Here is a 57,671-nt window from a genome sequence, read left to right on the forward strand (position 1 = left end):
TTACTAGGCCGCCCGTAAACGGGCACTAACCGCCAAACATTGACTGTTGCTCGCCCAGCTTGTCGTCCTCCAACTGTTGCTGAATATACGCCTTGATACGATCTGCGTTTTTACCAGCCGTATCAACGTAGTAACCACGGCACCAAAAGACCCTGTTTCGGTACTTATTCTTCAGTTCCGGGATGATGTCAAGCAATTCAAGACTGCTCTTTCCTTTCAAATATCCCATAAAACTCGCAACAGAGAGTTTCGGCGGTATGGCAACCAGCATGTGGACGTGGTCCGGACAGACTTCGGCCTCAATTATCTCAACATCTTTCCATTTGCACAATTTTCTAAGGATTTTTCCGACGATCTCTCGTTTCTGATTGTAGAGAATCTTCCTTCTGAACTTGGGAGCGAACACGGTGTGATACTTACAGTTCCATGTGGTATGAGCTGTCGATTTATTTCTATCATTCATTTTATATCCTTTGATTTTATTGTTATGCAGTTGGCAGACCGCATTTCAATATTAATCAAAGGATTTTTTTTTCTCATGACCGCCAGAAGGCTTTTACGGAACTACCGGCCTAGCCGGTAGTTTTCTTTATACAAAAAAGAAGCGCCTGAAACCAGACGCTTCTTGAATTTCCTTTAGGAAAAATGGGCTTACTCTTACTTGTACAGCAGAGCGAAAACCATGCCCGGACGGAAGTACTTACCGGCGGTGTACTTCAGAGCGGTGCTGTGCATGAGGGTGAACAGCTTTTCTGCGTCAACCTTTGCATCCTTGGCGATGGCGCCGTAAGCCTTGGTGAAGGCGGCCACGTTGCGGGGGAGCTTGGGGCTGATGCGAGAGTCGGCGAGGAGAGCGCCCTTAGCGAGGAGAGCCTTGTGCATCTTGTCTGCAGCGGCCTGAGACAAACCGAAGTTTGCGACCAGGGCGGCAGCGTGGAGGCGGCAAGAACCGTTAAAGCCTTCCGGTGCTGCAAAGGGAACCTTTGCTTCGTCGTAGAGGTTACGGGTCATGGAATCGCCAAGGTCAGCGGCTTCCTTCACAAGGCCGTGCATCATGCAAGCGGTCATGACGCTGTACTGAATACCGATCCAAACGTCGTGAGCCTGGAAGTTGAATTCATCCAGCGGGCTGCCATCCTTGTGAACAAGGTTTGCGGCACCGATCAGCGGGCTGTTTGCCTTGTAGTTGGTGTTGAAGACCTTCAGGAGGTTCTTCTTGGCCTTGTTTGCATCGCAGATGGGCTTCAGGTCCAGCATGCGCAGGTAGGTGTCTGCCAGGAGGGTGTCAACAAAAACGTCGTCGCAATCGTTAGCAACCTTCTTTTCCCAAGAGGCGTTGAAGGCTTCCTTGCACTGAGCGGTGAGCCATGCCTTCTTGAGGCCGCGGAGTTCGGACTTGGAAAGTTCGACGTCAGACGGAATTTCGCCAGAATTCAGCCAGGCATTGATTGCTGCAACGCCAGCCTTGGGGCATTCGGGCAGTTCAATGGATTCCTTGACAGCTTCACGAAGTTCTGCATACTTTTCGGTATTGATGTCCTTCAGTTCCATGGGGGTAACGAAGAAGTGGTAGTAACCTTCGTTTTCGTCCCACAGGGCTTCGTCGAATTCCTTGTTGGCGGCGATGGACTTTTCGTTCCACTTGGCAGCCTGTTCCTTGTCGCCCAGGAGTTCTGCAATCTTTGCTGCAGCACGGAGGCCAGCAATCCAGAGAGAACCGCAGTAAACGGAAATACCATGAGAGCTGAGGTTGTCGAAGGTATCGTCGGTACCGTGAGTCAGCGGGAAGTTTTCGCCTTCATTCACCATCTTTTCAAGATATTCCATGGCGGCGTAGACAGCTTCCTTACAGTCGGCCAGGCACTGCATGTCCTGAGTCTTGTGGAAGTGACGGAGTACCATCAAAACGTACTTGGGAGCCAGATCCTTCCATTCCTTCACGTTGTGCCAGTCGTAGGCATCCGGTTCTGCATCGAAGGGGCTACCCAGGTCATGAATCACGGCGCCGCGAACAGCGCGGGGGCCTTCCAGCTTCGGATCCGGAAGATCGGCGAAGGGCAGGTTCACGTATTCGTGATGACGACGGCGGTTTTCGTTAACAGCGAGAATGGCGTCACCGAAACGCTTCATCACAACACCGTCCAGGCGGGGCATGAGAGCCAGCAGGCTGAAGCTGCCGTAGAAGTAAACGTCCAGAGAGTTGAAGAACGGATAGTCAGCACATTCACGAACCAGGAAGCGGTCGTCCTTGTCCCAAACGGTGGCTTCGGCCAGGAAGCTGAGGGTGTTGATGGCGAGGCTCTTGAATTCAACCTGCTTCTTGGCTTCCTTGTAGATCTTAGCGACCTTGGCCTTGGGAACCAGAGCTTCGAATGCCTTGAGACGTGCGTCGAAAGTCTTGTCTGCTGCCAGGGCTTCTTCCAGGATAGCGCCTACGCGGCCGAATGCTTCGGGGTAGAAGGCGGTGTACTTCTTCTGGCTGGTGAGCTTTACAAGCTTGATTTCGGGGAAGTCCAGAACGGTGTTGAACTGGAAGGAAACCTTCTGCTTGGGCTTGAGAACGACGGTCACGGCGATGGCGCCTGCGATAGTTTCACGACCGCTGTAGACGTTCTTCACGAAAGTGTTGGAGAGACGACCGCTCTGGAGTGCTGCCTTAACGGTAGCGGCTGCGTCGTCCTGATAGAACATGGGCTTCACGGAAACGTTCAGGTTGTCCTTCTTGTTCCATGCCACAGAGATGCCCATGCAGCCGTTGAAATCGCTAGCGGGCTGTTGTTCTTCGTTGTAGAATTCGATACCGCGAACCTGGCGACCATCGGCAACTTCCTTGTCGAACTGAACTGCCTTGGGATTCTTGGCCATGGGAACCAGGACGAAGCTGGAGTCCTGAACACCCTGACGATCCTTACGGGCATAGTAGCCGCAGAGGCTGTCCTGCACCTGGACCAAAGTCACTTCACGAGTTTCCTTGGTGGTGTTTTCCAGAGTGAACACGGTTGCGCTAACCGGCAGGCTGGAGAGGCGTTCATCACCCGGAGTCACGTAGCTAGACTGGGTCTTGGTAATCTGGACGCCCTTGCCTTCGTACTTGGTTTCGCTAACGGGGTAGAGTGCGGTGTACTGCATCTTGGATGCATCGTAACCTTCCTGACCCAGGAAAGTGGTATCGTCTGCCCATGCGGCAGTCAATGCGCCCTGACGAGCGATCTTTTCGCCAACAACGCCATCGAAGAAATCAATGACAACGGCACGGTTTACTTCTTCAACCTTTGCGCCCTTCTTGGAAAGAATTGCAGCGGTGCGGTCGCTCCATTGGATGTGCCAGCGTTCGAAAGCGGCGGAGTTGTTGTTCAGGAATTCCTTGTCAGAAAGAATCTTGTTCAGCTTGGATTCTGCCTTCTTCTGGTCGGCCAGGTCGGCTGCGGTGAAGAGGGCTGCACCCTTGGCGTCAACCAGGGCGAACTTGCCCAGGTAGGTGGTGAATGCTGCAAAGTTGTGGATGGCCAGAGCGGCCTTGTCGCTGATGACTGCTTCACGGAAGAAGAAGTTGTTGAAGCGGAGGTCGGAAGCCTTTTCGGTGCGAACCTGAACACCCGGCATCACGTTCATTACGGGAGTGGTGCCTGCGGGAGTTGCAGTAAAGGTGGAACCAATGCCGCCCACTGCGATACCGGTGGTAGACGGAGTGGTAGAAAGCGGGGTATACCAGGGCTGGATGAATTCCACGGCGAGACCCGGGGTCATAAGCTTCTGGACGGAACCGGCCATCTTGGCGCCGGCAAGGTATTCTTTAGTGCTCATATAGATTTCCATTGAATGGAGGGTTAAAATTTTTTCGAAAATAAAAATAGCATTTTTAAAACCGCAGACCATAAGGAAAGCGACGAAAGTGTTTACAACTGTTCATAGTGTTTGAACGTTTTGACTGCGAAATAAAAAAAACGAACCAAAAAAAAGGCCCCTAGATTTTCTAGGAGCCTTTTCATCATGTTCTCTTTTCAGGTTAGAATGTAAAACCTGCGAACACATTATTACTGATGAAGGGCAACACACCAATGAGGATTACGGTCGCTGTCAGGGCGATGATCACCCAGCGCTGACGCTTGGTCATACGGAGGGGGCTCAGGTTATCGTCGGCTTCATCTGCCCAGGCACTCTTGATGACCTGCAGGTAGTAGAACAATGCAAGAACGTTGTTCAAAACGGCGAACACTACAATGCCATAATGGCCGGTAGATGCACCGCTAAAGAACAGGTGGAACTTGCCGAAGAAACCTGCAAGGGGAGGAATGCCTGCCAGGCTAAACATGGCTACTGCCAGGGCTACCGCCAGGGGGGTATTCTGCTTGGAGAGACCGCGGAGGCTGTCGAAGTTTTCTTCGCGGTAGTGTCCGATGATGGCGAAAACGAAGAATGCCAGGTAGTTTGCGACGGTGTAGACAAACAGGTAGTAGATGATGGCTGTCTTTGCCAATTCTCCGTTACCCAGCAAGGCGACCATGATGTAACCGGCCTGGGCGATGGAACTGTATGCCATGAAGCGACGGAGGCGAGTCTGCTTTAGGGCTCCCAGGTTTCCTACAAACAGGGTGATTCCTGCAAGCAGGGCGATGAGGGGGGCAATCTGTTCGCGGATCGGAGCCAGGGGGCCATACACCAGCACCACCAGGAATGCGATTGCTGTTGCCTTGGAGGTTACGGAAAGCACCGCGGTAACGGGGGTGGGGGCGCCTTCGTAAACATCGGGGGCCCAGGTGTAGAAGGGGAACAGGGTCAGCTTGAAGCCGATGCCGCAGAATAGGAACAGCACGGCGATCCAAAGCAATGCGTTGGGTGTGCTTGCTGCGCTCTGGATGGCGTCAAAGCGGATGTTTCCTGCAAAACCGTACAAGTAGCTGAATCCGAAGAGTTCAAAGGCTGTTGCCACGGAACCCATCAGGATGTACTTGGTTGCGGCTTCGGATCCGAACTGGTCGCGTTTATTCCATGCGGTCAAGGCATACATGGGGATGGTTGCGATTTCGAGACCCAGGAAGAATGTGAGCAAGTCGCTGGCGGAAATAACCGTGATTCCACCGAAAGTGGCAAAGACGATGGTTCCAATGAACTCAGCCAGCTGGCGCATGGCCGGTTTGCCGTCTCCACCATGATCGAAGTAATCCTTGGAAAGCCATACCCCGAGAATGGCGCTGAGTACCAGTACTTCACGCATGAGGGTGCCGAAATCATCCACACGCCAGTTGCTGATGAAGAACTTTGCGCTTGCCAGGGGGATGGTGTTCAGCAGGATGAAAATCAGAACCAGGCCGATGTTGGCAACGCGCCAGGGAATCTTGGAATTTTCATTGACGAACAGTCTGCTACCGATGACGAGGAAGGGGAGCAGCAAAAGCAACAAGTCGGGAATAACGTAATTCGGAATGTAAGTCATGTTAACCTCCAATTCCTGCGGTGGATGCGCTAGAAGCTGCTGCAGAGATCTTTGCAAAGATGGGGGCGATGCTCTGGTCCAGCATGTTTGAAATCCAACCCGGGAAAATACCGATCAGCAGGAGGCATGCCACCAGAACGATGATAACCAGCTTTTCGCGGAAGCATCCGTCGGTAAGGGTTTCGTACTTGGCAGGCATATTGCCGTGAAGCATACGGTTTGCGGTCTGTAGAATGTACACTGCAGTGGTTGTAATGGAGAGGATTGCAAGGATGGTCACGATGCGGGTGAGGGTAGATTCCTGGGCAAAAGCTCCAATAAAGATGGTGCTTTCGGCGACAAATCCGCTAAAGCCCGGAAGGCCGAGACCTGCAAAACCGGCGATTACGAAACCCACGCCCAGGAAGGGCATCTTACGCATGATGCCGCCCATCTGGGTGATGCCGCGGGTGTGAGTGCGTTCGTAAATCATACCGATAGTGGCGAAGAACAGACCTGTCAGGAAACCATGGGAAATCATCTGGAGGGCTGCACCGCGGAGACCCACGGGAGTGATGGCGGCAAGGCCCAGGAAGATAAGACCCAGATGGCTAATGGAACTGTAGGCGGTAATGTACTTCAGATCCTTGTGGCGGAGGGCGATGAAAGGTCCAAGAACCACGTTGAAAATCAGGAAGGCTACAACCCACGGGAGCCAAATCCTGGCGGCTTCGGGCATCAGGAACATGGCGATGCGAAGGCAACCGTAGGCACCCATCTTCATCATGACGCCTGCAGCAAGCATAGAAACCGCGGTAGGTGCGCTGGCGTGGCCGTCGGGACTCCAGAAGTGGAAGGGGAACAAAGAGGAACTGACGGCGAAACCCATGAACATGAGGGGGAAGGCCCACATCTGGAAATCCATAGGAATCGTAATCTTGGAAAGTTCCATGATGCTCCAGCTATTGATTCCGCTTTCGAAGTAGAGACCGAACAGCGTTGCCAGAATCATGGAGGAACCGAATGCAAGGGTAAGGGTCAGTTTCTTACCACCGTAATCCTTGCGACCGGAACCATAACCTGCGATCATCAGATACATGCACAGGGCTTCCATTTCGTAGAACACGAAGAACAGAACCAGGTCCATGCTCATGAACACGCCGTAGACGCTGGTGGCCAGCATCTGGATCAAGGCGAAGAACACCTTCTGGTTGCCCTTGATTTCCCAGCTGACAAATACACCGGCCCATACGATGACAGCGGTGAGCAACAGCAGGAACATATTCAGACCGTCGGCGCCAACCATATAGTGGGCGTTGAAGGCTGTTATCCAGGGAATGTCCGTGAAAAACTGAAGCAGGAGCGGAGCCGTTGCTTCATTGGCGGGGGTGCCGCTCAGCATATAGAGACGATAGGTCAGATAACCCACCAGCAACAACACCAGCGTGGCGGAGGTGCCGTGGATGCCCTTGATCAGTTTTGCCTTTGCCGAAGGAATCGGAGCACAGACAAGAACTGTGAAAAGGGGAACAAGCCAAATCAGGTTAAAAAGTAAAGTATCCATGCTTAAACCTGCTTAGAAGGGGAGATTCCCGATGAAACGCCAAATGATAATGCCCACGATCAGTGTGCCCACGTAGAAAGTCAGGTTGCCGCTCTGGGCGGTACGAACCAGATTTCCCAACTTGTGTACGAACCAGACGGCGAATGCGACCAGACCTTCGATAACCACGTCCTGAATTCCACGAGCGATTTTTGCGATGCCACCAATGACGAACTGGCGGACGACGCAGTAATACATTTCGTCGAAGTAGAACTTGTGATAGATGGTCTTGTAGATTCCGCAGCGGTTGGTGTCATCCAGGGCCCGTTCAATTTTAGCCTTGGGACTTGCATAAAGGAACCAGGCAATCAACAGGGCGAGAACAGCAACGCCAATGGCGACAACAGGAATCCAATGAGCCTCGGGGAGTAAGACCAGTTGAGGAACACGGAGCTTGCCCGGCACAAAGAAATGTTCGAACAGACCCTTTGCTGCAAAACCGCTAGCCAGAGCAGGGATTGCAAGGATTGCGATAGGCAAGGTCATGGCGAAGTCTTCGTGAACGTGGCCTTCTGCAACGGAGTGGCAACGGGGCTTACCGTGGAATGCCAGGAAGAACAGGCGGAACATGTAGAAGGTGGTGAGACCGCTGGTGAGCAAGGCCAAACCGAACACTACATAATGATGACCCTGGAATGCCGCCAGAATGATTTCGTCCTTGGAGAAGAAACCGGAGAAGGGCGGAATACCGGAAATGGCCAAAATGGAAATCAGGGCGCAGATGTAGGTGATGGGCATCTTCTTGCGGAGACCACCCATGGCATCCAGATCATTGGTATGAACTTGATGAATCAAGCTACCAGCAATCAGGAACAAACTGCACTTGAAGAAGGCGTGAGTAAAGATATGGAAGGTGGAGGCTGTCCAACCGGTTACGATGACGGCATCGCCAATCTTACAGGCTCCGAGAGAGAACATCATGTAGCCCAGCTGACTCAGGGTAGAGTAGGCGAGGATACGCTTGATATCCTTCTGGGTGCAGGCGATTACAGCGGCAAATACCATAGTGAATGCGCCAACCCACATAATCAAGGTAAGTGCATCGCCGCAGGCGGCGAAGAAGGGGAACAGACGTGCTACCAGATAGACACCTGCCACCACCATGGTTGCACTATGGATGATGGAGGATACCGGGGTCGGACCTTCCATGGCATTGGGCAGCCAGATGTGCATGGGGAACATGGCAGACTTGCCCCAGCCACCAGTAAAGATCATGATGGAACCAAGAATCAGGGCGTCTGCCTGGGAAATGCTCATGATGCCCAGGTTTATGACCTGCTTCTTGAATGCAATGAGGGAAATGCTGTTGATGTTGGCGAAGTCAAAGGTCTGCAGAACATAGCTGACCAACACGATGCCGAACAGGAAGAAACTGTCAGCGAAGCGGGTGAGGATGAAGGCCTGCTTGGAGGCGCTTACTGCAGAAGGCTTGTGATACCAGAAACCGATCAGAAGGTAGCTTGATACACCCACCAGTTCCCAGAAGATGAACATCTGGAATAGGTTGGTGGCGGCAACCAGGCCCAGCATGCTAAAGCTGAACAGCGAAAGCAGCGCGAAGAAACGTCCTTCGGCGCGGTCGCCACGCATATAGCCTACGCTGTAGATATTGACCATGAAGGCGATAAAGGTAACCACCACCAGCATCATGATGCTGAGAGGGTCTACCAGAAGGCCTATGTTGGCCACGAAGGTTTCTGCAAACTTCAGGAACGGAAGTTCGAAAAGAATTGCCTTCTGGGGAGCGTATCCGGAACTGAAGTAGCTTATGGCCAGGGACAGAGCCGAAGCGAATGCGATGCCGTTGCAGATAATTGCAAAGATTGCTGCACCCTTGGCTGATTTACGTCCCAGGAAGATACCGTTTACCACAAAAGTGAGAAGCGGCATCAAGAAGATAAGATAGCTGATGGAAACGTCGTTAATCATGGAGGTCCCTCAACTGTTCAACGTCAAGACTCTTGTAGCGGCGATACATACTGACTACAATGGCAAGGGCGATTGCCATTTCGCAGGCCGTTACGGCAATGACGAAAATGCTAAACAGGGCGCCCGCCGTAGCGTCACTAGCTGTGAAATAGGCGAACGAGATAAAGTTGATGTTTGCTGCGTTGAGCATGAGTTCAATGGAAATCAGCATACCCACCAGGTGACGACGGTGCATAAGGCCCCAGACGCCAATGCCAAACAGCAAAAATGCGAGGATTAGGCAGTTCATCAAAGTCATTTTTGAACCTCCTTGTTTCCCTTCATGTCTTCCTTGCCCTTGCGAGCTATGGTGATGGAACAGATCAAGGTCATCAAAAGTAAAATGCTTACAACTTCAAAAGGTATGACGAATCCGTCTGCGCCGTAACTCAAAAGCCGTAAGGCAAAGGCGTTCAGCGAAGCGAATCCTTCGGGTGCGCTAGGCGTAGAAACTGTCAGTTCCTTAACAGGCAAGATCATCTTGACCATTACGGCAACAAAGGCGATAGCCAGTGCGAATGCCGCAAAGGTGCGAGGCATCTTAGCCTTGAAGGAATCTTCTCCCAAGTGGCTTGTAAGCAAGATGGTGAATACGACGAAAATCACCACGCCGCCCACGTAAACCATGATCTGGGCCAAGGCGATGAATTCCGCATGGAGCAACATGTAAAGGATTGCTGTACCCACAAAGGAGAAAATGAGGAATACGGCACTTTGCAGTATGTTTCGTACGGCAACAGTCAACAGTGCGGTAAACAGCATGATGGCTGCAACCACATAGAATGCAATGTCCATGCCGCCGAGGGGGAAGGCCTGAGACAGTGCAGGAAGTATCTGGGAAATGTTAGGCATTAACCTTGTCCCTCCTTCTTGTTCAAGATCATTTCCAGCGTGCTGGGGTCTGTGGTAGCCACTTCAAATTCCTGGCACATGCGGATTGCGCCAAAGGGGCAGGCTTCTACGCAGAGACCGCACTGGGTGCAGCTGGCAAAATGATAGACGTAACGGCCCAGCACTTTCTTGCCGGCGATGTTCTTCGTGGGAAGAACGTTGATGCTTGCGTTGGGGCAGGCACGTTCGCACATGCCGCAAGCGGTGCAGTGGTTGTTTCCTTCGGCGTCTTCAACCATCTGGAGACGGCCGCGGTAACGTTCGTGCATCTTCAAAGTCTTGCGGTTTTCGGGGTACTGTTCCGTAACAATACGCTTGGGGTTGAAGAAGTACTTGAGGGTAACGGACAAACCGCACATCAGACTCCAGGGACCCGTAATGCAGCGCTTCAAGTAGCGCTTGAAATACTGTTTTGCAGTTATTCTTTCAGCCATTATAAAATCCTCTTAGAACAACGCGATGTAGATTGCGCCTGCTACCAGTACCAACAAGTTTACCGGCAGCAGGAACTTCCATTCGAAACTCATCAACTGGTCTACACGGGGGCGCACAAAAGTCCAGCGGACCATCATGTAGCACCAGATCATAAAGTAGACCTTTGCAAAGAACCAGATAACACCGGGAACCATGTTCAGGTAGGTGTCTACGGCAGCGACTCCGATGCAGGGTGCGTGGAAACCACCCAGGAAGCAGGTGGTGGCCAGTGCGGAGTTGGTGACGAGGGCAATGTATTCTGCCAGGTAGAACATGGCGAAGGGGGTGCCTGTGTATTCCGTGTGGTAACCGCCGGTCAATTCCTGTTCCGCTTCGGCAATGTCAAACGGTGCGCGGTTCATTTCTGCAGTACTGGAAATGAAGAACAGGATAAAGGCGATAAAGCCAAGCACAGGAACCTTGAAAATCATCCAGTTAAGAACGGTACCGCTCTGGCTCTGGGTGATATCCATCAGGTTGGTCGATCCGGAAAACATCACCACGAAAAGCAGAATCATGGCGAAGGAAATTTCATAGCTGATCATCTGGGCGCCGCTACGGAGGGCTCCGAGCAGGGAGTACTTGTTGTTACTGGACCAGCCGCCCAGCAAGATGCCGAGAACGCCAAATCCGTTGACTGCGATAATCAGGGGAATGCCCATATCTACATCGGCAACCACCAGGGTGGGGCCAAAGGGAATAAGGGCTGCTACCATGAAAGGGGCTATCAGCACGATCAGCGGGGCCATGTAGTACATGACTTTGTCAACGCCACCGGGGTTGTACACTTCCTTAAAGAGCATCTTCAGAACGTCGGCGATGGTCTGGATGGTGCCGTGCCAGCCAAGGCGCATGGGGCCAAGACGGCATTGCACATGGGCGCAAACCTTACGTTCCATATAGATGAGGATGGGGGCGGAACCGATGTTTACGGCGCAAACTGCAATGACGCAGATGACAGCGTTTACCAGGAAGGCTACGATCGTGTTCAGTGTGTCGGACTGGATGGCTGCCGGCAGGTATTCTGCAAGCTTCGGCACCCATTCGCGAACAACATCGCCAATTGGATTTGTGATAGAGGGTACGAACATAAAAGTCAAACTCCTTATCTGTCAATTTCCGGAATCACCGGGTCCAGAGTTGCCATGATGGTTACCAAGTCGGAAACCGTGTGACCTTGCACCATCTTGTTCAATGCTGCAATATGGGGGAAGCTGGGGCCGCGGGTATGAATACGATAGGGCTTGTCGCTGGCGGTTTCTGCAACCACATAGGTGGCGTAGAGACCCTTCGCGGTTTCAACTTCGCTGTAGAAACGACCGACGGGAAGCTTCACCGGCTTTTCCTTGGAACGCCAGGGACCTTCTGTGGGGAACTTGTCGATGCACTGACGGAGGATTCGCATAGATTCATGGATTTCAGCAATGCGAACGTTGTAGCGGTCATAGCAGTCGCCATTGGTTGTGGTGGGTACGTCAAATTCCAGCTGATTGTAGATGCTGTAGGGATTTGCCTTACGCACGTCGAAGTCAACGCCGCTGGCGCGAAGTACGGGGCCTGAACATCCGTAGGCAATTGCGTCTTCCCTTGAAAGTACGCCAATACCGATGGAACGTTCCTGCACAATGATGTTCTTGGAAAGGAAACGTTCGTAGTCCCGCATGGCACCGACCAGATGATCCAGGAATGCCTTGACGCGAGGAATGAAATTTTCGGGGACGTCGAAACGGCTTCCGCCGGGGCGGAAGTAGTTTGTGGTCAGGCGGGAACCGGTGACTTCTTCAAGAATGTCATGAATCATTTCACGTTCCTTAAAGCCGAACAGCAAGCAGGTCTGTCCGCCAAGGTCGCCGCCAAAGCAGCCGAAGAACACCAGATGACTTGCGATACGTCCAAGTTCGCAGAGCATGACGCGGATGTATTCCTGTCTTTCGGGAACGCCGATGTTCATGCCTTTTTCCAAAGCAAGAACTACGCCAAGATTGTTCTGGATGGCGGTCAGGTAGTCCTGACGGTCAGACATACCGATGTACTGCAGGTAAGTCATGGACTCAGCCTGCTTTTCCATACCGCGGTGGATGTAACCGAAGTGGGGAACGACTTCAATGATGGTTTCGCCATCCATTCGAAGGGCCAGACGCAAGGCACCGTGAGTACTGGGGTGCTGGGGGCCCATGTTCACGAAGAATTCTTCGGTGTTAGATTCTCGGGTGATCTTGAATCCCGGGGGGAGCTGTGTTACACTCATACGGGCCTCTTAATCATATCGGGGTGAGTAAAGTCCTTACGGAGGGGGTAGCCCACAAAATCCTTGTCCAGGAAGATGCGGCGAAGATCTTGATGACCTGTAAATTCTATGCCGAACATGTCGAAGACTTCACGTTCCTTGACTTCGGCGGCGGGGTACAGGTGGCTGACGGTAGGAACCTTGGCGAGCAATGCGGTGGCTCGCTTTTCTGCGGCGACATTTTCGTCCTTCTTAAGCTGTGTGCAGAAGAACAACTTGTGTCCGTGTTCCATGCTGCGGAGCATGGTAATCAAGTCAAAATGATCGCTGTAGTCGGCGGCGGTTACGTCAATTAGGTAATCCATCTTGAACGAGGCGTCTTTCTTTACGAATTCAACCGCTGCAAGGTAGTCGTTGGAATCGACTAGAACTTCCAGGGGAGTGTCTGCGGTCATATTCTGGACCGTCGTTTCCACGGAATCTTCTCCAGCGGTGCGGACGGTAATTGACGGAAATTTTTCCTGCAGTTTCTTCAACATTTCTGCCTGGGAAAGACCGCGGGTTGCAACAGGTTCACGTACAATTTCGGGGAAGGTTTCCTTTACGACGCGAACAGGCTTGAAGGCGCTCTTGTAGTCCGGATTCTCTTCCTTGAACTTGACGCGGGCTTCGGCCATTTCTTCGTCCTTGATTTTTTCAAGTTCGGCCCAGGCCTTGGCGGCTTCGCGGTAACGGTCAAAATTGGCTGTATCCTTGGTTTCACCCTCGTGCCAGGGGTCGCGGCAGGTTTCCTTGAGGATTTTTTCGCGAAGGGTTAGCAGACCATGGAAAAGTGCTTCGGGACGGGGCGGGCAACCGGGAACGAATACGTCTACGGGAATAAGGTTTTCGGCTCCGCGAACGACGGAATAGTTGTCGTACTTGAAGGGGCCACCGCTAATAGTGCAGGCTCCCATGGCAAGCACATACTTGGGGCCCGGCATCTGTTCCCACAGCATCTGCAGGGCGGGGGCCATGCGACGGGTAATGGTTCCCGCAATAATGAACAAGTCTGCCTGACGGGGAGATGCTCGGAACACTTCGGAACCGAAACGTGCAATATCATAGCGGGCCATGGAACTGCTCATCATTTCGATGGCGCAGCAGCTGGTGCCGTAAGTCAGGGGCCAAATGGAATTGGCGCGGGCCCAGTTGACCACATAGTCAACCGCATTCACGACGTACTTGCCGCCGGGAATGGGGTCCAGAATCTTAGGAGCAAAGTTGATTATTCCCATTTGAGAAGTCCTTTTTTCCAGGCGTAGGCAAGGCCAGAAACAAGAATGGCGAGGAAGATTACCAAGTCAATTACAACAACGATGGGGGAGAGGGCTGTATGCCCTGCCATGATTTCCTTGAAGTTCGCCATGACAGGAAGCAGGAACAGCGCTTCGATGTCAAAAACAAGGAAAAGGAGGGCAAACAGATAGTAGCCCACCTTGAACTGAATTCGAGCATTGCCGATGGTTTCCATACCGCATTCGTAGGGAGCCATCTTGTTTTTTGTTTTCTTGGTGCGGTAACCTAGCAATAGGCCTGTCACGGTAGCGGCCGCGGCGATAAACGCTCCCAAAAAAAGGAAAATGGATAGAATTACATATTCTGACATTTCTCGCGCCTCTTAATAGAAGTTCTGCAGTTCCTGTACGGTTCCGAAGAGTGTGTTGCCGATCTGGAATCGGTCTAGGACGTGCTTGAGCAGATCCTTGAATTCATCAATGGTGGCTGCATTCATTTCGTTCAACTTTTCTTGAATAGCGTTGACGTAACCATAACCCACCGGCTTGGTTTTCAAATCCTGCATTTCGCCTGCCCATTGTTGAAGCATCTGGTCTGTCTCGATTCTTGCAATCACGTAACGTGTCGTCGACAAGAGCTCTCGCAAAAAGTGTACCAAGAAGATTTCTTCTTGCAAAATACCCCAACGCTTGTCCTTGCTATAGAGGGAGGCGTTTTCGGCTTTGCCGTAAAAAACTGCTGCCTGGGCATATTCAAGGCACGTCACAAGACGATGCTCGAAATGCTTGGTCTCGTGACCAAGATGCTGAAACCAGATGGCATCGGCAACCGGGTTTGGTTCTTTGCGTTCGGCCACTTCGTTTGGGAACATGGCTCTGAAGGCGTAGTATACTTCTTCGTAGTAACGATTGCGCATTCGGCAGTTGAATGCACGATTCTTCAATGTATAGTCGCTGTGGTGGAGGGTTGTAATCATGATTTAACCACCTGGCGTACGCCTGGAATTTTCTTGATGTTTGAAATAAGGTTGTCGACCTGTTCCTTGCGGTATGCCTTGAATACGAGACGAACCCTGCCGGAATAATTGACACCGGCAGAGGAAATCCGATCCATAAACAGATTCTCGTCTTTCAGGGCTTTCAGCACATCGTAGGTAAAGTTCTTGCGGTTGTCGTTTTCGATGGACAAGTGAACTTCGAAGGCATGGGTTGACTGCTCGCTCCACTGCACGGCGATCTGCTGACCATCGGTCAGTTTCTTTAGTTCGGGGCAATCTTCGTTGTGGACTTCGATACCGATCTGGGGGCGTAGGACACCGACAATCTTGTCACCGGGAACAGGGGCGCAACACTTGGCGAAGTGGATCATCAAACTGGTTTCGCGCCCGATCTGCAGCGGCATTTCGTCGCGGTATTCGGCCTTCTTGTCCTTGTTGAACGAGGGGAAGAACTTCAGAGCCTTTGCAGAATCGTTGCCGTTCTGGGCGCGGTCGCCGTTGAGGAATCTCTGGATGTCTACCAGGGGCAGTTCGCCTTGGCCGATTCGTTCGTAGAAGTCGTCGACGCTTGTGGTCCCGAAATATTTGTTGATGGCTTCTTCTGCAGGACGTTTGTCCTTTTCAATTTTTGCAAGACGCAGTTCTCGAATCCAGATTTCCTTGCCCAAGTCCTTGGACTGTTGGATCATGCTGTTTCGCATCCAGCGACGCAGTTCCTGCTTGGCCTTTACGGTCTTGACCATTTCGAGCCATTCGGGGCTGGGTTCCTGGTGTGGGCTCTTCAAAATCTGGATGGTGGCTCCATGGGTGACCACGGTGTCAAGATTTACCACTTCATCGTTGATTTTTGCGCCAATGCAGTGGAGACCCAGTTCCGTGTGTACGGCAAAGGCGAAGTCAAGGACAATGGCACCCTGGGGCAGTTCTATGGATGTACCCTTGGGGGTGAATACGGTCATGCCGCTAGGTTTCAAGTCAACCTTCAGGAAGTCCAGGTATTCCTTGGAGTCGGAAATCTCGGACTGGAGCTTCACCATGTGGTTCAACCAGGCCAGCTCTTCACCTTCGTGCTGGGTTTCCAGTTTGTAGGCCCAGTGTGCGGCAAAACCCTTTTCTGCCGTAAGGTCCATATCCTTGGTTCGAATCTGGACTTCGACCATCTTGTTGTCGGGGCCGATAACCGTGGTATGGATACTCTGGTAAAGGTTGGGCTTGGGGGTGGCGATGTAATCCTTGAAGCGGCTCTGCAGCGGAGTCCACAGGTTATGGACGTAGCCTAGGGCCAGGTAGCATTCGGGGATGGACTCCACGATGATGCGGATTGCGAAAATGTCGAAAATATCTTCGAACTGGCAGCCGCGACTGAGCATCTTGTTGTAGATACTGTAGATGTTCTTGGTGCGTCCCTGGATGGTACAGTCGAAATCTTCCAGGGCCATCTTGATCTGGAGCGGGCCAATCACGGACTGGATGTACTGTTCGCGGGATTCCTTGTTCTCGATAAGAGCGTCTACCAGTTTTTGGTATTCGTCGGGGTTCACGTACTTGAAACTCAGGTCTTCAAGTTCGTTTTTAAGCTTGTAGAGACCGAATCTGTGGGTCAGCGGAATGTAGATGTCCAGGGTTTCCTGGGCAATCAGCTGGCGCTTTTCGGGCTTCATGTACCGCATGGTTCGCATGTTGTGGATACGGTCCGCGATCTTGATCATGATGACGCGGGGATCCTTGGCCATGGCGATAATCAGCTTTCGGTAAGTCTCTGCCTTCTGGGCAGTCTTGTTGGCTTCCTGGGCTGCTGTAATCTTTGTGACGGCGTCCACCATGAATGCGGTGTCTTCGCCGAACATTTCGGCAAGTTCTTCCAGGGAATGATCCGTATCTTCGACGACGTCGTGCAACAGGCCTGCCAAAACAGTGGGCTGGTCCTGCTTAAGGTCTGCAAGAATCTTGGCTACTTCGTAGGGGTGCTCGGTGTAGGGCATGCCGCTCTTGCGGTACTGTCCTTCGTGAGCTTGGGCGATAAAGGCAACAGCCTTAGACAGAATCCCACGATCTAGGTCGGGATTCTTTCTAATCAGCACATCAATAATGTGCTCTTGGTTAGATGAAAGATTCAGTTGATCCATTACCCTCAATTATATCTAAAAAAGGGGGTGTCGTGTTGTACAGATTGTGAAATAAGCGAAAAATAAGGGCTTTGGGGTTTTCATGCTAAAAATCCAAAAAGGAACTTTTCAAGAGACGTAAAACGTTTGACCCTAAAAAACAAATTTTGTAAAGCGCGGTAGGGGCGTTTTTCCCGGAAAAAATGTTGTAGTGTCTAACAACGTTAATCGTGGATAAAATGTGATTCTTGTCACGTTTGAGATTATATTATACGGGCCTCGATCTCAAATGGTTGAGAAGAGGGATTGGATGGGTTTATGAAAACAAGAAAAATGCTGGCAGTTTCTGCCATAGCTGTTTTGGGGCTGTTCTCTGCGAATGGCTGTTCTGATGATAAAAGCAATGGTCTTGGACCAGAGGGAGACGTCAATGGGGTTGTCTCCAGTGAAAGCCTATTGGGGCCGGAAAGCTCCGAGTCGGTGTTGCAGGATCCCGTAGGTGGAGAGGCCCTGAGTTCTGAGCAAGAGGAAGTTCCTAATCTGGAGGGGGAAAGTAGCTCTTCCGTCAATCCGGAAAGTTCCGTTTCAGAATTGCCTTTAAGTTCTGCAGATTCCGCGGAAAGCGAGGTGCTGTCTTCCAGTTCAGAAGTCGCAGAGATTTCTAGTTCCAGCGCGATAGTGGAGGCCGCCCCTGCTTTCAAGGAAGACTACCGAGATGAGTGCTCGATTAGTGAAATTCCTACTAGCGTCAACAATGCAAAACTTCCGGACCCGTTCACCACTTTGGCTGGAACACGAATTTCTTCCAAGGACGAATGGAAGTGCCGTCGTGAAGAAATTGGCGCCATGTACGAAAAGATCATGTACGGCGATAAGCCTCGTAATCCCGAAAAAGTGGAGGGCAAACTTGCAGGAAGCACCTTTACCGTGACCGTGACCGACAAGGGTAAGTCGGCTTCCTTCGCTGTAACCATCAATGGCGCAGGCACCAAGGATAACCCGAAGCCCGCCATGATCGGCTTTGGTGGTGGCTTTATGGGTAACACTTGCGGTAGCCTGGGTGGCTCCCTCTCTGGTCTTGACATTGCTCAGATTATCTTCAACCCCGATAATGTTGCTCCTGAAAGCCAGCGTGGTAGCGGTAAGTTCTACGACATTTATGGATCCAACGCTAGCACTGGCACCATCATGGCATGGGCATGGGGTGTGAGCCGCCTGATTGACGCTCTGGAAAAAACTCCGGAAGCTGGCATCGATGTAAAGCATCTTGGCATTACCGGATGTTCCCGCTGGGGCAAGGGCTCTCTTGCTGTTGGCGCCTTTGATACCCGTATTGCCTTGACCATTCCCCAGGAATCCGGTTCCGGTGGCGCTTCCCTCTGGCGTGTAGGCGCTCAGGTTAACAAGCAGAAGGGCAAACAGTTTGTACAGGGCCTGAATAGTGCAGGCTCAGAAGGCAACTGGATGAAGACAACCTTCAAGAACTACGACGGAAAGGAAAACACCTTGCCCTTCGACCAGCATATGCTGGTGGCCATGGTGGCTCCTCGTCCCTTGCTGATTATCGACAACGCAGGCCAGGAATGGCTTGGAGAAGTTCCCTCCAACTACTGCGGCCAGGCTTCCAAGGAAGTCTTTGACGCATTGGGCGTAAGCGAAAATTACACCTATTCCCAGGAAGGCGGTCACGCCCACTGTTCCTTGCCCAACGGACAGTTTGACGAAGTCAAGGATTTCATCAATAAGTTCCTGCTGGAAAAGGATGGAGTTCAAACGGGAAAGATTGACTACACCAAGAATTCTGAGCAGATTAAGTGGAATAAGTCCGATTGGATCGACTGGACTACACCGACGCTCCGATAATTGATTGCGCAAATATGAAAAAGGCTGTTCCTGAAAATGGGACAGCCTTTTTTTTGATATCTGTTTTTTTGAGGTTACGCCCCTGCGTCTTCCAAACGTTTGACGTGGCAGTAGGCCAGTTCCTTGGTCTTCTCGTCACGAAGATGAAGACTGGAACCTTCGCAGTAACGCCAGTACTTGCACTTCTTGCAGTCTCCAAGGCGGGCCCAGTTGCGGTCTCGCATAATCTGGTAGCGGTTCTGCCATACGTCCCAAATATCATCCTTGTAGATGTTTCCCTGGATGTAGTCGCCACGGAGGCTGGGGCATGCCGAAATATCGCCATTGGCAAGGACTGAACCTACGTTTACGCCGGCTCGGCAGAAGAAAGGATAGTTGCGAGATTCCTTTTCGTAGCTGCCCAGGAATCCTTCGCAGCCATAGTTTACGTTGATGACTCCCATCCGCTTTGTTTCGCGGATGAAGTCAAAGACCTGTCTGAATTCCTGGTTGGAGAGCTGGAACAGCGGATTGTCCTTGGCTCGCCCCTTGGGGAATACGGTGGCGATTCTCCAACGCTTGACGCCAATCTTGATCAACATGTCGCGAATTTCGGGGAGCTCCGGCAGGTTCTGCTTGTTGACGCAGGTCATGGTGTCAAAGGTAAGGCCTGGCGTGTGGGCCGCCATGGTGATGGCGCGAATGGCATTGTCAAAGCTGTTGGGACTTCCGCGGAAATGATTGTGGCTGTCGTGAAGGCCGTCTAGGCTAATGGTGAGGGAACGGAGACCTGCGTTTAGCAAGTCCACGAATTTTTGCGGCGTCATGGCAAGGGCGTTGCTGACCATTCCCCAGGGGTAACCGCGCTTCTTGATTTCCTGACCGCATTCCACCAGGTCCTGGCGCATCAGAGGCTCGCCACCGGTGATGACCACCATGAAGTGCTTGGGGTCAATGTGTGGGGCCAGATGGTCCAATACTGCCATGAAATCTTCACGAGGCATGTCGGGAATGGCATCCTTAAGGCAGTCGCTACCGCAGTGCAGGCAATGCAGGTTGCAGCGCAGGGTGCATTCCCAGAAGAAATAGGTCAGTGGGTGCGTCTTTATTTCATTATGGCGATAAAGACGGTAGAATTCCAGTGCAAGACGTTTCTTGAAGCCTAGCTTCATCGGGACTACTCCTTTTCCTCGGTGCTGGGAACGTCGTTACATGTCCCGTTGAAAAAGCAAGGAGGCCCGTAAACTGCGGGTTGGTCGATGAAGGCGGTGTCCTTGACGAAGGGAGGCTCGTCAATGCCCATGGAACTGCTGGAGTTTTCCTCGCTGGAATTGTTCGGATCTGTTGCGTTGCCAGGATTGCATTCTCTTGCGGCGTCTTCATCAACGCCAAAGAGATTGGAAAATTGTTCCAGAGTGTAGGAACTTCCATCACTGCAATCGCAACCTTCCGTTTTCACAATTTCAACACCGTAATCCGGGCAGATTTCGTCGTGACAAGGAGGAATCGAATAGCTTTCGACCACGGATGGCTTACAGGTCGGCTGTAGCGGCTCCTGCACTACACCATACAGCGGCTCTATCTGGGGAATGGAATTTGACGAACTGCTTGAGGGACGAATCGTATTTTCGCTGTTATTGGATGTCGGTTCCACATTGCTGCTAGAATTAGGGGTTGTCTCGTTGGAACTAGACGTTGTTGCATTGGAGCTTGATGATGGCTCTTCGTAAATGGGTTGTGTAGATGATTCGGAATCACTGCAGCTGGCCCAGAAACTGGCGAACGAGGCAATAATGAACTTTTGCCAATGCTTCTTTAATAAACTCATTTTATGTCTCCTAATCGAATGAGGTTACTTCTTGATTTTTACTGCGGTTCCATAAACGATGATTTCTGCCGCACCAGCCATAACTGCGGATGTCATAAAGCGAATTCCAACGATGGCGTCAGCGCCAACATTGCGGGCGTCCCGTTCCATTCGTTCTGTAGCCTGCTGCCTAGCTTCGTTCAGCATTTCTGTATAGCCTGCCAGTTCGCCACCGATAATGGATTTAAGACCTGCAAAAACATCGCGGACTACATTCTTGCTGAAGACGACGCTACCTTTGACCATGCAGATAGTTTCGATTTCCTTGCCCGAGATAAAGTCTGTGGTGAAAAGTCTCATGGGAACCTCCGTGACGTCGAAAAAAGGATAGATCTTTCCCTAAATATACAATAAAATCCGCCTTGTAGTTAAAGGCGGGTTTTGCTCTTTAAGAGCCCAGATCGGGAGTCGGACCCGAGACCTCTTCCTTACCAAGGAAGTGCTCTACCACTGAGCTACCTGGGCTTTTGCTTAGGTGAGCCCAAAGATAGTACAATATTTGGAACTTTGCAAGGGGTTTTTTGCGGTTGTTGCAAAATTGAGGGAAGAAAGTTAAAAAGGGGAAGTTTTTCCTATATGTCTCATGGTGAGACATATGACGTTTTTTTGCTTTTTTTGATGGCAAAAACTTCAGTTTGTTGTCTTTTCTCCTCTGTAATAAAATTGAAATTTATTGCTTAAAAACATAAATTTGGAACGCTCCATGAAACCGATTTCTGACTACAACGATTATCGCCTTTACATTAGGGATTTCTACGAAGAACGCAAGTTGATGACCGGCTTGTCCTGGCGCGGTTTCAATAAAATGGCTGGCTATGCTTCTCCAAGGTTCTTAAAACTAGTTTGTGACGGGAAGTCGAAGCTGAGTAGTGTCGGCGCGATCCGCCTTGCAAAGGTCATGGGACTTTCTAAAGTTCAATCATCGTACTTCTTAGCATTGGTTTCCTATTGCAACACTTCGGTAGAACGCAGAAAACAAGTCGCCTATGAGCATATGCAGGCTATAGCGAAGGACGAGAAAGTTCGGATTGTAGGGGACGACGCTTATGATTATTATAAAGATTGGTGGAATCCGATACTAAGGGAACTTGCCCCTAGAGTAGCGGTTGCGATACCTGCAAAAATCGCGAGCCTGTTCTATGAGAATGTGTCTTCGGAGGATGTGAGGAAATCTCTGGATTTCATGGTTCAGGCTGGCTTCCTGAAAAAGAACAAGAAAAGTTATGTGCAGACCGATAAGGCTATTCTTGGTTCCTCGGAAAAGATTCCGAAGGCCATTCGCAACATGCATAAACAAATGGCATTTTTTGCAGAGAAGGCCGTAGATAATTTCTCCGTAAGTGACCGTAATTTTTCTGGCATGACGCTTTCTGTAAATCGGGCTGCTTATGATCAGATTGTGAATGAACTTGACTCTTGCCGCAAGAAAATCGCCGCAATTGTCTCGGCCGCAGAGGAGTGTGACCGGATTTACAGGTTGAACTTGCAACTGTTTCCGGTGACAAAAGAGATTGAAAAATGAAGTTTTCTTTGGGAATGATTCTCGCTTTTTGTTGGACTTTCTTGTTCTTTGCCGCCTGTAGCGATTCTGAGAAGAAAGTTGCAAACGGCTATACAGAGGAACAGAACGCGACCAATTTGGATAGCGCGGCTTATGCGCTGTTGATGACATGGGAACCTGCGTCCCCTGTGGCTTTGAGAAAGGTTAACAACGCTGAATTTGGCAAGTCTTGGTACGAAATCCAGTTTACGACGGCAGGCAACTCCTATTACAAACACACTGGCAAGACAGTGGAAGATGCCTGCACCGTAGATCTGTATACCGAACAGAATGGTGTCCGCATGAACCTGACCCGCGTTTACAAGAAAGATGCGCATACGGAATTCTTGAGCCGCGATTCCCTGGACGCCGTGGTGGAAGACCATCTGAACAATACCTACGAAGGCAACAGCGCCGTGGCAAACTGCCAGGCAGATTCTACGGCCTTTGTGGATTATTGTTCCGAAAACGACGGAATCGTCACAGACCTATTCAAGCTGGACAAATGTACCATTCTCCATTTGATATGTGTTGTAAAATTCAAGCCGAAGGTTACCGCAAACGAATATTTGCAAGGCACCGCCAAGAAGATGAAGGACCGCTGCATCGCTGAATTCTACGCCCCGGAGGATCCTGAAGATGAGGAACCTGCGGAAGTTGCTTCCACCTTGTTTGTAGATGAACGCGACGGCCATGTGTATAAAACTGTGAAGATCGGCGACCAAACATGGATGGCAGAAAATCTGAACTACGCCTACCTGGTTTCTACAGAAACATTGGATTCACTTAGCTACTGCCCGGGAGGAGATCCGGCCAACTGTGAAAAGTACGGCAGATTGTATTCCTGGTCCGCTGCTGTGGATTCCGCGGATGTTTTTGGAAAGGGCGTAAAAGATTGTGGAGGAATGGATATCTGCAATCCCGGTCGAAACATCCAGGGCATTTGCCCCGACGGCTGGCGCATCCCGAACCTAGATGACTTTGAAATTCTTGAAGAAGAAATGGGCGGGAAGGATGTGGCCGGAGAAAGAGCTACGACGGAAGAAATGTTTGGAACGGATGATTATGGATTTAGCGCTTTGCCTGCTGGAGGTCTCTATAATCCTGCGTATAGTTCCGATGCAGGCTCATTTGGAGCTGTGGCATCTTTTATCATGACCACGGAATATGATTGGAATGCATGGGTATGGTTGCTTGTCAAGGAACGATCTTGGTCTCAATTCATGCAAACCCAAAAAAGTGCTTTCATGTCTCTGCGTTGCATAATGGGTACAGCTACTGAATTTGCAAACTACGTCGTAGATCCAGCCACAGTCGTGACTGGAAGTCTTACGGATTCTCGAGATGATCATGTTTACAAGATTGCGACAATTGGATCGCAGACCTGGATGGCCGACAATTTGAAATATAAGGGCGCATCCACAAGTTATTGTTATGATAACGAAGAAAGCAATTGTGAAAAATACGGTAGAATGTATTCACAAAGTGAGTCTAGGACAATCTGCCCAGAAGGCTGGCATCTGCCAACGGCCGAGGACTATGAGGATTTGTATGCTCATACGGGGAAAACGGCTTCGTCCTTGAAATCTGCCGAAGGTTGGAGTTCTGTTTACTATAAGAGTTTAACGGATCCTTATAGTTTTAATCTTTATCCAACGGGTTCTGTTACTGTAAAAACGGATGGGTCGCTGAAATTCCAGAGCTTGGAGCTTGAGGCTTGCTTATGGACTTCCTCGGAGAAGGAATCGACTTCTGGAGAAATAGAGTATCTTATATATACTGTGCACTCAGGGTCCTATGAAATGGCTTCAAATGATTATGCCAATGTTCGCTGCCTGAAGGATTGATTAGTTGTCCTTGAAGCAACGAACAGAGAACACATTGCCCTTATTGCGGTAGTTCAGGAAGACATCGTCCATGTTGTAGTACAAGCGTAGGTAGTAGGCGTCGGTACTGTTGAACTCGCTAGCGGACCAGAAGGTGGCATAACGACCGGCATCGTAGAAATCGCCATGGTAGTTCCTGTAGCCAGCCGGGAGCGCAGAGAAACCAGAGGAGTCTGTTCCATTGCCGCTAGAATCCCAACCTGTCATAGACCTGAGATATTTGCCCGCTGTTGACGAAAGTGCTTCAATAGTGTGGTTATAACCGAATTTAGAATCGAAGTTGTTGATAAGTACTTCATACTCATAGAGGCTCGGCAAATGCCAGCCGCTTGGGCAAACTCCTTGAACAAAGCCGTTTGGCTTGCATTCCTTTCCATGAGCACAATCTGCATTATTCATGGCGACTTGCCAGGTATAAAGGCGACCGTATTTGGAGCAGGAATCCGCCTTGTTGTTGTAGCATCCACTCCATGCGTATTCGCCCATGTCAGAAACATCACCCGGATCGTAGTTCAAGTTCTGGGCCATCCAGGTCTGGGTGCTGGTAGAGAGGGTCTTATAGACCTGGCCGTCGCGTGCATCAGTAAACTCACTGTAGTCAATGTCAGGATTCAAGTAAGCCCATGCGCCTTTGCTAGAACTGACGCTGGACTCTTCAGTTTCCAAATTTGGGTCGGGGACGAGCTCGGTTGAAGAGGACGAGAATTCTTCTTCGCGGAAATGGCCGGATTCCGTGAAAAAGTCGCAACCCATCTTCTCGACAAGTGGGCTGAACACCCAACCATTTTCGCCATCGCACACAGCCTTGCCGTGGTATTCCACCAGGTAGGTTGTAACGCACCTCAGGCTCTTGCCGCAGTCGTAGTTCGACAGTTCCACGAAAGTCTCAACCGTATCGGGAATGCCGCCGCGGAAACCGTCGTTGTTTACAGGCCCGCTGGTGGAACTGGAATCATCGCCGCAGGCGTTGAGCGCAACAGCGAGCGGAACAACGCTTCCAAGCACAAAAACTTTCAACAAACCGAACTTCATAAAGTTTTCCTCGATCTTTTACAACCAAATAGTAGAAAAGAACCTAGCGACTCCCGGCCGCCCGCAGCAACCGCTTTCCCTCAAACGCCCCACATTTCCCACGCATTTTTAGCCGAATTTTCTATATGTAACACCCTGTTACATATAGGCTATTTTTAATGGTCTCCTGCTTGACTTTTGCATTTTGCAGCTGTAAGGAAAGTGGACACAAAAAGTTCTTTTTGATCAGTCCTTGATGCAACGGAGAGAAAGTGATGCGCTTCGTGACATTGATGAAGCATGCAGTCTAGCACTGGAATTCATGCCGTATGAATGATCCGAGGTTGAAGCGCCTAAGTATGAATGATCCGAAGCGCCTAAGTAAATTGTCGAGGAGCGGAAATACGAATCTTTCAAATACCCAGTTGCCATCTCGGTTTCTGAAATATACCCTGACAGCATTTTAGGGAAACCAACATAGTCATTGTAGTTTGAATAGGAACCTACCGTAGAATCAATGGCATTCGCCAGGTCATTCCACTCTTCATACGACGGAACGTGCCAGCCAGTCGGGCAAATTCCTTGAGCCTTCAGATACTGTGTGGAATCCTGTTGCAGTGAATAGTCGATATTTTCAGGGAGTTTCATGACTGTGTGCCATTTGTAGAGACGGCCCATGCTTTCGCAGTTGCTTTCGGCAAGGCCAGGGCACAAGCTTTCATCAACATCGCTGCCGTTGTATTTCAAGTTGTCGGCCATCCATGTGCGTCCGGCGATTTCTGTTGTTCTGTAAACATGGTTGTCGCGAGAATCCGTTAATGTTCCATAGGGGTATTCCCAACCGTTTGCGGTGCACTTTGTCTTGTTGAGTCCGTTGTCAACGAGCACGCCAATGCGTGCGGAATTACATTCCCCAAGAACCGAGAGCATGGTTTGTATTGAACTGCTAGAGCTCACGGCGGAACTGCTGGAACTTTTTACAGAACTGCTGGAACTACCTGGGCTTGTCTTTTGGGTCCATTGTCCGCCGCTGCAAAGGAATACCGTATCCGATACCGTAACCTGTTCGCCATTGTTCTTGTTCAGGCAAGGTCCAATTTGCCTTTCCAAGTCGCTCAGTCTTTTCCAGGTGGAAGACTGACACTTGTACGGAGTTCCGAACAAAGTATCGAGCATGTCGCGGTTGCTTGTATTGCATGTTTCAAAGACCCATGTGTAGTCTCCGAGTTTCCAGGTTCCCTTTTCGCAGACGCGTACCGTGGTGTCTTTTTCGTACAGCACGACTTTATGGTAGCTTGAATCGGTGCACGGGCCAATTTCCTTTTCTATGTCGGTCAGCTGTCTCCAGCCTTGCTGTGCTGACGGGCACACTTGCTGCACAGAATCGAATGTAACGACTCGGCCAACATTGCTGCTGTCGCATTTGCCGTAGATGTCATTGATGTATGGCTTTTCCCAGGAACTGCCGTGGCATGCATAGACTTCCCCAGTTTTTGCAGTATCCAGTTTTCCATAAATATCCTGGTAGCAATAGCCAAGTTCCTTATTGAGGCCGACAAGTTCCGTCCAGTACCAGTTTTCGCAAACGTAGGTGCGTCCGCTGATTTCCACTTGCTTATAGCGGATTTCGGGCTGGCAAACTTCGCCAATTTCTGTAGGACCGGCAACCTTCCATCCGTTCTTGGAGCAAACAAGCATTGTGTCTGCATACCAGAACCTGGCCGAGGTATCGGAACATGCCTTTGCGGATGTGCCTGTAACAGCATGCCAGCCGTCACTGCCACATTCATAGCTAGAATCCTTTTCTGCCACGAAGACGTTTTCGTAGCGGTTGTAGCTTTCGCATGCAGGGAGCTCGTTGAACTTTGCCACTATGCCGAGCGGCCTTACGCACTTGGCGAAATAGAAACCGTTTGAAGAATCATCTTCAAAGAAGTTTTTGCCAAGGGAGTCTATGACAAACGCATAGCCGTCGCCTGTTTTATAGTAGCCGTAGGTTCCAAGGTTCTTGCAGGCCAACGTATCGTTCTTTTGGCAGTAGCCGCCGGTAGAAAGTTCGAGCTTTGCCGCCGAATAGGAGTATGCTCCCCTGCTTGCAAGGCTGTATCCCTTGGGGCATACTTTGCCAATGCTATACCTGTTGTAGTAGAGCCTTCCATATTTTTCACAATTGTCGTCATCATAGTCGTAGCAGGTACTCTTGACGCTATCGCTTTCGATACGGATGGTTTCCTTGATCCACTTGTAGGGCCCAATAACGACTGTACTGTAAACGGCGTTGTTTACGGAATCGACAACCGTGGTGTCGTCATTTTTGAACTGCGAAATGTCAATGACCGCCGCCGAAGAAAGTTCCTTCCAAGAGGAGCTGCTCTGAGCCGATGAGGAAGATTCCTGTTCAAGGTCGTTGGAGGATTCCGGGTTTTCTTCGCCATTGTTGCTTGCGCTTGCGCTGTCATCACTGCATGCAGCAAAGGTAAAGAGCATTGCTGTCATGAAAAATAATTTAAGATAGCTCTTCATTTTTCAACCTCCCTAGTAGTCCTTGACGCAACGGACGCCATGAGCGAAAACCTTGCTGTTGAGCATGTACATTTCTGGAGTTGTGGTCGAAAAATTGTCATAATCCACAACATTTGAAATTATCGTAGTTTTGCTGTTAGCAAAGCTAGCTCCCCAAAAGTAGCCGGTAGTATCTATCTTTTCAAAACCTGTAACAACATCAATGCCGTTACGATACCATTGGTAACGGAAGCCTGTCCCTGCGACTTTCAGGCCGATTGCATATACAGGAATTTTCGAATTGTTCACTGCTCTTCTAAGCGACGATAGTTCGTCTTCATCCGGGATATGCCACCCTGCCGGGCAAAGTCCCTGCCATTGCGGCTTTATCTGGTCATATCCAAGGATGGTCTTGTCGTAAATGGAATCAAGCTGCATAGCAGTGTGCCATTGATAAAGGAGGCCCCTGCTTTCATATTTGATGTTGTCGTTTGGATACCAGAAACGATCTACTCCAGCGCCCTTGTAGCGCAAGTTTTCGGCCATCCAGGTCTTTCCGTCAAAAGTAGTTGTGTAGTAAACGTTTCCATCGCGAGGGTCCTTGAGGGTTTCGGTCAAAACAGCCTTCCATGAACTGGCCGTGCACTTGGCGGTAACCATTGAGTCGGAATAAATAGCACCTTCCAGCGCAGTTGTGCACTTCTTGAGTATTTCTTCCCTTGTAGCTTCCTTCCAAACGTTAGGGTCGGGGGTTCCAGAGCAGATGTAGTACACGTCTTTGTAGCTAATCAGCAAGTTTGCCCTGGGTTTTGCGCAGTAGCCTGCTACCGAGTCAATCGGCTGCATTGCATACCACTGGTACGATCCGCGGTCAATGTCGCAAATGTATTCGACTCCGTTGAAAACGCCCGACAGTTTAGTTTTTGTCGAAGAACAATTTCCATAAACATCGCTTACCGAAGCGGCAACCCATGAATTGCTCGTGCACTTGTAAGAAATTCCACTTGCAGTTTTCTTTATGGTGCCGATAAGGTCAGCAGTGCATGCCCCAAGAGAAGCTACATCGTTTGTTATTTTCCCCCAGGAGAACTGTACGTTTTGCGACTGCGATGACGGAACCTCGATTCTGCACAAATAGGATGTGTCCCTGTACGTCTTGATTTTGCCGAAGGTAGTGTCGGTGCATGCGCCAATGGATTGTTCAATGCTGCTAAGCTGCTGCCAGCCGTAGGTGCGGCACTGGTAAGACTTGGTTCCGATTGCGGTAACCTTGTTCATTTTCGCCTGGTTGCAAACGCCAAGGTAAACGGTGTCAGAAATGGCGACCCAGCTCCCGGCTTCGCAACGCATTGCCGTATTGCCGTCAACCTTTACAGAAAGTTCCTTGGTGCAGCTCGCCGGGTTTGAAGAACTGGAATAAATATTGATCGAAGAGGAACTCAAGATTGTCTGCAGCGACAAGTTCCAGCCGTTTTCATCGCAGGTATATGGAAGGTTTTGGAACATTTCCGTCCTATACTGGCTGGGCTTTTTGCAGAATCCATGGACTTTTTCAATTTCCTCGAGCGATCTCCAGCCATCTTCTTCACAGACCTGCGTTATGGGGCCTATCGTCATGACGGAATCACGCATGGAATCATCGCAGTCGTAAAGATCGACTGGTGCTGCGTAGGACCATGTTTCGGATTTGTAAAAGCGCTTGCTCCTGCAAACGAATATGGCAGTATCGCTCTTGAACAGCGCACCGGCATCGTCGCAGTGGTCTACAAAGATGCTCGAAGAATAAACGGGCCTCCAACCATATTCCCCGCAATGCAGATCGTCTTTTATGCTCCATACATAAAAAGAATCCACAAGGGTACGCGCTTCGTCGTCACATTCTGGAAGATCATCGAACTTTGCTACCACATGGGCGTATTTCATGCAGCGCAGCGAATAGTAGGTCATGTTATCCTGCTCCGTTGCGTAGCTTGAATCCTTCGAAATATGGAAGGCCTTGTTCTTTGCCGTAATGAATGCTCCTACGGAATCAGCGCCAACGCAACCGGAGGAATCCGAAGTATTGCAGAATCCGCCAAGCGTAATTCCAAACTTTTCATCAAAAATTCTTCCATTCCGCACAAGGTATTCCCATTCGCTCTTGAGCGGTAGCCTAAAGTTGCCCGGGCACAGCTCCCCCGCATCCAACGGCCTGTAAAGCCTGCCGTACTTTTCGCAAGACTTTTCATCGTTACCGTAGCAGGTGCTGTTGATGACCTTCGGCTTTACCGAAATGTTTTCTGCAAGCCAAACAAACGGGCCGACCGTAACCGTCTTGTGCTTGATGCCTGTATTTTCATCCAGGTAAAAGCCCTCATCGATATTAATTTCAGAAATATCGATATGCGTAGTCGAAGAATACTTTGTAGAAGAACTACTTTTAGAATCGCTGCTAGATTCCGGGGAATCGCTGTCGGAGGACTCAAGCCCAGACGAAATTTCCTCTTCATCTGGTGCGCTGCTAGAACTTTCGCTGCAAGCAAAAATGCCAATGGATAAAAAGGCAATGCAAATAGTCTTGATAAACTTGTCTAACATGTCTCACTCCTTACTTCGAAATAGCCCATGACGTTCCGTTGCAGAAATAGCGCTGGCCGTCTAGCCCATTAACAAGCTTTCTATAGTTTATTTCATCGCATGCGCCAAGGGCCTGCGTCAAGTCGCCAGACAAAACCCAGTTGCTGCCGTTGCATACCATGCTTGCCCCGGCATAGGTTGCCGTTTCGCCCTCGAAATTTTCCATGCACATAGTCCCGATGCTCCAGTTGAGCGCCGTAGTAACGACCCAGCCCTTTTCGGAACAGCCATAATACTTGCTGATATACTTCTTGGTCGCACCCAGGTTACTGTTGTCGCACTTTCCAAGGAAATCCTTGTCTGTAGCGGTTCTCCAACCCGTAGAATCGCACATGTAGTTACTGCCGTTATACACCTTGAATTCGCCACGGTTGCTTGCCTGGCACAAGCCGATTTTCTGTTCTAGCGTAGAAGATACAGACCAGGTGCCGCTTGTAGAGCAGTAGTATCTTGTTGGCGAAGTGTTACCGCCTGAAGTCCAGTCAACAATATCGTATGCCCTGTCAGCGGTACATTCCCCGTGAACCTTCGAAATGTCGCTTGCCCCCGCAGAATGCCAGCCGGTAGAATCGCAAACATAATAGGCGTTGTACCCGTCCTTCTCCAGTGAACCGAACCTCTTGCTATAGCAAATTTTGCCAAGAGTTTTTTCAAGGGTGGTAAACGCGCGCCAAGAAGTGTCCGTGCAGGCATAACGATTTTCATTGAATGTTGCGGAATCTCCGTTGCGGGTTTCTGTGCACTTGCCATAGACATCGACAAGGTTTGCCGTCCTCCACCTCAGGGAATCGTTGCACACATAGATAACTTCATTTAGCGTATCTAGCGCACCCGCAATCTTGCTTGTGCAAAAGCCGAATTCAATTTCAATATCAGAAAGGCGGACCCAGCCGGTATCGTTGCAACCATAATAATCCCCATTGTACGGAATATATAGCCCTTCTTTTTTCTTGTTGCATTCCCCTACAATGTCTTCAAAAGAAGCTTTGCGCCACCCTGTAGAATCACAATAGTAATTGTCATTTTCAATGGAGCCGACAAAGCCAAGAGTTTCGGCATTGCATAGGCCAAGCTTTATTTCTGTAGCGGTAAACTTGCGCCAGGAATCATTTTTGCAAACATAGTCAACGCCGTTGAACTTCGTTGTAGAGCCGTCATTGGCTGCACCGCACTCAAGATCCACGTCATCTATTTCTGCAATTTCCCAGGAACCATATTTGCAAATGTAGGTAGTGTCGTTGACTACCGAGGTGTAGCCCTTTCTTACATGTTCGCAATCACTATTGAAGTTGTCAACCCACTTGTAGGAGCCGTTGCAGCGGTAGTTACTCTGGGCATCCGTCACATAGAATTCTCCGAGGCTCATTTGAGAAGAGCTATCGCAGGTAGGGAGGTTTTCTACGGACTTCACTATGTAGGTTCTAGAAATGCAGCGTAGCGAATAGAAACCGTTATTCTCGGCAGGCGCAAAGGAACCGGTCAACCCGTCATTTGTCACGAATACGGTATTGTTCGCTGTCAGGTAGAACGACTTCGAACCTTGCATTTGGCAGCTCAGTTCACCGTCGTCGGCCTCGGAACAAAAGCCAGCCTTCCTGACGTTCATACCGAACTGTTGTTCCTTGTCTAGCGAACTTCTGTATTTTTTCAGCTCTTTCCAATCCTGTTCCGATGGAATTTCAAAGCCCTCTGGGCAAGCTTTCTCCGCTTTTGTAGCACGATAGAGCATGCCGAATTTTTCGCAGTTCGCATCATCCAGGTCGTAACACATGGGGCCGGCAGAGAACGTATCGTAATGAATGTCGCTCATGAGCCACTGGTACGTTTTGAACCGCACCAAAGCATAGGTATTGCCGCTCTTGGAATCGTAAAACTCTCCCACGTTCAGGCTGTCAAACGAGGATTCATGCGGAACCGTATCCAAAACGTCTTGATTTGACTGTTCGGAACCATCCTTGGATGGACCAGAACCGCTATCATCGCCGCAGGCTACGAGTGCCATAAAGATTGGTACTGCGCACCCAAGAGCCAATGCTTTAAAACAATTGATCTTCATAAAAATTTCCTCATACTTTTACAACCAAATAATAGAAAAGAACCAAGCGACTCCCGACCGCCCGCAGCTACCGATTTTTCGAAAATACCTCTCATTTTCCTCGCATTTTTAGCAAAATTTTCTATATGTAACACCCTGTAACATATAGGGTGTTTTTTGATGTGTTCAAAAAAAATGTCAACTCTTTTAGGGAAGAGCATTTTGCATTTATAAACGCATAAAAAATAGATGTTTTGCGTTTACAAATAAAAATCATTAAAAAAAAATTTTAAGCCGGTAGGATCTTTGGAATGGAGAATGGTTAGGTGCGGGATTTCAAAATAGGGACGTTCCCCCGGCTTCGCCGGGGTCGGTGCCTTGTGCTATCGACTCGCGCGTCCCACCCATACGGGCTGCGGGGTCCCCTAAAGGGGACCATGGCCCACTAAGAGCAAAGCTCTAAGTGGTTGCAGCCCTAACGCGAAAGCAATGTGGAACGGCTCTTGACGCAGGTGCGAGACTGCGCCTCTTTTACAGTGCCTTGATTTCTTCGGGAGTGAGGCCTGTTCGCTTGGAAATGATTTCCAGCGGAATTCCATCATCGCGGAAACCCTTGGCGAGTTCCTTGTTCTTGGCATCAGCACCTTCTTCCTTTCCCTGCAGGTAGGAGCCCTGCTTTTCGTAAAGCATGTCAGTCATGTTATCTACCTCTCTTGAAGCTCCGTGCTTTAGCACGGGAAAGCGGCTTCGCCGCTTGATAGCTGAAGGATGTCTTTTTCGATGAAACTTCGCAACTTTAGTTGCGCTAAAGTTTCACGAAAGAAGACCAGGAGTAAAAGTTCATCGGTGTACCCCACAAAAGATACATCTTTTGCGAAGTCTTCGTCAAGGAGATTTCCCGCTTTTTCCTCGTCGATGGTCTTGTCTTCCAACACATCACGAAAGAGCCGCAGCATTTCTGCGCGGGGCGACACATCACGGGCTTCCCAGCGATTTTCTTCTTGCAGACGGTCGTCCATGCGGAAAAACTTCGACATTTCCACAAGGAACACATCAATCTTCTTGAATGGATATTTGCGGTTCCGCATTACCTGGCACTGATGGAAATAGGTGTCCGGCTCCAGCGGGAACTGGTCATCCACAAGCAGAGAAAGCGCATAGATATGCGGCAGCTCGTAACTCTTGTTTTTCTTCACCTGGTTATTCACGATGCGAGATGTGTAATAAACCAGACGGTCCATGAACAGCGTGTTGAAATTCTGCTGCACCTCGATGACCACGGGTTCATTCGCTCTGGCTTGCCTTCGCTCGCCATCAGCATCTTAAAAATGCCATCGCTGAACGGATAGACATTCCTATAGATTTCACGGTACTTGGGGAGATTCTCGGGATGTTCCTTGAGATCGCGGGCCATGGCCCAGAATTGGCTTCTGTTCATACTTTCCTCCAGTCGCTACAGGCTAAAAAAGCGACGGTTATTTATTTCACGCTTTCTAAAAGTTGTTCCTTTGAGATTGCGCTCAGTACAGAAAATGCGGTTAGCTTGTTGCCTAAATCGCGGATGCTTGCGCCTACATGGTAAATTGTATTATCGACAATGATAAACCTGTCGTGGACATCACGCATGTTGCGAAGCTCAACGGTCGGGAACTGCCGATTCAGCCTGGCTGCTTCTTCATTCATGGTTCTGTTAATGCGAGCCGAATACACGAAAGCTTTAATACCTTCGGCCTTCTTTGCAACTAAAGAAAGAGTGACATCGTCGGCGTACGGATCGATAATGACGATTTCTTCTTTTGCAGAACGCACTAATTGAGCGGCAAACTCATAACCGCTCCACCAGGATTTTGCGTTTAGTATTCCCTCGCTCGGCGGCAAGTTCGCCTTGACAAAGAAATCGACTTGCTTTTCGAGGGACAAAAGCCTAGAATCATGATTTTCCAATTTGTTCTCGTGAGAAATCAGCCGCTGATTTACAGAACCGCCTTTAAGCAAATGTTCCTTGAGCACCTGATTTGCCCAGCGACGGAATTTAACGCCATTAGGAGATTTGACACGATAACCAACAGACAGAACAACATCTAAATCATAATGCTCAACTTGATATGTTTTTCCGTCAGCTGCAGTTGTCGCAAAATTTGCGACATCTGAATTGCATGCTTCTTCTTTTAATGCGTTGTTTATGTGTTTTCCAATTGTTTTTACATCTCGCCCGAACAAGAGGGAAATTTGTTGGCGATTTAGCCAAACGGTTTCATTCTCTACGCGAACTTCAATGTGAAACTCGCCACCTTCCGGCTGATATACAATGATTTCGTTCTTTTCGCCATTATTGGCAGAAACTGCTTTATACATTTTTCCTCCGGTCGCTACAGGCTAAAAAAGCGACGGTTCAATTAGTGTTCTTTTGTTCACTATTAAATTTATACAAAAGTTTTGGCGGTGTCAAGGCGGGGCGCGAAAAAATTTCACTTTGCAAACTATAGGCGACAGGGGGCTATGTTTTGGGCGTTGCCCTGGCTGGCCGGCCCTCTTGCGCTATCGACTCGCGATGCGAGTCGTTCGTTCAGCCTCGCGCTCCAAGCAACAGCAAGACGCAAGCGCCGCGCGAGTCCGATTGACCCAGAGCCGAATGCGGCGGCTATGCTTGCATAGCCATTGCTGAGGCGAAATGTCAAGGAGCGAAGCTCCCACCCATGCGGGCTGCGGGGCCTAACGCGACTGCATTACGAAACTCTACTTCAAATTTTCAACAAATGAATTTAAGAGCGTCTCGCTGATATGCCTTTTGGACAATCGAAGAATCCTTGCGCATTCAATCGCATCTTCTTTATTCAACAGCCCATTTTCATTAGCAGCTGTTAAAATGCCAATTGTGCCGGATATTCGTAATTTCATAGTCGTGGCCACATGTCTGGCTCGAACTTCATCAACAATCAAAAGGTCGCTCTTGTTTTCGTCGGAATAGATGATGGCTTCACTTTCGCCAAGATCCAAACCAGTCATGCGCATCAGCATATTGACAGTGTTGCTATTGGCAATCGAGACTTTCTTGAGAAAAACTGCAGTTTTTTACTTTGTCGGCTTCCTCTTGAAAAATCGGGTTTGAATCATCCCTACCTCTTGGAAAGTAGTTCCATCACATTGCCTGCGTCCTGTTCAACTTCTTCCCAGCTCAGGTCAATATACGGGATTCCCTCGTTCCCATACAATTCAATCAGTTCCCACTTGGAAATGCCCAAAATTTCGGCGGCACGACCATGCGAGATTGTCTCGTTCTTGATAAAGGGGTACAGCAACAAAGCGTTGCGACGGAGCTCATCGCACTTGTTTTCACACACCATGAAATTCATGATGTCTTCCGGGACTTCCATTGTTATTGTCGCCATAATCGACCTCCTTCGCTTCCCGCTAATATACATTTTTACAGCATTCCAGGGAAGGACCAACGCCATTTCGCCCTATTTTATCGAATACAAATATTTTCAACGCGAAAGCGGGATTCAACCGCTTTTGCTACACGGCAAATTGAGCGATTTCGTTTTCCTTAAGGGGACGCCCCAGCTTTTGGGAAAGTTCAATCGCTTTGTGCAAGTCAAAGTTTTTCCCGTTGGAAGGTTCTGTCAGGCGGCCATCCTTCATGGCGGATCCAAACTGATCAAAAAATTCGGGTTGCAAAAAGGTGTGCTCCGACGCCACGAAATTTGCCATTGGCGCCGACATTGAAGGGGCTGCCTCTACAAGGTCGATCTGCGTGAATTTCAGGTCGGGATAATGCGCCAGGGCAATAAGTCCCTGAAGTACGGAAGAGTCCTTAAGGGATAACTTTATTACCTGGAATCCGTTCTTTTGTGGGAGGCTCCAGTCAAAGCGCCAACCCGCCAGAATCAATTCTTTTGCGGTCTTTGCAGTAATTTTTTTTGTAATCTGATAATAATCCGTGGGATAAGTTTTGCCGGTTTCCGCTTCGGTTAGGCAATCTGTGATGGCATCTATAGGCACATCAACTTCGTGTTTTCTATCCATTCTTCCTCCGGTCGCTACAGGCTAAAAAAGCGACGGCTTGATTAGTGTTCTTTTGTTCACTACTAAATTTATGCAAAAATTTGGGCGGTGTCAAGGCGGGGCGCGAAAAAATTTCACTTTGCAAACTTTCAACAAACCAAACTTCATAAAGTTTTCCTCATTATTTTACAATCAAATAGTAGAAAAGAACCAAGTAACTCCCGACCGCCCGCTATAACATATTTCCTTCAAACACCCTTCATTTCCCATGCATTTTTTCTTTTTTTCTATATGTTACACCCTGATACATATGGAATTTTTTTCGTAGACAATTCGTGAATTTTTACAAGAAATAAGGAACGTAAATCCCTTGTTCTGGAAACTTTTTTAAGCTATATTCTACCATATCACAATTATCAAGGAAAAAAATGAATAAGATTATCCTTCTGTCTGTATTTGCTGTCGCCGCAATGTTTACCGCATGTAGCGATGATTCCTCTTCTAGCGCAAGCTCCAAGGCCTGCGTTTACAAGTACAATGGTCAGGTAACAAATTGTACCGCAAATGCTGACATGATTGAAGAAATGTGTCAGGGTGACAATGCCGAACTTGTTGAAAACTGCCCGGCAGGTTATACTGTTGAATGCCCGACCGGAGACAAGATGTTCGGTACAGAATATTACTATGGTGAAGGCATGCAATGCCCGACTTTCCTTGCAAAGTAATTTTTACTTCTTAAGTAAAAATGCCCCGCACTTTTGTGCGGGGCTTTTGCCTTGAGGACAATCGCAATTTTTGAACAAAAAAATATTTGAAGGAGCTCTCATGAAGAGAATAATTTTGTTTTGTTGTTTAGCGCTTTTGCTTTGCTCTTGTGCAGGTATTAATGTTAAGAAACCCGATATTGGAAATGTAAAGAAGATTGCTATTCTTGCTGTTACTGGTAACGAGGAATTTATTGACATTGAAGAGTTTAAAGAAAAAAAGGAAACGTTGATGTCATTTGTCGGTGGCATTATCAAGGATAATGTTGAATACTTTACCGAAGAACAGGTGACCATCGTAACTCATGGTGCAAATGAATTGCATAAGGCATTAAGTAGCATCGATGGATGGACAGTCGTTCCTTTTGAAGAAACACTCAATAGCGAAGATGTGAAAGCTTTCTTTGCAAGCGATGCAATTCAAAAGACTGCTGAGGCTATTGAAAATGCCGAAAACCATCTTCACATGGACAAGATCCATAATGCCAAAAAAACGCGTTATGTTACCCCGACTGGCATGATGCCGCTTCCTTACAACTACATTGTTCCATCTGGTCATTACTATGTGAATAACACGAAGGTGGAAGATTTTATTCTAAAGCCGGTTGGCGAACTTTGTGAAAAGCTTGATGTCGATGCTATCGCTATTGCGGATTTTCAGTTTGCCTACGAAAAAGGGATGATGACCAAATTGATGAATCGCGTGACTCCGATTGTCCGTGTGGATGTGGCCTTGGTTGACAAGTCCGGTAATATGATCCTTTATTCTGATCGCGGATGGGATCAGTTTGAAGGTGATGACTATGCCCGCTATAGCAATGGTGGCGTTGACATGAAGGCCAGTGGTACCGTGGATGTGTATAGGGCTGCAGTCAACAAGGCTGTGGAAGGTTTTAAGAAAAAAGCCGCCGCAAAGATTGGTAAGTAGTTCTTTTACTTCTTAAGGAAAAATGTCCCGCACTTTGTGCGGGACTTTTTCTTTTTATGGGAAAATTACTTAAGGAAAATTTGCAAGGGCTTTTGACGAGGTCGCCTGGGTTGTAGATTTCGTCGGGGTCGGTCATCACACGAAGCTTGTGGCTTTCTGCGTTACCGACGCCGGGCAGTTCTGCAATCAGTTCACCGAATGCACAAGTTACCTTGTCATCGGAAGCACGCTTGCATTCCAGAATATTGCACTCGCCCATGAAGGTGGCCACAAAGCGGTTCACCGGATGTTCGTAAACATCTTCGGGAGTGCCATCCTGTACGATGGCTCCCTTGTACATCACCAGCACGCGGTCGCTTACGGCGATGGCTTCGTCCTGGTCGTGGGTCACCATGATGAAGGTAGTGCCCGTCTTCTTCTGGACTTCCTTCAGTTCCACCTGGAGTTTCTTGCGGAGGTTTGCATCAAACGCGCTGAGGGGTTCGTCCAGCAACAGAATGTCGGGCTCGTTCACCAAGGCGCGGGCATTTCGTTTTTCAGGTCGGTGATGTTCACCATTTCCATCATGGCGTTTACGCGCTTCTCGATTTCGTCCTAAGGAACCTTATGACTCTTGAGGCCGAAAGCGATGTTGTTAAAAACGTTCAGATGGGGAACAGGGCGTAACTCTGGAACACCGTGTTGATGGGGCGGTGTGCCGGAGACTTGTTGGAAATGACTTCGCCACTGAGAATCACTTCGCCTGCGTCGGCCTTTTCGAAGCCTGCGATAATGCGAAGGAGCGTGGTCTTTCCGCAACCGGAAGGACCAAACAAAGTCACGAACTGGCCGTCCTTGATGAATACGTCAATTCCCTCGAGCACGGCCTTTTAGCCGAAGCTCTTGGAAACGTTCTTGACCTGAAGATCGAAAGATTTCATAGAGGTATGAGGTACGAGGGCACTCGCGAAGCTCGCCTTGAGGTCTGAGCATGTCGCTACGCGACTTATAATGAAACGCCTTTGGCGTCATTAATAAAACTCATACCTCGAAGGCCGTAGGCCGACCTCGAACCTCGAAGCCTTGCTTTGCAAGGCGACCTGCTAACTATGCAGGTACTCGATGATGGCGTCGTGGATGGTGGTGAACACGCTGCGCAGTTCTGCTTCGTCTTCTTCAAGCAGCGTCACGCGGAAGCCCTTGAGGTCTGTGCAGAAACTGGTGCTGGGCACCACGCAGATACCCTTTGCGCCCAACAGATAGTACACGAAGCGGTAGTCCAGATTTTCGGTCTTGGAGCACCATTCTTCAACCTTGGCCTTGATCTGCGGATTGTCGATCTTCAGGCTCTGGTGGTTGTTCAGAACACCTTCACGGAAGATGATGGTGTTGTAGAATGCACCGTAAGTGGGGTTGAAATACAGTTCCGGAATGTCGGAAAGGATTTCGTTAATAATAGCGCTACGACGGCCAATCTTTTCGTTCAGAGCCTGGCGGTGTTCCATGAAGCGAGGATCGCCCAGCACGCGAGGAATGGTCATCTGGGGGAGTGTGGTGGAGCAGACTTCAACCATCTTGGCGTTGTCAAGAGCGCGGCAGAAGGCGTCGAACTGTTCGTCCTTGTCGCGGTTGTAGTATTCAGCCCAGCCGCAACGTGCGCCCGGCCACGGATATTCCTTGGAGATACCCTTCAGAGCGATAGCCGGAACGTCGCCGATGTATTCGGCCAGAGCGTAAGCCTTTGCTCCATTGTAGGTAATCTTGTTGTAGATTTCGTCGCAGATGATGAACAGGTTGTAACGCTTTGCGATATCAACGATCTTCTGGAGAATTTCAAGAGGATAGACCATGCCAGTGGGATTGTCCGGATTCAGAATCAGGATGCCTGCGATGGAGGGGTTGTACTTCACCTTGTTTTCAAGTTCTTCCAGGTCCGGATACCAGTGGTTTTCCGGCTTCATGCTGTAGGTGATAGGAGCAGAGTGTGCATGTGCTGCTTCTGCAGAGCTGTGGGTGCTGTATGCAGGAGACGGTCCAATGATACGGGTGGTCATGGACAGGAGGCTGTACAATGTGGCGATTGCATCACCGAGGCCGTTGAAGAACAGGATGTCGTCAACGGTAATCTGGGCACCGCCCAGCTTGTTGGTTTCCTTCACGATGAATTCGCGGGTTTCCAGCATACCCTTGGACGGGCAGTAACCATAGGAACGGTTTTCCTTGGAAAGGTCCACAACGATGTCCTTGATCCATTCAGGGACCTGGCACTTCTTTTCAATGGGGTCGCCGATGTTTTCCCAGTGGATCTTCGGCATGCCCAGCGTTTTCAGGAGGTTCGCCTTCTTAACGATCTCACGAATTTCGTAAGACAGTTCCTTGGCACCTTCGGTAAGCAAACGCTTTCTCATTTTATACTCCTGTATCGTATTGAAAATTCAAATAATTTACCGCTTAATAATAGATAAAAAATGATTTTGAAATTTCCTTGTTTGTTGTTTTTGGTTTAAAATTGGCTAAAATAAAAAGAGCCGTCCTTGCGGGACTGCCCTTTTGAAATCCTTTTATCTGTTTCACCAGTTGGTTGCGTACAGACCTTTACAATTCCTGAACAGTCGCGTATGATTCAACACAGGCTCGTGCTTCCGCCGCGCCCGCCGCAATCGCTGCTGCGATGATGTTCTGTTCAAGAATCATTTTCATGTCCAAAAATATACTTCTGGATTTTATGTAAGTCAAGGCATAAAAAGTCTTTTTTTGGGGAAAATTGGACTCCAAATTAAGTTTTTTCCCGATTTGGAGCCTGTGTTTTTAGTTTGTATAAAATGCTTTTGAGGGGACGTTCATTGAAATGGACTCCAAAATGGGAGTTGCTGTGAATATGGAGCCCATTGGATTCAGTTAAAGTGAATTTTATTGTTAGTTTGTGTGTAGTATTAGACTCCAAATCTGCAAAATGCGGGCGTGTGGAGCCCAAAAAATGAAAAAAGCCTGCCTATTTTTTTTACATTTTGTACATGGCTTCTGAAACTTTATATGACCCAATTCGCAAGAAGGATGTTCCCGCAACGCCCGAAGAACACGTGCGCCAGGCGACTATCCGCTATTTGCTGGATCAGGTGAAAGTTCCGGAACATTTGATTGCGGTAGAGTTTTCGTTGAATGTCGTTGATCCGAAGACGGACGACCGTGTGGACATTATGGTCCATAACTTCCGTGACGGTGCTACGATAGACAAACCTTGGCTTCTGGTGGAGTGCAAGGCTCCCGGGGAATACAACTGGCCTGCTTTACAGCAGCAGTTAAACAAGTACCTGCAGATTTTGACTCCCAATTATGTGATGCTATCCCTTGGGGATGGGGTCCGTTATTTTAAGCTAGACGGAACAACAAAACGTTTCGAAAAAATTGAGACTTTGCCAATATTCCAATAAGTGGCTGTTCTTGATTTTGATGTCACTGCACCACGGAGGTGACTTCTCCGTCGCGAAGGCGAGTGGTCATCTTGTCGCCAGCTTTTAACTGACTTGCGTTACGTATAAACTTACCTGCGGCGTCCAGAGTGAGGGAATATCCCTTGGCTAAGGTGGTTGCCGGGTCTGCCGCTTTTACACGTACTTCGGATAGAGTAAATTTGGATTTGGCGAGGTCAAGAATTTTGCGGGATCCTTGTTTTAAACCTTCTGTGTTTCGGTCCAGTCGGGCACTCTCGTCTCGAATGATGTAATTCAGGTCTCGTTTTAAATTGCTTCCGCAAACGGCTAACTTTGTTTTTTCGTTCTGAATTTTAGCTGTTACTTTTTGCTGTAGGCGGGCACCTGCATTGGCCAAGGTCTGGTTTTCCCGAAGGATTGCGTCCTTGGCGCCGATGGCTACATTTTGGGCGGCTACAAGCATTTTGTTCCAGCCATCATTGACTCGGTCAATAATGCGCTTGGCGGTATCTGTAGGCGTGATGCAACTTTGGTAGGCCACCTCGTCCAGCAAACTTTTATCAATTTCGTGGCCGATGCCGGTGAAAACGGGAATGTGGTAGTTCGCTACCGCTCGGCAGAGTGCTTCGCTATCAAAGTAATTCAGGTCTGTTTTAGAACCTCCTCCACGGACGATGCAAACTACATCGAGAGAAGGCTCGCGGGCAAGTTTTTCAAGCGCAGCCAATACCGACTTTTCTGTTTCTTCTCCCTGCATCTTGGCGTAAACGGTCATGACCTTAAATGCGAAAGGGGAGTCTGATAGCTTTGATGTAAAATCCTTAAAGGCGGCTGTCTTTTCGCCGGTAATTAAACCGATGCGCATGGGCATTTCGGCAAGATCCAGACTCTTGTTTTTTTCTAGCAAGCCTTCTACGGCCAGACGTTTTAGAATGGCACTCTTTGTAAGGGCCAGTTCTCCAACGGTGTATACCGGGTCAATGTCCAGAATCTGGGCTTGTAATCTCCCGGTGGGAATATAAAGGTCTGCTTTAATCTGTAAGCTTACCTTTAATTCTTCCCGTAATTCGAAGGGTTGTTCAAAACTCTGGATCTTGGCGAGGATGTAGGCAAAACGGCTGGCAAAACAAGTCAAGTCCAGGGCGGCAACGGGCTTGACACTTCCTTCCACAAAGTCGGCGATACTGATGTAGACAATGTTGGGTTTTACCGTCATTCGGGTAATAACCCCGCGAACCCATACAGAAGGGGTTTCTTCAACCCTCTTTTTTAGGGATGTCAGGTACTGGGTAACGGTAAAGGACTTGATTTCTTGCGCCATGGGGCAGAATATAATTATTTATGCAGACCAAAATTTTATTTTTATAGAACTATGGCAAAAGTTGTATCTGCAATGGAAGCACGTCAAAATTTTGGCAACCTGTTGAACCAGGTTGCCATTAAGGACGAAGAGATCGTTATTGAACGTGCCGGTAAGCCCTTGGCTCGCCTGGTGAGTGTCGCTGCACCCGCAGCCGGCAAGCTGGACTTTCGCGATATCGGAAAACTTCCCAATCAGATTTGGGAAGAATAATCCTTTTTAGTCTGCGGCCTTGATGATCGAAATCTTCAGGGTGTCGCGCATAGAGGGGTCAGCCTTGCTCTGGGCAATAATCTTGGCTGTTTCTCCAATACCGCTTTCCTGGATCATCAGGTAATCAGAAGAAATTTCCTGTTCATCATCATCATCGCTACAACGGTACAAGTTGTCGCGGTTGATGTAGTTCAGGGATTCGCAGGGAACGAACCAGCTCACATCGGAACCAATTTCCTTCCACTGGGAGGAACTCTTTGCTTCGAAGTTGAAGTTGTTAATGTCCTTGAAGCGGAGGACGGAACCGGCAGACTTCTTAATGAGAGTCATTGGTTCATCCTTTTCGAGGTCGTAGAAGTTCATGCTCTTCAGAAGGCCGGGCTGCTGAACCATCACGAAAAGCTGCAGCACGTATTTCAGGGAATCCGATACACCGGAAAGGGCGTAGGAATTCAGACGCAGGTAGTGCAGGTAGTAGGGTCCCTTTGCAGGAACCTTCAGTTCCCCACCATAGGTGCAGCTGATGGAGGCGACCACTTTCTTGTCCTTGTTCAGGATTTCGCAGGTGGAGGGGCTGTTGAAATTGTCTTCACTGTAGTTTGCTATCCAGTGCTTTACCATCAGGGAATCGCCCTTCTCGTAATTACCAATCCAAACGAACTGTTCCTGACGCAGGTTGTAACGGTAGATTTCTGCTTCGGGGAGATCCTTGGGACGGTCCGTCTGGAAGGTTTCGCCAGGATACTTGATGGAATCCGGGTTGGCGAAGTATTCGCCCTTTTCGAGTTCGCGGGAACGGGTGGTTGTGGTAAAGAATGCGAAAGGACCGCTCCACACGCTGGAGAAAGTTTCCGGAGTGATCTTCAGAGACCAGCTTGTGGTGTCGTTGGGAATCATCATGGTGTCGATTTCGGATACGGCTTCGCTCAGTAGGGAATCGTTTTCGAAAAGTTCGCACTTGTTCAGGTTGGTTCCTTCGGTGGTCAGGTTCAGGCTGTGGCCTTCGCTGGCGGCGAAATCAATCGTGATGTTTTCGGGAGCGTCATCACCCATAAGGATGATGCCACGCAAGGTGTCGCTCATTTCCATGGAAACGGAATCGTTTTCGCCGGTGTATTTGTAATAGGATGTGTCAATCTGAACAAAAAGACGTGCCGTAGATTCGTTCGTGAATTCACCCTCGATTTCCAGGTAGTAGTGGTTGGGGGTGAATACGACAAACTGGTTGGAGTCCCTATAGGTGGAGTCCGGCTTTGTTCCCAGACTGGGTACCATGTAGTTGTCATAAATGGAATCACGATGGGCATCGTTACGAGGAATTGCCGTAAGAGCCTTCAGTGCTTCGCCGTATTCGCTTCTAATGCGGATTTTTTCGCTGGCAATGTTTGCCACGGAAGCCTTGACTCTGATGCGGCTGCCTCGGGTGAGTTCACCGATGTACAGAGGAACTTTTGTGGCGAGACTGTCGATGTAGATTTCGCTACTGTCTTTTGCATCGGCTGTATCCTTGATCAGTTCGATGTTCAAGTCCATCTTCTTGTTCAAAACGATAGTGTCACCGTAGTCGATGTCGGCTCGGGTGCTGATGGATGAACTGGAAGGTACATAACCGAATTCTTCCGGTTCTGAATTGGAACTGGAATCGTCTCCGCATGCGAAAAGGAGACAAGTGGTGCCGGCAATGGCGGCTAACTTAAGTCCTAGAGTAAAGATGTTCTTGATGCTCATAATTGTTCCCTAGTTCAAGATATAGAATTTCTGTTCGGCAGAGAATGCTTCGCCAACCACCTTAAGAACGTACTTGCCGGTGGGGAAGGCCTTTGCCTTGAATTTGATCGTGGTCTTCTTTTCGCCGTCCAGTTCGCGGGCGGCAACGGTAAGCATACGTTTGCCGAATTCGTTCAAGATTTCAATTTGAACAAACTGCGGGTAACCGACGGTCAAGTCAAAGCTGCATTCGAGAGTATAAATATCTACAACGACCTTGGTCAAGGTATAACCACCATCCATGGCGTCACCACCTACGGACTTGGTGTTGTCGAAGTAGCCGACCATCAGGGACGGAGCAAAGTTTTTGCCAGCGTTATGAGACGGAAGAACGACGTCGTTGGTGTCGACTGCGGTTAGGATCAAGGTGTACAGGTTGGAAGGATGCTTGCGCTTGAAGAATTCTGTAAGTGTAGGTGTACGGAGGAATGCACCAAGAGGAGCCTTGGGATTCAAGGTGATAATGCCAAGGAAGTCTGCATACTTGGTGTCGACACCGCCACCAGAATTCTTGCGGATGTTGAATTGACCACCGGGCTGGGGAAGGTTGGCGGGAGCGTTTTCCCAGGTAAGTTCGTAGTCGGGCCAGTCAACGCCTAGCTTCTGGTCGCCGAACTTCATGTCCTTTCCAGTTTCCTTGAGACCAAAGATGTTCAGTTGCATGGGTTTCTTGATGGAGTCCACGGTTGCTGGATCGAATTCCAACTTAAGGGCTGCGTCAAACAGAGGACCGGGCAATGCGGAAAGGTCGAACTTGAGGTAAATCTTTCCCACGGAACCGGCGGTGTTTGAAGCTCGCAGTTCTGGGTCTGTGTTGTGGGGGCTATAGTTGTCGAATTCAGAAATCCAGGTGGCTGCACCGCGACCGCTGGGGATGTTGTCTCCATCGTTGTCGAGAGTGGTGTAGCGCTTGTCGAACACGTAAACCTTTGCGGTATCGTATCCAATCTGGTAACCGTCATCGCCAGAGAAAATCACATTGTAACGTCCACTTGCCGTAAAGGAAATGTCGGTTTCGTATGCGGAACTGTCAGAGAAAATAATCTTACCCGGACCGGCGCCTTTTTTCCAGTGGACCGGCACTTCGCAAAGACCGTCGCCACGGCCGTCATCGATAATCGTGCCGGTAACGCGGATGCGGTTCGGCTGAACAATCAGCAATTCGTCGGGGATCTTGGCGATGGGTTTTTCGTTGGAACCCTGCTTAGGAGCATAGCCCACAAACACGGGCAACAATGCACCGCCGCTTTCGGTTCGGGAAAGTTCTGTGCCCAGGAGGGACTTGATTGCAGATCCCTGTCGAGATTCCTCGATAACCTTGTGGAAGGGATTGCCTCGAGTCAATGTTTCACGGAGGCCAACAATAGAAAGGCCTGCGTTGTCATTGATGAACATGGGGCGGTCCTTGGCCTTGTCGCTATCCACCACCTGCACGCCGATCAGTTCTGCGGAACCCTTGTTGAAGTTCTGAAGGATGGTGTTACCCTTCTTGGCAGTAAGACCTAAAATCCAGATTGTACCGCCATTGTTGGTAATCTTGGGACCCTTGGTGTCGCCCATCATGGTAACCTGACGGCCCCACAACTTCTGGTTGTGGTTCAGCTGGATTGTTCCAACAGCCACGTCTTCCAGGAAGAAGTCGCCTCGGCCGTGTTCATCGGTTTCCAGAGAACGGAGCATGGTGTTCTTGATCAAAATGCTTCGGGTGGACTTCTGGATGATGCCGCTACCGAATTCAGAGAATCGTTCGATGGTCAACTCATTGAAGGCTCCGTTTTCTACGATGAACTTGCCCTTGCCGTCGATTCGACCTTCGATACCGATAATTCTGCGGATTCGGTTACGAATATAAATGTCACGGTTGATGGTCCAGCGGCCTCCCGGGGGGAAGTACAGAGTTTCTGCACCGTCATCAATGGCTTCCTGAATGGCCTTGGAGTCATCGGAACCGGTATTGGAGCGTCCACCGTAGTCGCCTGCGATGGTAATCCAGTTATCGGCCTTCTGTTCTGCGTAGTTGGGGGTTTCTGCCACGGCAACACGCATAGTCTGCTTGGGACTATGGCAGAGCTGGCGGCTTTCCTGAGTGGTAAATTCAATGATTTCGCTGTTAGACAGGGCGTCCATGACGCCTTTTTTCTTGGAGGTCAGCATGGTCTTGAAACGGCTGACCTTCATGGATCTTGCGAACAGTTCGCTTTCGTTCTTGATTGCGGTTGTGGGCTTGCCCTTCTTCTGTTCGTTGTCAAACTCCAGGGTTCCGTCTACAAGGCTCATGATGGCATAAGGGCCGTGGTTGTAGACTGCAGGAACATATCCCTTGAAACGTAGGGCTCTAATTGCCAGGTTCATGTCTTCATTTTCCAGACCGTACTTGGTCTGTCCGCCCAGGGTGACGTGTTCCATGGTGACCGTTCCCTGTTCGCCCTTGGCGTAAACGCCGACCTGGAAACCGCGGATTTCCACGTTCTTCAGGAGCAGGGGACCAACGCCTTCGCTAAAGCCCAGGTCAATACCATACACACCGGTAGAGTCGCCGGAGTAAATCTTTACATTGTTGATGGCGCCCTGGTTGGAGGCGTTGAACTGGATACCGATGGCGCCGGGGTTGCCCTTGCCGGTACGGATGGTCATATCGCGGATGGCGTTACGGATTCTGGGTTCGGGACCCATACCCGTGTTAATGGCTGCCTTGGGGAAGTCCGGATTGTCAAAGCCGTAGGTACTATCAGCTAACTGGAGAATGGTTCCGCCGATGCTCTGACCTTGAAGAATAGTTCGTCTGCTGGAATTTTCTGCCTTTTCTGTGGTGGGCCAAACCAGCTGGTCGGTAATTTTATAGATGCCATGGGGGAGATAGATGATGTAGTCTCCATCCGGATGGTCGTTCAATGCCTTCTGAATGGCTTCGGTGTCGTCGGTCTTGCCGTCGGCCTTGGCGTGATACGGATCCTTGGTGACGTTGATGACCTTGGAACCCAGGGGAAATTCCACCTGGGCAAAAATATTGCTTGCAAATAGGGCGGAAACCGCCAGAATAAACCTAAAACCTCTACACATACTTAAAACCTCGTATGTTATACAATATAACTAGAAATTTACATAAGTAAAAAAAACACCTATTTAAGGAAGGCTCAAAATGGAGTATTTCTTACCAAAAACATACAATGTTTAGGCTTTACCGGCATTTTTCGTAGACGAATGGGTTGTGGTCGCCCTGGACTTTGAAGATTCGACGGTCTCTTTCGCATTCTTTTTCTGTGACCGGGTACATTTTGTCCCAGGCTTCAAAAAGTTTGCGGTCTTGTTTAGACAAATTAATCCCATAAGTCTTTTCCATGTAGAAACTGACTCGTGCAATAATGCCTCTCGCTTCCTCTCTAGGCTGGGCTTTTTTCTCCTTGAAGTCGACGATGGTCTTGCACTTGCCGTACATGGGTTCGGGATTGTTGGTCCACTGGCTGTACATGAAGTTGTTGCGGTCCCCGTTCACTTCGCCGATGGCCGGGTAGAGGTTATGAAGGTCCCCTTCCATGATCTTGAATGTGGAATCGTTGGCGCTGCAGTTCTTGCGGCCCCCATCTTTCCAGCAGGGGAGAAAGTGGCCCATGTTGTGGGCGGTCACGATGTGTTCCCATTCGATGGAGTGGGCGCGTTTCAGGCTTTTGCGGTTGGGGTTGTGGCGGGGCTCGAAATCGCAGGAGGAAAAGTCTACGGTTTTCTTGTCTAGGTATCGACAGCCGCAGTACAGGGTTTCCTGCAGTTCCCCATAATAGATGCGGCGCATCTGCTTGCCTGCTTCGCGGTAATTATAATGCCTGGGTTTGGCCTCCGGATCGACCTTGGCCTGGGCAATTATGGCTAGACCGCAAATTACGGCCAGCAGTATAAACGTAAAAAAATGGCGTGCTCCCGCTTTTTTTCTGGACATATAAAGAATACTCGATATAAAAAATGGATGTGCTATAAAGGTACATTAATTTTTAAATTTGGCGCATGCAAAACGCAGGTATGGAATACTTGAATTCCCGACTGATGTTCGGGATGATGCCGGGGCTCGAATCGACTCGTAGACTTTGCGAGGCCTTAGGCAACCCTCAGGAAAAGTTTAAGACCATCCATGTGGTGGGTACTAACGGCAAGGGCTCTACCAGTTTCTATCTGGCGGGAATCCTTCAGGCCCATGGCTATAGAACGGGCTTGTATACCAGCCCTCATTTGGTGAGTTTGCAGGAGCGTATTCGCATAAACGATTTGCCCATTGGTGCCGAAGATCTGGATCGCCTGCTTCTGAAGGTAAAGTCTGCTGCAGAGTCCATTAACGCCGGTGCCGCGGAAGTGGTAATCGAACCCACCTTCTTTGAAGTGCTTACGCTTGTGGCATTCCTCTATTATGCGGAACAGAAAATAGATGTTGTTGTTCTGGAAGCGGGTATGGGCGGTCGACTGGATAGCACTGCCGTTGCCGAGGGCGATATTGCCGTGGTGACCAGCATCGGTCTAGAACATACGGAGGTTCTCGGGACAACGGAATCGGCAATCTTGAAAGAAAAGATGGCTGTGCTGGGGGAGGGCGACCTTCCCGGAAAGACATTTGTAGTTGGAGGCTTGTCGCAGGAACTTTTGGCAGAGGCTCGTCTATTTGCCGAAAATCGTGGTGCCACTTTAGCCGTGCCTGAAATCCGTGGAGACATTGTGCTTCCGAATCTTGGACGTCATTATGTGGAAAATGCCAGCCTGTCGATGATGGCGGCGAAGATGTTCTGCAATTCAATGGCTGGACGCATGGCTTTTGATGATGCTCTGGCGGTACGAACCTTGGCGACCCGCAGCTGGGCTGGTCGTATGCAGACCCTGTCAGACTCAAATGGTCAGGTGCGTTTCATCTTGGATGGAGCTCACAATTCCCATGCCGTTAAACGCCTGGTGGAAACGCTGTCGCAGTATTATCCGGGGCAGAAGTTCCATTGTGTTTTTGGAGCACTGAAAGACAAGGATGTTGGTGAAATGCTGAAGCTGATGGCACCCCATGTAAGTCATTGGCATATTACTAAGACACCTTATCCTAGGTTTAGAGAACTGGATGACCTGCGTGAACTTCTTGCCGGGCTCGGTTTGAATGTGGCCAGTGAGGGCTTACTTTCTCGTGAGTTCCTGGATCAGGTGAGCGCAGCTGCTTCTGCTGATGATGCGGCTCCCGTGCTGATTACGGGGAGTCTCTACATGATTGGCGAATGTGTGCAGGCACTAAAGAATGACTGTGATGGCCTGGCGTTCTTCCGCGGTCTTGAACCTACGACCAACGAGCATCGTTAATTCTTTTATTATTTAGGTAAGCCTATGAAAAAAGCCTTGCAGATAAACTGCAAGGCTTTTGAATTTAGACTTTTAAACCTAAAGGATTAGTCCAGTTCTGCGTAGGACTTTTCTGCCAGGGCGCGAACCTTCTGCACAGTGGCTTCATCCAGCTTGTCGTTACGTTCCTTCATGGAAGCAATCAGTTCGTCAACCAGGTTTACGTCCAGGACCATCACTCCATATACGTTGAACTTACCGTCTTCGGAAACTTCAACCTTCACATCGGTAAAGGTAGCGCCGTTCAGGTGGGTGTCGATCTTGGTCTTGGAAGTGGTCTGGAAGTGTTCCACCAGGGCTTCCTTTCCTTCGACGTCAACTTGTTCCTTGAAGTTCTTGGTGATTGCCTTGACCTGAATGTCCACAGCGCGAGCCAGGTCAACGCGGGCATTCTGGTCTGCCTTTTCGTATGCAACCTGTTCGTCAGAGGATACGCCCTTACCGAGGCCAGCAATCTTGTGTTCAGACTTGATGTACTTGGTCTTGAGGTTCTGCATTTCGGTCATGGCGCTTGCTGCTTTCTGCTGGGGAGTGCTGGAACAACCAATCAAAAGAGCTGCAACAGACAATGCGGCGACAAAAAACTTTTTCATTTTAATAATCTCCTTGCAAAAACGTGGTTTTTGACTGCGATGTCAAACTTTGTAACAAAAATATGATAATTAAATTATTCGGTCAAGATATGGCCAAAAAAAACTGCAAAGATGTGGTTCTGCACGTTCTTTTTGGGCTTTTTTGACGTATTTAGGCCTTTTAAGTGGGTTATTTACTTTTACAGTAATCCATTCAAAAACTTCGGTCCGTTGTAGGGCAGGCTTTTTTCCTTCGTGTACGCAGTAGTGGGCTACCGGGATCGTTTTTTTTCGCAGAAGCCCATAAGCAGAACATCAAATTCCTGCTCGGTGCGTTTTGTTTTGCTTGTGTTGCAATTGGTTTCGCTTTGACTTCCGCGGAAACGCAGCCCGTAAAAATTGGGAAGAATTTTTTGGGCGTTCTCTAAAGAATAGATTCCATTATCTTTGGGGGTGCTTGTTATGTTTCGAGGGGGCTTGGTGTTCCTATGGCTGGTAGCCGTGTCTTGCCTGCGTAGATCCCGTTTTGCTTGCATCCGCCATTGTTGTCGGGGGGGGCATTTAACATCGCCAATGCAAAAAAGATTGCATAGAAACTGTAGAAAGGGTTGCTTATCTTCATTAATATATATAAGTAAAGTAATGCTGATTTGTAAAAAAATAAGAGCCATTTCCCTAAGGAAATGACTCTTGAATTTTTATGGACGCACGGGAGCACCGCGCTGCGCTCGGCTTACTTGTTGTTCAGCTTGATCAAGTTCAGGGCGGAGCCTGCCTTGAACCATGCCCACTGCTGTTCGTTGTAGGTGTGGTTCAGCTGGATCTTTTCTTCAGAGCCATCCTTGTGGTGGATAGCGAGGGTCAGAGGCTTGCCCGGAGCAAATTCGGTAAGACCGATAATGTCGAACACGTCCTGTTCCTGAATCTTGTCGTAGTCGGCAGGATTTGCGAAGGTGAGGGCCAGCATGCCCTGCTTCTTCAGGTTGGTTTCGTGAATACGGGCGAAGCTCTTCACGATCACGGCCTTGACGCCCAGGAAGCGGGGTTCCATAGCGGCGTGTTCGCGGCTGGAGCCTTCACCATAGTTTTCGTCACCGATAACGATGGAGCCGATGCCCTTGTTCTTGTAAACCTTGGCAAGTTCCGGAACTTCCTTGTATTCGCCGCACTGGCAGAGAACCTTGTTGGTTTCGCCGTTGAATGCGTTCACAGCACCGATGAGCATGTTGTTGGAAATGTTTTCCAGGTGACCGCGGTAGTTGAGCCACGGACCAGCCATGGAAATGTGGTCGGTGGTGCACTTGCCCTTGGCCTTGATCAGGATCGGAGCGCTCATGATGTCCTTGCCATCCCATGCTGCAAACGGAGCCAGAGCCTGGAGGCGCTTACTTTCCGGATTGATGGTCACGGTGATGGAGGAACCATCTTCTGCCGGAGCCTGGAAGCCTGCGTCCTTCACTTCGAAGCCGTTGACCGGGAGTTCGCACTTTTCAGGAGGATCCAGCTTCACAGCCTTGCCTTCCATGTTGGTGAGAGTGTCGGTCATGGGGTTGAAGCGGATGTCGCCAGAGAGGGCGGCGATCACAGCCATCAGCGGGGAAGCTACGAAGGCGTGGGTATTCGGGTTGCCATCGGCGCGCTTTGCAAAGTTACGGTTGAAGGAGTGAACGATGGTGTTCAGTTCCTTCTTGTCGGCACCTGCACGGTCCCAACGGCCAATGCAAGGACCGCAGGCGTTGGTCATGATGGTGGCACCAAACTGCTTGAACAGATCGATGAGACCGTCGCGTTCTGCAGTGTAGCGGACCTGTTCGGAACCCGGGTTGATGATGAGCGGGCACTTGGGGGTAAGACCCTTAGCCAGTGCCTGCTTGATCATGCTTGCAGCCATGAAGAGGTCTTCGTAGCTGGAGTTGGTGCAGGAACCGATGAGGGCTGCAGAAACAACCGGAGTGGATTCCGGCTTGGCGACCGTAGCCTTGATGGATTCGGCCATGTCGGTAACAGCGAATGCGCGGTCCGGGCTGAAGGGACCGTTGTAGTGGGGAACGAGAGTGGAAAGGTCGATTTCCACAACGCGGTCGAAGTACTTTTCCGGTTCAGCTTCAACTTCCGGGTCAGCCTGGAGGTAAGAAGCGATCTTGTCGGCGGCTTCGGCAACTTCTGCACGGCCGGTGACCTTGAGGTAACGGCTCATGGAATCATCGTAGCTGAAGGTGGAGCAGGTTGCGCCCACTTCTGCACCCATGTTGGCGATGGTTGCCTTGCCGGTAGCGGAGAGGCTGCGAGCGCCTTCGCCGAAGTATTCAATAATAGCGTTGGTGCCGCCCTTAACGGTGAGGATGCCAGCGAGCTTCAGGATGATGTCCTTAGCTGTGGCGAAGCCCTGGAGCTTACCGGTGAGCTTCACACCGATCATCTTCGGGTACTTCAATTCCCAGGGGAGGCCAACCATGGCATCCACAGCGTCAGCACCGCCAACACCGATAGCCAGCATGCCGAGGCCACCTGCGTTCACAGTGTGGGAGTCGGTACCGATCATCATACCACCCGGGAATGCGTAGTTTTCGAGAACCACCTGGTGAATAATGCCTGCGCCCGGGAGCCAGCAGTCAATGCCATACTTTGCAGAAACGGACTGGAGGAAGTCATACACTTCCTTGCTGTCCTGCTTTGCCTTGGGAAGGTCGACTTCTACACCTTCCTTGGCGATGATCAAGTGGTCGCAATGTACAGAACTTGGAACAGCGACCTTGGATTTTCCAGCAGTTGTAAACTGGAGGAGTGCCATCTGGGCGGTTGCGTCCTGCATGGCAACGCGGTCCGGGTTAAATTCGGCAAAATCAGTACCACGAACATACTGCTTGGATTCTGCACCGTCGATCAAATGGGTGTAGAGAATCTTTTCTGCAAGGGTGAGGGGGCGGCCAAGGAGCTTGCGGGCGCCGTCAACGCGGGCTGGCATCTTGGCATAGACCTTCTGGATCATGTCGAAATTGAAAAGCATAGTGTCTCCTGAAGCTATCAGCTACGAGTCTTGAGTTGTGAGCTAAATAGTCGCACCGAGGGCGCCTAACTTAAACTCATCACTCACTACTCATAACTCACTGCTATGGTGGTTTTGTGTTTAGATTTTTCGGCTAAAAATCTAGAAAAATCTTGCAAAATTTATGCCAAGCCTGCTCACGAAACTTTAGTCCAGGATGTATTCATCAAACGTGATGGCTCCACTCAACAAATCGATGCAGTCCTGTTCCATCATTTCAACGATGGTTGAGGGAGAAAGCAGGTCCGGAGTCATTTCTGGATCGGTTATGTAAATTGTATAGTCTTCGCATTGAGCGTTGAATTCTTCCTGGACTTTCTGGCAGATTTTTGTAAATGTTTCTGCGTCAATGCCGGTATAGGTGTCGGTTATGGATGCTCCATTACTGTTTATCGTCATATATGAAGTTTCCGACCGGCCGTCTGCAGTGACAATTTGCATAGTATAGGGGTCGCTGGGCGATATTTGACAGGAAATGGAATTTTCCTGAGTCGTTGAATTTCCACCATTCGGTGATGTTTCTGGCAGAGGATCGTTTGTTACTGGCACGTCATTTGTGACAGTATCGCTTGTGCTGGAACCTGCCAAGAACTCCTGCTCCCCCGCTTTGCAAAGGCTAATCTGGACTTGAATAATTTGATTCATATCCATGGATGTATTTGCACTGGAGTAGATCTGGACATGGTTGTCTTCGCAATCAATATTTGCCTTTCCAGATTTAATCATGGCTTCATACATGGTCTTGGCTTGTTCGCACAGTGATTTCATAGTTGGCGAAGATGCTAATGAAGACTCTGTATAAGAGGTGGTTTCAAGATAGCCTGGGGTGTAGGTGGAGTGGCCGGTTGAGGTTGTTGTTTCTCTGGGTTGGCTAGTCCTTGAAACAACTGTAAAAGTATTTTCTGTAGCGTAGATGGAACAGCTGTAACTTTTATCGCCCTTCTGATTGGAGCTTGTGTACACTTCCCTGCCTGTGCTGGCAGGATCCTTGAACCAGTTTTCCTCGGTAACAGAAGAAGCTGTTGCGTTGGAAGAATTTTCTGATGTGCAGGCGCATAGAATTGCTCCCAAGGACAATGCACCAAGGAAAAAAGGACGCTTATTCATTTTCATAGAACCCCCATTGTTTTTTCGAAAAAATTTAGTATGAAATATCTTTTTATATGTTGGAACAACGGCTGATTGCGTTTTGAATTACGTAATCAAAAATATCTTTAAAAGGTCCATTGACTGCTCCGCTATTGTTTAGCTTTACGTAGTTCCTGGTGCATTCAATGTCTGCATCTTGGTTATCCTTTTTGACGGATAAACAAAGTGCCTCCATGACGTCTTCTGAGGATGGATCCGCTTCAACGTAAACAGTGGTACTGGCTGTTGGGTACTTTATTATCGTTTGGACAGTCGTTGTTACATGAAAACCCGAAGAATTTGTTGTTGAAACTTCGTATACAGCATTTTCGCTTGCGTAAATGCTGCATTCAATGCCGTTAAGTCGGTCTCCGTTCTTGTTTGAATAAACCTCTTCGCCTGCATTTGCTGGATTGGATACCCAACTTTCGGTAGACGGTCCGCTTGAATTATCTGAACAGGCACAGATTAAGGAAATAATGAATATTCCTAAACAAGAAAAATTTGCTTTGAAAATCACAGTCGTATCCTCCATACGTACGGGAAATATAATATTTTATTAGTGTACGGAGAAAATTTTCAAAACGTCTAGACTCCAGATTTTACGCGGTCTAGACTTTTATTTTGCCGTTGCAAGCCCCCTCCCTAGAAATTTGGGTGCTACGATGTGCAAGGTGGATGCTGCAGCATGCGTTCCCAGTACCGTTCAAGGCTGCGCTGCACAAGGGTCAGGAGAAGGTTCGCGATGATGACTGTATGGACCTTTATACCGCCTTTCTTCTTTCCAATTTTCGGGTCCCTGCCGACACCCCTGAAAACCAGGTTGGAGAACAGCGTCACCGTTGTGGAATCGATGATTTTGAGCCGTCCCAGCCATCCGGGCAGCCCGTTGAGGCGGCTTCTTCGTCTGAGGAGCCTGCCATTTTTATTTTTGGCTATATTTTTTACCGGACACTAATAACAATAATTAAGCTAGATTGGTATGATAAAGGATGAAGGATTTTGCAAATGAACTGTTTGTTTAAAAGTAAACGAACCTTGAGTGCTGCCCTTTGTGGACTGGCTTTTTTGACCGGCTGCTCGGATGTCAATCTCGATGCCAATGAAAATGTGATTGTCGAAGAGCTTTCTTCATCTTCGCATAAACAAAATACTGGTTCTTCCGGGCAAATTGAAGCTGAATCTTCTTCCGAATTAAATGAGGCGGAATCGTCTTCCTCAGAAAAAAGTAAGATCGAATCTTCTACCGATTCAATTCCGGAGACGATTGGAACGTCATCATCATCTGAAATTTCTTTACAGGATTATAGTTCTAGTTCAAATGACGTGGTTTCTTCGTCATCAAGGGAACTTGTTGCGGAAAAACTTTATGATATGGAAGTCCGTTCCTATCAATATGAATTTGGTGGTCTTGATTTTCTTCAGTTAAGAATTGTAAATAATGAAGAATTTATATTGGATAGTGTTGAGTTGAGATTGTATGCAAAAGCAAAACCTGAAGAGATTAAAGTTGTAGCGGGTGTTGACGATAAAATTGGTTCATGCCCTTTGCTTGTAGATGCTGATATTTGCCAAGCCTATGATGAAAACGGATTTAATCAACCTTGCTTAGGAAAGAATGGCGAATATGCAGATGCTTCTATGAGAGGTGCGATGCGTGAAGTTGTTCCTCTTCCTTTAACGAATTCTTATGATCCTGTAACAGGAGAGTCCGTTTGGGTCATAACAGTACCTTTAGCTTCTGCGGTGATAAATTCGAAATCTTCGATGAGACTTGATGTTGGTTTTTCTTATGGTATTTATGCGAATGATTGGTGTGAAACGTTAAGACAACCTGCAAAGAAACGTTTCTTGATTCCCAATGAAAAGGACTGGTCGTGGATGCCCCATTCTGCTGATGTAGATGGAATTGATTATGTGGGAATGCCGCAAGAAGATAAGGATTATGGAGACGTTGCTGATGTTCCTATAAATCCGTATGTTGCAGTGTATCGCAACAATGTAAGAATTTGGGGTAATCCACCGAAACTTTAAAAAATGAAAATCCGATTTCGCGACGAACGAAACCGGATTTTTTAATGGATTGGTTTTGCGAGATTATTCGCCGAGACAAGCGTCCATGGCGGCGATGACCTTCTTCTTTTCCATGTGCTGGCCGATGAAGACCAGGCGGACAATGCGGTCGCCGTACTTTTCGTCCCAGACCTTCAACAGGTCCGGATTTTCCTTGAGGATTCGTTTCTGTTCGGCTTCGGGTTCAGAGGCGAACCAGGGGCCGAAATTCTGGGCAGAGGCTTGTTTGCCGGCTTGTTCAAACAGGTAGCTGGTATCCCTTTCGTCTTCGAACCACAGGAGACCCTTGGTGCGGATGATGCTGTTGGGATAATTGTCCAGGAACACTTCGAAACGTTCGCGGATCAGCGGACGACGGCGTTCATACACGAAGGTAGAAATGCCGTATTCATCGCCATGGGGATGATCCTTGTCGTGGTGATGGCCGCAGTGGCAAACACCATGTTCGTGGTCGCAGTGGCTGTGGTCTTCGTCATGGTCATGATGATGTTCATGTTCGTCATCATCATGGTGGTGATGGCAGACGCCATGTTCATGGTCGCAGTCGCTATGGTCTTCGTCGTGGTCGTGATGGTGATGATCTTCGTGATCGTCATCGTCTTCGTCGATGTCTTCTTCGTCTACGGACTTACCCAGTTCCTTTGCCCAGGCAGCAGAATTTGCCACCTTTTCAAAGTCAAACTGCTTGGTGTCCAGAATGTCGGACATTTCAACCTTACCGAAGTTGGTCTCGATCATCTTGGCTTCGGGCTGGAGGGCGCGAACCACGGTCTTCACCTTTTCGAGATCGTTCTT

49 protein-coding genes, 1 tRNA gene and 2 pseudogenes (1 of these 52 cut by a window edge) are annotated in these 57,671 nt (G+C 49.2%); 9 read left to right on the forward strand and 43 right to left on the reverse strand.

From position 1 onward, the window contains the following. Positions 1 to 25: 25 nt before the first annotated feature. The 15 genes and pseudogenes from tnpA to BUB38_RS05600 form a co-directional block, all read right to left on the reverse strand. Complete coding sequence (tnpA, locus tag BUB38_RS05535; RefSeq protein ID WP_073158230.1) at positions 26 to 463, reverse strand: IS200/IS605 family transposase; 438 nt, start codon at positions 461 to 463, stop codon at positions 26 to 28. 194 nt (positions 464 to 657) lie between these two features. Beyond that, positions 658 to 3,804, reverse strand: a complete 3,147-nt coding sequence (locus tag BUB38_RS05540; RefSeq protein ID WP_073158463.1) for a GH116 family glycosyl hydrolase — start codon at positions 3,802 to 3,804, stop codon at positions 658 to 660. 202 nt (positions 3,805 to 4,006) lie between these two features. Continuing rightward, positions 4,007 to 5,434: an NADH-quinone oxidoreductase subunit N gene (locus BUB38_RS05545; RefSeq protein WP_073158233.1), complete on the reverse strand. Its 1,428-nt coding sequence runs from the start codon at positions 5,432 to 5,434 to the stop codon at positions 4,007 to 4,009. Position 5,435: 1 nt separating this feature from the next. Next, positions 5,436 to 6,977: a complex I subunit 4 family protein gene (locus BUB38_RS05550; RefSeq protein WP_073158236.1), complete on the reverse strand. Its 1,542-nt coding sequence runs from the start codon at positions 6,975 to 6,977 to the stop codon at positions 5,436 to 5,438. A 12-nt stretch (positions 6,978 to 6,989) separates the two neighbouring features. Further along, positions 6,990 to 8,945, reverse strand: coding sequence for an NADH-quinone oxidoreductase subunit L (gene nuoL / locus BUB38_RS05555; RefSeq protein ID WP_073158239.1), 1,956 nt, complete (start codon positions 8,943 to 8,945; stop codon positions 6,990 to 6,992). Further along, positions 8,938 to 9,243, reverse strand: a complete 306-nt coding sequence (nuoK, locus tag BUB38_RS05560) for an NADH-quinone oxidoreductase subunit NuoK (protein WP_073158242.1) — start codon at positions 9,241 to 9,243, stop codon at positions 8,938 to 8,940. The genes nuoL and nuoK overlap by 8 nt, the downstream gene beginning before the upstream one ends. Then, positions 9,240 to 9,836, reverse strand: a complete 597-nt coding sequence (locus BUB38_RS05565; protein WP_083538125.1) for an NADH-quinone oxidoreductase subunit J family protein — start codon at positions 9,834 to 9,836, stop codon at positions 9,240 to 9,242. Before BUB38_RS05565 ends, nuoK begins: the two co-directional genes overlap by 4 nt. Beyond that, positions 9,836 to 10,309 (reverse strand): 4Fe-4S binding protein, encoded by a 474-nt coding sequence (locus BUB38_RS05570; RefSeq protein ID WP_073158244.1) that lies wholly within the window; start codon positions 10,307 to 10,309, stop codon positions 9,836 to 9,838. Before BUB38_RS05570 ends, BUB38_RS05565 begins: the two co-directional genes overlap by 1 nt. 12 nt (positions 10,310 to 10,321) lie before the next feature. After that, entirely contained in the window at positions 10,322 to 11,440 is a 1,119-nt protein-coding gene (locus tag BUB38_RS05575; RefSeq protein ID WP_073158247.1) for a complex I subunit 1/NuoH family protein, read from the reverse strand. Between the two features lie 14 nt (positions 11,441 to 11,454). Then, positions 11,455 to 12,597, reverse strand: coding sequence for an NADH-quinone oxidoreductase subunit D (locus tag BUB38_RS05580; RefSeq protein WP_073158250.1), 1,143 nt, complete (start codon positions 12,595 to 12,597; stop codon positions 11,455 to 11,457). Further along, positions 12,594 to 13,253, reverse strand: coding sequence for an NADH-quinone oxidoreductase subunit C (locus tag BUB38_RS16955; RefSeq protein WP_346348707.1), 660 nt, complete (start codon positions 13,251 to 13,253; stop codon positions 12,594 to 12,596). Before BUB38_RS16955 ends, BUB38_RS05580 begins: the two co-directional genes overlap by 4 nt. A 117-nt stretch (positions 13,254 to 13,370) precedes the next feature. Beyond that, a pseudogene (locus BUB38_RS16960) lies at positions 13,371 to 13,853 on the reverse strand (NADH-quinone oxidoreductase subunit B); the annotation flags it as partial. Continuing rightward, entirely contained in the window at positions 13,844 to 14,224 is a 381-nt protein-coding gene (locus BUB38_RS05590) for an NADH-quinone oxidoreductase subunit A (RefSeq protein WP_073158255.1), read from the reverse strand. The gene BUB38_RS05590 and the pseudogene BUB38_RS16960, both read right to left, overlap by 10 nt. Positions 14,225 to 14,236: 12 nt before the next feature. Beyond that, a complete protein-coding gene (locus BUB38_RS05595; RefSeq protein WP_073158258.1) occupies positions 14,237 to 14,830 on the reverse strand; it encodes a hypothetical protein in 594 nt (197 codons plus the stop codon). Next, positions 14,827 to 16,977: a RelA/SpoT family protein gene (locus BUB38_RS05600; RefSeq protein WP_073158261.1), complete on the reverse strand. Its 2,151-nt coding sequence runs from the start codon at positions 16,975 to 16,977 to the stop codon at positions 14,827 to 14,829. Before BUB38_RS05600 ends, BUB38_RS05595 begins: the two co-directional genes overlap by 4 nt. 297 nt (positions 16,978 to 17,274) lie before the next feature. Here BUB38_RS05600 and BUB38_RS05605 point away from each other — a divergent pair, with 297 nt between their 5' ends. After that, on the forward strand, positions 17,275 to 18,819 hold the full coding sequence (locus BUB38_RS05605) for a glucuronyl esterase domain-containing protein (RefSeq protein ID WP_073158263.1): 1,545 nt from the start codon (positions 17,275 to 17,277) through the stop codon (positions 18,817 to 18,819). Positions 18,820 to 18,893: 74 nt separating this feature from the next. On the opposite strand, the gene BUB38_RS05610 is transcribed toward BUB38_RS05605, so the two are convergent. From BUB38_RS05610 to BUB38_RS05625, 4 genes are all read right to left on the reverse strand, one after another. Continuing rightward, entirely contained in the window at positions 18,894 to 19,970 is a 1,077-nt protein-coding gene (locus tag BUB38_RS05610; protein ID WP_073158266.1) for a TIGR04133 family radical SAM/SPASM protein, read from the reverse strand. Positions 19,971 to 19,975: 5 nt separating this feature from the next. Then, on the reverse strand, positions 19,976 to 20,626 hold the full coding sequence (locus BUB38_RS15980) for a hypothetical protein (RefSeq protein WP_139258271.1): 651 nt from the start codon (positions 20,624 to 20,626) through the stop codon (positions 19,976 to 19,978). A 24-nt stretch (positions 20,627 to 20,650) separates the two neighbouring features. Next, positions 20,651 to 20,965, reverse strand: coding sequence for a YbjQ family protein (locus tag BUB38_RS05620; protein WP_073158272.1), 315 nt, complete (start codon positions 20,963 to 20,965; stop codon positions 20,651 to 20,653). Positions 20,966 to 21,058: 93 nt separating this feature from the next. Next, a tRNA-Thr gene (locus tag BUB38_RS05625) sits at positions 21,059 to 21,130 on the reverse strand. Between the two features lie 238 nt (positions 21,131 to 21,368). Here BUB38_RS05625 and BUB38_RS05630 point away from each other — a divergent pair. Further along, complete coding sequence (locus BUB38_RS05630; protein WP_073158275.1) at positions 21,369 to 22,187, forward strand: TIGR02147 family protein; 819 nt, start codon at positions 21,369 to 21,371, stop codon at positions 22,185 to 22,187. Beyond that, entirely contained in the window at positions 22,184 to 24,052 is a 1,869-nt protein-coding gene (locus BUB38_RS05635; protein ID WP_073158291.1) for an FISUMP domain-containing protein, read from the forward strand. Before BUB38_RS05630 ends, BUB38_RS05635 begins: the two co-directional genes overlap by 4 nt. Here the strand turns inward: BUB38_RS05635 and BUB38_RS05640 are convergent, their stop codons facing one another. From BUB38_RS05640 to BUB38_RS16600, 11 genes are all read right to left on the reverse strand, one after another. Then, positions 24,053 to 25,123: a fibrobacter succinogenes major paralogous domain-containing protein gene (locus BUB38_RS05640; protein WP_139258273.1), complete on the reverse strand. Its 1,071-nt coding sequence runs from the start codon at positions 25,121 to 25,123 to the stop codon at positions 24,053 to 24,055. Positions 25,124 to 25,348: 225 nt separating this feature from the next. Then, entirely contained in the window at positions 25,349 to 27,625 is a 2,277-nt protein-coding gene (locus BUB38_RS05645) for an FISUMP domain-containing protein (RefSeq protein ID WP_083541957.1), read from the reverse strand. A gap of 12 nt (positions 27,626 to 27,637) precedes the next feature. Beyond that, positions 27,638 to 30,181: an FISUMP domain-containing protein gene (locus tag BUB38_RS05650; RefSeq protein ID WP_073158296.1), complete on the reverse strand. Its 2,544-nt coding sequence runs from the start codon at positions 30,179 to 30,181 to the stop codon at positions 27,638 to 27,640. A 10-nt stretch (positions 30,182 to 30,191) separates the two neighbouring features. After that, positions 30,192 to 32,276 (reverse strand): FISUMP domain-containing protein, encoded by a 2,085-nt coding sequence (locus BUB38_RS05655; RefSeq protein ID WP_083541958.1) that lies wholly within the window; start codon positions 32,274 to 32,276, stop codon positions 30,192 to 30,194. A 510-nt stretch (positions 32,277 to 32,786) separates the two neighbouring features. Further along, positions 32,787 to 32,954, reverse strand: a complete 168-nt coding sequence (locus tag BUB38_RS16275; protein ID WP_175547644.1) for a hypothetical protein — start codon at positions 32,952 to 32,954, stop codon at positions 32,787 to 32,789. Positions 32,955 to 32,983: 29 nt separating this feature from the next. Beyond that, on the reverse strand, positions 32,984 to 33,523 hold the full coding sequence (locus tag BUB38_RS05665; protein ID WP_254794881.1) for an Rpn family recombination-promoting nuclease/putative transposase: 540 nt from the start codon (positions 33,521 to 33,523) through the stop codon (positions 32,984 to 32,986). After that, positions 33,460 to 33,693: a hypothetical protein gene (locus BUB38_RS16740; RefSeq protein ID WP_254793766.1), complete on the reverse strand. Its 234-nt coding sequence runs from the start codon at positions 33,691 to 33,693 to the stop codon at positions 33,460 to 33,462. Before BUB38_RS16740 ends, BUB38_RS05665 begins: the two co-directional genes overlap by 64 nt. A 41-nt stretch (positions 33,694 to 33,734) precedes the next feature. Then, positions 33,735 to 34,610 carry a RhuM family protein gene (rhuM, locus tag BUB38_RS05670; protein ID WP_073158309.1) on the reverse strand — a complete coding sequence of 292 codons (876 nt, stop codon included), beginning with the start codon at positions 34,608 to 34,610 and terminating at the stop codon, positions 33,735 to 33,737. Between the two features lie 381 nt (positions 34,611 to 34,991). Then, positions 34,992 to 35,261 carry a PIN domain-containing protein gene (locus BUB38_RS05675; RefSeq protein WP_139258275.1) on the reverse strand — a complete coding sequence of 90 codons (270 nt, stop codon included), beginning with the start codon at positions 35,259 to 35,261 and terminating at the stop codon, positions 34,992 to 34,994. A 110-nt stretch (positions 35,262 to 35,371) separates the two neighbouring features. Continuing rightward, the gene (locus BUB38_RS05680) at positions 35,372 to 35,644 is read right to left on the reverse strand and encodes a UPF0175 family protein (protein WP_073158314.1); all 273 of its coding nucleotides are present in this window, start codon (positions 35,642 to 35,644) and stop codon (positions 35,372 to 35,374) included. A gap of 127 nt (positions 35,645 to 35,771) precedes the next feature. Next, positions 35,772 to 36,281 (reverse strand): hypothetical protein, encoded by a 510-nt coding sequence (locus BUB38_RS16600; protein WP_217650866.1) that lies wholly within the window; start codon positions 36,279 to 36,281, stop codon positions 35,772 to 35,774. 407 nt (positions 36,282 to 36,688) lie between these two features. Here BUB38_RS16600 and BUB38_RS05690 point away from each other — a divergent pair, with 407 nt between their 5' ends. Together BUB38_RS05690 and BUB38_RS05695 are read left to right on the forward strand one after the other, a co-directional pair. Continuing rightward, entirely contained in the window at positions 36,689 to 36,985 is a 297-nt protein-coding gene (locus BUB38_RS05690; RefSeq protein ID WP_073158317.1) for a hypothetical protein, read from the forward strand. A gap of 271 nt (positions 36,986 to 37,256) precedes the next feature. Then, the gene (locus BUB38_RS05695) at positions 37,257 to 37,952 is read left to right on the forward strand and encodes a hypothetical protein (RefSeq protein WP_139258277.1); all 696 of its coding nucleotides are present in this window, start codon (positions 37,257 to 37,259) and stop codon (positions 37,950 to 37,952) included. Here BUB38_RS05695 and BUB38_RS05700 read toward each other — a convergent pair. From BUB38_RS05700 to BUB38_RS05710, 3 genes are all read right to left on the reverse strand, one after another. Next, positions 37,918 to 38,469, reverse strand: coding sequence for an ATP-binding cassette domain-containing protein (locus BUB38_RS05700; RefSeq protein WP_073158323.1), 552 nt, complete (start codon positions 38,467 to 38,469; stop codon positions 37,918 to 37,920). The genes BUB38_RS05695 and BUB38_RS05700 overlap by 35 nt on opposite strands. A gap of 127 nt (positions 38,470 to 38,596) precedes the next feature. Next, positions 38,597 to 38,815, reverse strand: a complete 219-nt coding sequence (locus tag BUB38_RS05705; RefSeq protein ID WP_073158326.1) for an ATP-binding cassette domain-containing protein — start codon at positions 38,813 to 38,815, stop codon at positions 38,597 to 38,599. Between the two features lie 219 nt (positions 38,816 to 39,034). After that, positions 39,035 to 40,339: a pyridoxal phosphate-dependent aminotransferase gene (locus BUB38_RS05710; protein WP_073158328.1), complete on the reverse strand. Its 1,305-nt coding sequence runs from the start codon at positions 40,337 to 40,339 to the stop codon at positions 39,035 to 39,037. A gap of 606 nt (positions 40,340 to 40,945) precedes the next feature. Between BUB38_RS05710 and BUB38_RS05720 the strand changes: the two genes are divergently transcribed. Beyond that, entirely contained in the window at positions 40,946 to 41,362 is a 417-nt protein-coding gene (locus BUB38_RS05720; protein WP_073158334.1) for a type I restriction enzyme HsdR N-terminal domain-containing protein, read from the forward strand. A gap of 22 nt (positions 41,363 to 41,384) precedes the next feature. Here BUB38_RS05720 and xseA read toward each other — a convergent pair whose 3' ends face one another. Beyond that, positions 41,385 to 42,683, reverse strand: coding sequence for an exodeoxyribonuclease VII large subunit (gene xseA / locus BUB38_RS05725; RefSeq protein WP_073158337.1), 1,299 nt, complete (start codon positions 42,681 to 42,683; stop codon positions 41,385 to 41,387). A gap of 51 nt (positions 42,684 to 42,734) precedes the next feature. Here xseA and BUB38_RS05730 point away from each other — a divergent pair, with 51 nt between their 5' ends. Further along, positions 42,735 to 42,935 (forward strand): type II toxin-antitoxin system Phd/YefM family antitoxin, encoded by a 201-nt coding sequence (locus tag BUB38_RS05730; protein ID WP_073158340.1) that lies wholly within the window; start codon positions 42,735 to 42,737, stop codon positions 42,933 to 42,935. A 6-nt stretch (positions 42,936 to 42,941) separates the two neighbouring features. Here BUB38_RS05730 and BUB38_RS05735 read toward each other — a convergent pair whose 3' ends face one another. From BUB38_RS05735 to BUB38_RS05745, 3 genes are all read right to left on the reverse strand, one after another. Continuing rightward, a complete protein-coding gene (locus tag BUB38_RS05735) occupies positions 42,942 to 44,663 on the reverse strand; it encodes a hypothetical protein (RefSeq protein ID WP_073158342.1) in 1,722 nt (573 codons plus the stop codon). 9 nt (positions 44,664 to 44,672) lie between these two features. Beyond that, on the reverse strand, positions 44,673 to 47,762 hold the full coding sequence (locus BUB38_RS05740; RefSeq protein WP_073158345.1) for a glycosyl hydrolase family 28-related protein: 3,090 nt from the start codon (positions 47,760 to 47,762) through the stop codon (positions 44,673 to 44,675). A gap of 118 nt (positions 47,763 to 47,880) precedes the next feature. After that, the gene (locus BUB38_RS05745; RefSeq protein ID WP_073158348.1) at positions 47,881 to 48,633 is read right to left on the reverse strand and encodes an endonuclease; all 753 of its coding nucleotides are present in this window, start codon (positions 48,631 to 48,633) and stop codon (positions 47,881 to 47,883) included. 65 nt (positions 48,634 to 48,698) lie between these two features. On the opposite strand from BUB38_RS05745, the gene BUB38_RS05750 reads away from it, so the two are divergent. Continuing rightward, positions 48,699 to 50,018 carry a bifunctional folylpolyglutamate synthase/dihydrofolate synthase gene (locus BUB38_RS05750; RefSeq protein WP_073158351.1) on the forward strand — a complete coding sequence of 440 codons (1,320 nt, stop codon included), beginning with the start codon at positions 48,699 to 48,701 and terminating at the stop codon, positions 50,016 to 50,018. Between the two features lie 86 nt (positions 50,019 to 50,104). Here the strand turns inward: BUB38_RS05750 and BUB38_RS05755 are convergent, their stop codons facing one another. The 5 genes and pseudogenes from BUB38_RS05755 to BUB38_RS16965 form a co-directional block, all read right to left on the reverse strand. Next, positions 50,105 to 50,650, reverse strand: coding sequence for an LPP20 family lipoprotein (locus tag BUB38_RS05755; RefSeq protein WP_073158354.1), 546 nt, complete (start codon positions 50,648 to 50,650; stop codon positions 50,105 to 50,107). Between the two features lie 712 nt (positions 50,651 to 51,362). Then, positions 51,363 to 53,636, reverse strand: a complete 2,274-nt coding sequence (locus BUB38_RS05765) for an aconitate hydratase (RefSeq protein WP_073158359.1) — start codon at positions 53,634 to 53,636, stop codon at positions 51,363 to 51,365. Between the two features lie 186 nt (positions 53,637 to 53,822). Beyond that, positions 53,823 to 54,782 carry a hypothetical protein gene (locus BUB38_RS05770; protein ID WP_175547647.1) on the reverse strand — a complete coding sequence of 320 codons (960 nt, stop codon included), beginning with the start codon at positions 54,780 to 54,782 and terminating at the stop codon, positions 53,823 to 53,825. Between the two features lie 52 nt (positions 54,783 to 54,834). After that, the gene (locus BUB38_RS15985) at positions 54,835 to 55,323 is read right to left on the reverse strand and encodes a hypothetical protein (RefSeq protein ID WP_139258279.1); all 489 of its coding nucleotides are present in this window, start codon (positions 55,321 to 55,323) and stop codon (positions 54,835 to 54,837) included. Positions 55,324 to 55,541: 218 nt separating this feature from the next. Next, positions 55,542 to 55,679 (reverse strand): annotated as a pseudogene (locus BUB38_RS16965) (transposase); the annotation flags it as partial. 132 nt (positions 55,680 to 55,811) lie between these two features. On the opposite strand from BUB38_RS16965, the gene BUB38_RS15995 reads away from it, so the two are divergent. Then, positions 55,812 to 56,837 (forward strand): hypothetical protein, encoded by a 1,026-nt coding sequence (locus BUB38_RS15995; protein WP_139258281.1) that lies wholly within the window; start codon positions 55,812 to 55,814, stop codon positions 56,835 to 56,837. A 63-nt stretch (positions 56,838 to 56,900) separates the two neighbouring features. On the opposite strand, the gene BUB38_RS05790 is transcribed toward BUB38_RS15995, so the two are convergent. Continuing rightward, positions 56,901 to 57,671, reverse strand: the 3' portion of a protein-coding gene (locus tag BUB38_RS05790) for a CobW family GTP-binding protein (protein WP_073158373.1). The gene runs 564 nt beyond the window's last position; the window shows 771 of its 1,335 coding nt (coding positions 565-1,335); its start codon lies off the right edge, out of view; its stop codon occupies positions 56,901 to 56,903.

The organism is Fibrobacter sp. UWH5, assembly GCF_900142505.1.
In the GTDB taxonomy this organism is placed as follows: domain Bacteria; phylum Fibrobacterota; class Fibrobacteria; order Fibrobacterales; family Fibrobacteraceae; genus Fibrobacter.

Excerpts from the sequence above, each read along its gene's own strand:
- BUB38_RS05550 (WP_073158236.1), bottom strand. The coding sequence starts at position 6,977 with ATGGATACTTTACTTTTTAACCTGATTTGGCTTGTTCCCCTTTTCACA.
- BUB38_RS16955 (WP_346348707.1), bottom strand. The coding sequence starts at position 13,253 with ATGGCCGAAGCCCGCGTCAAGTTCAAGGAAGAGAATCCGGACTACAAG.
- BUB38_RS05735 (WP_073158342.1), bottom strand. The coding sequence starts at position 44,663 with ATGAGCATCAAGAACATCTTTACTCTAGGACTTAAGTTAGCCGCCATT.
- BUB38_RS05710 (WP_073158328.1), bottom strand. The coding sequence starts at position 40,339 with ATGAGAAAGCGTTTGCTTACCGAAGGTGCCAAGGAACTGTCTTACGAA.
- BUB38_RS16600 (WP_217650866.1), bottom strand. The coding sequence starts at position 36,281 with ATGGATAGAAAACACGAAGTTGATGTGCCTATAGATGCCATCACAGAT.
- BUB38_RS05600 (WP_073158261.1), bottom strand. The coding sequence starts at position 16,977 with ATGGATCAACTGAATCTTTCATCTAACCAAGAGCACATTATTGATGTG.
- BUB38_RS05645 (WP_083541957.1), bottom strand. The coding sequence starts at position 27,625 with ATGAAGAGCTATCTTAAATTATTTTTCATGACAGCAATGCTCTTTACC.
- BUB38_RS05675 (WP_139258275.1), bottom strand. The coding sequence starts at position 35,261 with ATGACTGGTTTGGATCTTGGCGAAAGTGAAGCCATCATCTATTCCGAC.
- BUB38_RS05695 (WP_139258277.1), top strand. The coding sequence starts at position 37,257 with ATGTCATTTGTCGGTGGCATTATCAAGGATAATGTTGAATACTTTACC.
- BUB38_RS05545 (WP_073158233.1), bottom strand. The coding sequence starts at position 5,434 with ATGACTTACATTCCGAATTACGTTATTCCCGACTTGTTGCTTTTGCTG.
- BUB38_RS15980 (WP_139258271.1), bottom strand. The coding sequence starts at position 20,626 with ATGAGTTTATTAAAGAAGCATTGGCAAAAGTTCATTATTGCCTCGTTC.
- BUB38_RS05755 (WP_073158354.1), bottom strand. The coding sequence starts at position 50,650 with ATGAAAAAGTTTTTTGTCGCCGCATTGTCTGTTGCAGCTCTTTTGATT.
- BUB38_RS15995 (WP_139258281.1), top strand. The coding sequence starts at position 55,812 with ATGAACTGTTTGTTTAAAAGTAAACGAACCTTGAGTGCTGCCCTTTGT.
- BUB38_RS16275 (WP_175547644.1), bottom strand. The coding sequence starts at position 32,954 with ATGACTGACATGCTTTACGAAAAGCAGGGCTCCTACCTGCAGGGAAAG.
- BUB38_RS05720 (WP_073158334.1), top strand. The coding sequence starts at position 40,946 with ATGGCTTCTGAAACTTTATATGACCCAATTCGCAAGAAGGATGTTCCC.
- tnpA (WP_073158230.1), bottom strand. The coding sequence starts at position 463 with ATGAATGATAGAAATAAATCGACAGCTCATACCACATGGAACTGTAAG.
- BUB38_RS05680 (WP_073158314.1), bottom strand. The coding sequence starts at position 35,644 with ATGGCGACAATAACAATGGAAGTCCCGGAAGACATCATGAATTTCATG.
- BUB38_RS05770 (WP_175547647.1), bottom strand. The coding sequence starts at position 54,782 with ATGAATAAGCGTCCTTTTTTCCTTGGTGCATTGTCCTTGGGAGCAATT.
- BUB38_RS05565 (WP_083538125.1), bottom strand. The coding sequence starts at position 9,836 with ATGCCTAACATTTCCCAGATACTTCCTGCACTGTCTCAGGCCTTCCCC.
- BUB38_RS05690 (WP_073158317.1), top strand. The coding sequence starts at position 36,689 with ATGAATAAGATTATCCTTCTGTCTGTATTTGCTGTCGCCGCAATGTTT.
- nuoL (WP_073158239.1), bottom strand. The coding sequence starts at position 8,945 with ATGATTAACGACGTTTCCATCAGCTATCTTATCTTCTTGATGCCGCTT.
- BUB38_RS05580 (WP_073158250.1), bottom strand. The coding sequence starts at position 12,597 with ATGAGTGTAACACAGCTCCCCCCGGGATTCAAGATCACCCGAGAATCT.
- BUB38_RS16740 (WP_254793766.1), bottom strand. The coding sequence starts at position 33,693 with ATGAACAGAAGCCAATTCTGGGCCATGGCCCGCGATCTCAAGGAACAT.
- BUB38_RS05740 (WP_073158345.1), bottom strand. The coding sequence starts at position 47,762 with ATGTGTAGAGGTTTTAGGTTTATTCTGGCGGTTTCCGCCCTATTTGCA.
- BUB38_RS05730 (WP_073158340.1), top strand. The coding sequence starts at position 42,735 with ATGGCAAAAGTTGTATCTGCAATGGAAGCACGTCAAAATTTTGGCAAC.
- BUB38_RS05570 (WP_073158244.1), bottom strand. The coding sequence starts at position 10,309 with ATGGCTGAAAGAATAACTGCAAAACAGTATTTCAAGCGCTACTTGAAG.
- xseA (WP_073158337.1), bottom strand. The coding sequence starts at position 42,683 with ATGGCGCAAGAAATCAAGTCCTTTACCGTTACCCAGTACCTGACATCC.
- BUB38_RS05765 (WP_073158359.1), bottom strand. The coding sequence starts at position 53,636 with ATGCTTTTCAATTTCGACATGATCCAGAAGGTCTATGCCAAGATGCCA.
- BUB38_RS05635 (WP_073158291.1), top strand. The coding sequence starts at position 22,184 with ATGAAGTTTTCTTTGGGAATGATTCTCGCTTTTTGTTGGACTTTCTTG.
- BUB38_RS05745 (WP_073158348.1), bottom strand. The coding sequence starts at position 48,633 with ATGTCCAGAAAAAAAGCGGGAGCACGCCATTTTTTTACGTTTATACTG.
- BUB38_RS05595 (WP_073158258.1), bottom strand. The coding sequence starts at position 14,830 with ATGATTACAACCCTCCACCACAGCGACTATACATTGAAGAATCGTGCA.
- BUB38_RS05590 (WP_073158255.1), bottom strand. The coding sequence starts at position 14,224 with ATGTCAGAATATGTAATTCTATCCATTTTCCTTTTTTTGGGAGCGTTT.
- BUB38_RS05655 (WP_083541958.1), bottom strand. The coding sequence starts at position 32,276 with ATGAAGATCAATTGTTTTAAAGCATTGGCTCTTGGGTGCGCAGTACCA.
- BUB38_RS05620 (WP_073158272.1), bottom strand. The coding sequence starts at position 20,965 with ATGAGACTTTTCACCACAGACTTTATCTCGGGCAAGGAAATCGAAACT.
- BUB38_RS05610 (WP_073158266.1), bottom strand. The coding sequence starts at position 19,970 with ATGAAGCTAGGCTTCAAGAAACGTCTTGCACTGGAATTCTACCGTCTT.
- BUB38_RS05630 (WP_073158275.1), top strand. The coding sequence starts at position 21,369 with ATGAAACCGATTTCTGACTACAACGATTATCGCCTTTACATTAGGGAT.
- BUB38_RS05605 (WP_073158263.1), top strand. The coding sequence starts at position 17,275 with ATGAAAACAAGAAAAATGCTGGCAGTTTCTGCCATAGCTGTTTTGGGG.
- BUB38_RS05650 (WP_073158296.1), bottom strand. The coding sequence starts at position 30,181 with ATGTTAGACAAGTTTATCAAGACTATTTGCATTGCCTTTTTATCCATT.
- BUB38_RS05540 (WP_073158463.1), bottom strand. The coding sequence starts at position 3,804 with ATGAGCACTAAAGAATACCTTGCCGGCGCCAAGATGGCCGGTTCCGTC.
- BUB38_RS05750 (WP_073158351.1), top strand. The coding sequence starts at position 48,699 with ATGCAAAACGCAGGTATGGAATACTTGAATTCCCGACTGATGTTCGGG.
- rhuM (WP_073158309.1), bottom strand. The coding sequence starts at position 34,610 with ATGTATAAAGCAGTTTCTGCCAATAATGGCGAAAAGAACGAAATCATT.
- nuoK (WP_073158242.1), bottom strand. The coding sequence starts at position 9,243 with ATGACTTTGATGAACTGCCTAATCCTCGCATTTTTGCTGTTTGGCATT.
- BUB38_RS05640 (WP_139258273.1), bottom strand. The coding sequence starts at position 25,123 with ATGAAGTTCGGTTTGTTGAAAGTTTTTGTGCTTGGAAGCGTTGTTCCG.
- BUB38_RS05575 (WP_073158247.1), bottom strand. The coding sequence starts at position 11,440 with ATGTTCGTACCCTCTATCACAAATCCAATTGGCGATGTTGTTCGCGAA.